This is a genomic window from Streptomyces sp. NPDC088766 (assembly GCF_044750845.1).
Taxonomy (GTDB): Bacteria; Actinomycetota; Actinomycetes; order Streptomycetales; family Streptomycetaceae; genus Streptomyces.
Genome location: NZ_JBIVKQ010000012.1, coordinates 168,643 through 226,313 on the forward strand (window position 1 = coordinate 168,643; position 57,671 = coordinate 226,313).

Genomic DNA, 57,671 nt, shown 5'->3' on the forward strand with positions numbered 1-57,671 from the left:
CTGTGGACGAACTCGCCCTCCGTCCAGGACGGCGATGCCTCCGTCCAGGAGGCGATGCCGCTGCTGCCCGCGGTCACGGGCGGGAAGGCGTCGAGGTCGGCTTCGGTGAGGACCAGCCGTGCGACCAGGCCGGGCCGGCGGTGGGCGAGGACTCGGCTTCCTGTACGACGCCCCGCTGCACGGCTACGAACCGCGCGAGCACATCTCGGCGCTGACCGGCCCTGTGCGGCCCGTGGCCGGGAGCACCTCGTGTCCGGCGGTCAAGCGCCTGGAGAGAGCGGGGTTGCTGGTGCGCGCCACGGAGCCGGGCGCCGTGGCCGCTCCCCGGCACGTTCTGAGCCTCACTCGCGAGGGACGACTCGAGCTGCGCCGTCGGCTCGCCGAGCCCGACCAGCGGGACATCACCGACGAGAACCGGTGGTTCACGGAGCTCGCCTTCCTGCGGCACCTGGACGACGCCCGGCCCAGGCAGCGGTGCCGCGTCGCCGGCTGGCCTTCCTCGAGGAGCCCGCGAGCTTCTTCTACGACTACGACGGCGAACGGGCTCTGTGCGCGGAGGAGTTGGACGACCCGTTCCGGCAGGGGGTACTGACCGTCGCGCGAGCGACCTCGCGGGCCGAGCTCACGTGGTTGCGCGAAACCCTGAAGTCACTGGACGGCTGAGCCGTCACCGTGCCGTACGGGGCAGCCCCGCAGTCCGGGCGTCGGCCGGGTGCCCAACTGCTCGAGGCGGTAGCCGTCCGGGTAACTCCTGATCTCCCGGTTCTGGCGCGCGAAGTGCGGTGCGCGGCGCGGCGGGAGGAGCCGGACGGCACGTCCGCGCGCGCGTACGGCCCGACGGACCAGCGCGCGCGTGGCGGGGGCGGGCGAGGTGTACCGGAAGGCCCGCAGGAGCGGTTCGTCCAGCAGGGCGAGGGTGGCGGTGCGCAGCACGGGGGCGAGCGGCCTCGGGTACCAGGAGGCCATCAGGTCGAGGGTGGCGTCCGAGACCGCCCGCGCGTTCTCGTCCCAGGCGAAGTGGGCCTCCTCGTAGGCGTCGAGGCAGGCCTCGAACTCCTCGTAGGACGAGGGGATGTCCTTGATGCCCATCCGGTGTCCCAGGGTGCGGTAGTGGACGGTGGAGGCGACGATCTCGTGGCGGGACAGCCTGCGCCATCCGTAGGCGTCGATCCAGCGTTTGGGCACGACGACGAAGGTGCAGAGCACGTACCGCATGTCGTCGTTGCTGATGTCGTAGCTGCGGTGCATGCGGTTGATGCGGCGGACGGCCGTTCGGCCCTCTTCGCTGTCGAATCCGTGCTCGACGACGGCGTCGAGGAGCAGCGCGGTGTCGTCGTAGCGTTTCTGCGAGTGCTCCGTGAGTTCCGCCGTGCGGGCGAGCAGACGGCCGATGCTCGGCACCGCGTAGGTGCGGTAGAGGGCGAGTTCCAGGGCTCGGGTGACGTCCCAGGGGAACTCGTGGGCGACGGTCAGCCGGTAGATCTCGGAGGCCTGCGTCACGGGGTCCATGCGCCGGATCCGTCCGAGCCGCTCGTAGCGCTTCACCGCTCCGTCCCCCTTCTGCCGCCGGAACTTCGACTCTACTTTGAGTGACAGCCGGTGAACACTCGGTCGGCACAACCAGCCAAGGGGAAGGCGGTCGGCGATGTTCGACTCGGTCCGCAGGATCTGGGGGCGGTTCCTCGGCGCCACGCGCGGGCGGCCGCGTCCGGGCGAGTCGCGTTCCGCCGGGGATCCGCGGGGGTCCGGCACGAAGCGCGCGCCCAACCTGTTCGAGGCGGCCGCCGCGTACGTGGCGGCGTGCGCGGAGGACGATCAGGACGGGATCGAGGAGGCGGCGGGCTGGGTGTCCCCGGAGGCACTGTCCTTCGGGGTCAACGAACTGGCGTGCCGGGCGGTGATCGCGCTCGCGCGTGAGCGCGACGAGTCCCCGCGGACGGTGGCACGGGCTCTTCTGGGGCTGCCGTCGGCGTGACACTGTCGGCGGCCAGAGGGCGATTCGCCCCCGTCCGGTCGGAAAACTGCAGCTCCGGGCGGGTCGGGGAGTCGTGACAAGCGCCTTCTCGCCGCACTAGGGTGCGCGCCGATGGACGAACCGATGGGGAGGCTGGGATGGCAGGGACGGAAGAGGACGCCGTCGCCGCCGCGGACGATGCGCTCTACGTGCTCACGGCGGTGCTGCTGACGCCGGCGAAGTTCCCGAGTGTGCTGGGCGACGACTACCCGGAGGCCTGCGCGGCGCTCGGCCTCGCGCCGCTCGCCGACGGCTACGGCCTGGTGCTGGGCCAGGACGGTGAGGGCGCCCGGTGGACGGTCGTCATCGACGACGTGTCGCTGGTGGCCGTCGCCATCGCGTCGTGGGACTGCGGCATGGAGTACGACCTGTCGCCCGACGAGCGGACGGTGGTCGCCGCCCTGCCCGGTTGGCCCCTGGCGGTGGCCGTCGCGGCGCCCGGCGTGCCGGCGCCTCACGACCCCGAGCTGGAGGCGGCGGACGGCCCCGCCCTGCGCCCGCCGGACACGACCGCCTGGGGCCCCGCGCAGCGGCGGCTGGGAGCCGACGAGATCGCGCTCCAGTGGGCGCTGTGGCGAGAGCAGATCGACGACGCCGAGTTCGCGCCCGCACCGGAAGGGGCGGAGGCGGCCGAGCCGGCCGATGGCGGGGAAGAGGGCGGCAGGAACACCCCGGCGGGGCACGGCGGTGTCCGGCGTGTCCTCGCGGAGGTCCGCGCCTACATGGAGACACCGCCTCCGCTGGGACGCGTGCGCTCCTCGTTCGCTCCGGGTGACGCGCGCACACTGCGCGCGGACGGTCCCGGCTGGTCTCTGGTGGCCCGCACCGACGACATCGCCTTCGTCCTGCTCGACGACGAACCGGGCGAGGTGCTGCCGGTCGGACGGGGGCCCGAACTGCCCGGCCTGCTCGAGGCGCTCGACAAGATGGCCGTACGGCCCAGCTGAGCCCGCACGCATACCGGACGGCGGGGGCCGCGACGCGGCCCCCGCGGATCAGCGGCCGATCTCCTTGCGCGTGACCCGGCGCAGCCTGCGCCGCTGCGAGGGATCCAGCGTGAGGTACGCCACGGCCGGAACTCCCAGCACGATCAGCAGAGCCGCCCACCAGGGCAGCCAGATCAGCAGCAGGAGCCCTACGGCCACACCCCCTGCGGCGATCTTCGCGTTCTTCGACATGTGCGTCGCCTCCTTCGCGGCCACTGCCGCTCTCTGGTGTGAGAACGGCTCTGCGCGGCGCCCGGTTCCAGCATCAGCCCTGAGACGTCCCTGACGTCCACCCCGAGACGCCCCTGAGATCTCTCGGCCGGGCACCTCCCGGGAGTCCCCTTCCGGGAGTCCTCCCGGAAGTCCCCTTCCGGCGGTGGCACGCGTTCGGTGGCGGAGTGCTGTACCCTCGGCCGCCGACGCCAGTAGTCAAATTTGAGGAGTGGGTATCTCCGTGCAGTGGGTTTCCGCGGGAACACCGTCCGAGATCGTGGAACTGGCGCGTCGGCCAGCCGTGTTCGTGCCCGGCGTCCCCGCACGCACCGGCCGCTTCGCCTTCTGGCAGCACGACGGCGAGGCCCCGCCCGTCGCCGGGCCGGGCTCGCTGGAGGACCTGTCCGTCGTCCGGCCCTCCGGTGCGGGCGTGGCACTGGTCCGCGTGCCGGCCGTACTGCTGCCGGTGCACGAGGCCCTGCCCGTCCTCACCCGCGCGCGTGCCGTTCGCGAGGCGCACCGGGCGGTCGCCTTCTGGGGCGCGGCGGCTCTGACGGCCCTCGAGTTCACCGCGCGCGGGCTGCTGCTACCCGGGCTCTCCTCGGACGATCACGACGCCTGGCGCGCGGGCCCCCTGGGGCCGGACGACGTCGAGCGGGTGCGCCGACTGGCCGCCGCCATGCCTCCCGAGGCACACGCCCTACCGCTGGACCACGTCCCGCCCCTGCGGCTGCCGGACCAGGAACGGCTGTTGCGGGCCTTCCTGGACGCGGTCGCGGACGCTCTCCCCCGTTCCCCCGCCGCGCCGCTCCTGACGGGCGGACCGGCCTACGCGGCGCCGGCGCCCCTGCACGTGCCGCAGCTGCGGGCCTGGGCCGCCGACGTGGCGGCCGGCCACGACGCCGGGGTGCGGGTCTCGCTGCGGATCGAGATCTCCGGGCTCGCCTCGGGTGCCGAGGAAGCGGCACCGTCCTTCCGCGCCGTGCCGCAGGTGCACAGCGTGAGCGATCCCGCGCTCGTCGCGGACGCCGCCGAGATCTGGCAGGGCTCCGGTGCCGGCCGTCCTGCGTTCGGCCCCCACGCGCGGAGGGACGCGCTCCTCGCCCTGCGCCGTGCCGCCCGCGCGTGGCCCGCGCTCACGCCCCTGCTGTCGGCGGCCGTCCCGGACGCCGTCGATCTGGTCGACGAGGAGATCTCGGAACTCCTGGGAGAAGGATCACGGGCGCTGGCCACGGCGGGAGTCGAGGTGCACTGGCCCAGGCAACTGGCCCGCACGCTCACCACCCGCACGGTGGTGGGCCCGCCCGACGACGTCACCGGACCGGACCGGGCCGCCTCGGGCACACCAGACACACCGTCGTTCCCGTCCGCGGACGCGCTCCTCACCCTCAGCTGGTGGTTCGCGCTCGGCGACCAGCGCCTCACCAGCGACGAACTGGACCGCCTCGCCGAGGCGAACCGGCCGCTCGTGCGGCTGCGCGACCAGTGGGTGCTGATCGACCCCGGGGAAGTGCGTCGCGCTCACGCCCGTCGGGACCGCAAGGTGACCCCGATCGACGCGCTCGCCGCCGCTCTGACGGGCTCCACGGAGGTCGACGGCCGTCGCGTCGAGGTCCGGCCCACGGGGTGGCTCGCGGTCCTGCGGGAGCGTCTGACGCGCCCGCAGGACGAGGAACCGGTGGAACAGCCGGCCGCACTCCACGCGACGCTGCGCGACTACCAACGACGTGGCCTCGGCTGGCTGGCCAGGAACACGTCCCTGGGGATCGGCTGCTGCCTGGCCGACGACATGGGTCTCGGCAAGACCGTCACGCTGATCGCCCTCCACCTGCACCGCCGGACCGATCCCTCGGCCGCCGGTCCCACCCTGGTGGTCTGCCCGACGTCCCTCCTGGGCAACTGGCAGCGGGAGATCGAGAAGTTCGCCCCCGGCACACCCGTGCGCCGCTTCCACGGGCCGCGCCGCGAGCTCGCGGACCTGGCCGACGGGGAGTTCGTCCTCACCACCTACGGCACCCTGCGCGTGGACGCGGGCCGGCTGGGCGAGGTGTCCTGGGGGCTGGTGGTGGCGGACGAGGCGCAGCACGTGAAGAACCCGTACGCGGAGACCGCGCGAGCGCTGCGCACGATCGGGGCACGCGCGCGTGTGGCACTCACGGGCACGCCGGTCGAGAACAACCTGTCGGAGCTGTGGGCGATCCTGGACTGGACGACCCCCGGGCTGCTGGGCCGGCTGGGCACGTTCCGCACCCGGTACGCCCGGGCGGTCGAGGAAGGCGGCGACCCGGCCGCGGCCGAGCGGCTCGCCCGGCTCGTGACCCCGTTCCTGCTGCGCCGCCGCAAGTCGGACCCGGGCATCGCGCCCGAGCTGCCGCCCAAGACCGAGACCGATCGCCCGGTGTCCCTGACCAGGGAACAGGCGGGCCTGTACGAAGCCGTGGTGCGCGAGACGCTCACGGCGATCGCCGAGGCGGACGACATGGCACGGCGCGGGCTGGTCGTGAAGCTCCTGACCGGCCTCAAGCAGATCTGCAACCACCCGGCGCAATACCTCAAGGAGGAACGGCCGAGGACCGCCGGGCGCTCCGGGAAGCTCGAACTGCTGGACGAGCTGCTCGACACGATCCTCGCCGAGGGGGCGAGCGTCCTGGTGTTCACGCAGTACGTGCGCATGGCACGGCTTCTCGAACGCCATCTGGCCGCGCGGGGCGTGCCGACCCGGTTCCTGCACGGCGGCACGCCCGTCGCGGAGCGCGAGGCCATGGTGGCGCGCTTCCAGGACGGCGAGGTGCCCGTGTTCCTGTTGTCGCTCAAGGCGGCCGGAACCGGACTCAACCTGACCCGCGCGGAGCACGTCGTGCACTACGACCGCTGGTGGAACCCGGCCGTCGAGGCGCAGGCCACCGACCGGGCCCACCGCATCGGACAGACCCGGCCGGTGCAGGTGCACCGGCTGATCGCGGAGGGCACGGTCGAGGACCGCATCGCCGGGATGCTGCGCCGCAAGCGCAAACTCGCCGACGCCGTGCTCGGCTCCGGAGAGGCGGGATTCACGGAGCTGTCGGACGCCGAACTGGCCGAGCTGGTGGAACTGCGAGGGGGAACGCGGTGAACTCGTACGACAGCGAGCGGGAACGTACTTTTCAGACGCTGCCTCCCGCGCGGGGCAGGGGTTTCGCACAGTCGTGGTGGGGGCGGGCGTGGCTGGCCGCCCTGGAGGACGGGGCGCTGGACGGGGAGCAGGTGCGGACGGGCCGCAAACTCGCGCGCGCGGGAGCGGTGGGCGCCGTGTCGGTACGGCCGGGGCGGGTCACGGCCGTCGTCAAGGACCGTGACGGCACGGGGCACCGGGCAGATGTGCTGTTCGACGTCCTGACGGACGGCCAGTGGGACCGGTTCCTGGACCTGGCCGTGGAACGGGCCGGACACGTGGCGGCGCTGCTCGACGGTGAGCTGCCGCCGCATCTGGTCGAGGACGCGGGGACTGCGGGTGTCGACCTGCTGCCGGGACCGGGCGACCTGGAGGCGGAATGCGGCTGCGGCGCGTGGGACCACTGCGGCCATACGGCGGCCCTGTGCTACCAGGTGGCGCGGCTGCTCGACGAGGATCCGTTCGTCCTGCTGCTTCTGCGCGGCGGCGCCGAACGGGCCCTCCTCGCCGACCTCCAGGCCCGCGGCACCACCGCGGCACCGGCCGGGACCGCGCCCGCCCCGCAGGAGGGCGTGGACGCGCTGGAGGCGTACCTCGCCGGGCATGTCCTGCCTGCGTTGCCCGCCGTTCCCGAGCTGCCCGAACAGCCCGGCGTGCCGCCCTCGTTGGACACCGAGGTTCCGCCCACCGGGGAGGTGGAGCCGGCCGCCCTGGAGCTCTTGGCCGCCCGCACGGCCGTACGGGCCCGTGCCCTGCTCGCGGAGGCGCTGCGCAGCGGGACGGAACGGCGTCCTGCGGCCGGAGCGCTGACGGTCGGTGAGGACGCGGTGCGGCTGGCGGCAGACGGTCCCCGGGACGCCGGGACGCCGCGCCCCGTGTCGGACCGGCTCGCCGCCGGTTCCGGGCGCGGCGGGGAGCAGCTGGAGCGGGCCGTCCGGGCCTGGCGCATCGGGGGCCGGGCAGCCCTGGCGGTGCTCGAGGAGGAGTGGACCGTCGAGGGGGAGGCTCTCGCACGCGCGCGTGCCGCCCTGGACGCCGCCTGGGCAGAGGACGAGCGGCCAAAGCTGCGGGCGCGGGGCAACCGGTGGACGGTGGTCGGGTCGGCCGGTCAGCTGCGTCTGGGGCGGGACGGCCGCTGGTGGCCGTATCGCAAGGAGCGCGGACGCTGGGTGCCGGCCGGGGACGCGGCCCGGGATCCGGCGACGGCCCTGGCCGCCGTCCGGTCCGACGGGGAGGAATGACCTTCCTGAAGGGCCTTCCTGAAGGCCCTTCCTGAGGCGGGAACCGCTCCGGTGGAGACGGGCGGGCAGGGCCGACGGTCGGCCGACGGCACGCGTTCACCGGGGCGTCGCACGGTGTTCCGCGGGCGAACCGATTCTGTCCGCTGTCACCACAGATGCTCCTCAGGAGGCTCGATGTCCCCGCATGCCACCGGCCGACGCGCGGTCCACCGTTCCGTCGCGGCGGTCGTACCGCTCGCCGTGCTGGCCGCCCTCGCCACCGCCGGCCCGGCGTCCGCCCACACGCGGTCCGGGGAGGCGCACGTCATCTCGACGGCAACGCTCGGCGACATCCCGCTCGGGACGTTCAGCAACGCGCTTCTGCCGGGCACCGTCGCCGAGGACCGGGGCGTGGACCTCGGCGGCATCGGCAGCGACATCCACCCGGCGGGCCGCAAGGGCGAGTACTGGACGGTCACCGACCGCGGTCCCAACGGCCAGATCAAGGTGGACGGCACGAAGCGCCGGACGTTCCCCGTGCCCGGTTTCGATCCGGCGATCGTCCGGATCAAGGTGTCCGGGGACACGGTGAGGGTGCTTCAATCCATCCCGCTCACCACCTCGTCCGGCAGGCCCGTGACGGGCCTGCCGAACCAGGCGGAACGCGACGAGGCACCGTACTCCTACGATGCGGGGACGCCGCTGCCGTTCGATCCGAACGGGCTGGACACCGAGGGCGTCGTGCCGGCGGCGGACGGCAGCTTCTGGCTCGTCGACGAGTACGGGCCCTCGCTCGTCCACGTCTCCGCGCGCGGGAAGGTCCTCACCCGCTACGTGCCCGAGGGCCTGAACCTGAGGGGCGCCGATCATCCGGTGGTGGAGGCGCTGCCCGGGGTGCTGCTGCACCGCAAGATCAACCGCGGATTCGAGGGGCTCGCACAGTTGCCGGGCGGTGACCTCGTGCTGGCGATGCAGAGCCCGCTGTCGCTGCCGGACAAGGACGCCGGCGAGGCCTCGCGCACGGTGCGTCTGCTGCGCTTCTCGCCGAAGAAGAAGGCTGTCACCGCCGAGTACGCGTACCGCTTCGACCCGGTGGCGGTGGTCGACCCGAGCGAGGACGACACCTCCGAACTCAAGATCTCCTCGGTCGTCGCGGTGGGCGGTGACCGGCTGCTGGTCGAGGAACGGACCGACAAGGCCGCCCGCCTGCACCTGGTGCGGCTGGACCGCAAGGCGGACGTCCTGGGCGGCCGCTGGGACGACGGGGCGACGTCGCCGTCACTGGAACAGCTGGCGGACCCGGCGGCCGCGGGCGTCCCGGTGCTCTCCAAGCGTCTGGTCGTCGACCTCGGCACGGTCGCCGGAGTACCCGGCAAGATCGAGGGCGTCGCGCTCGTGAACCGCGACACGCTCGCCCTGATCAACGACAACGACTTCGGCATGACGGACGGGGCGGGCGCGTTCGACGCCCAGGGCCGGCTGGTCGACAGCGGCATCGAGACGAAGGTGACGTACGTGCGCCTGCCGAGGGGGTTGTGACAGCCGGCCGGTGACGCCGGGCCGGGGGGCTGGGACGGCGGCCGGTCGCCGCCTCCCTCGCCGTGATCGGGGCCGAAGCCCGGGGAAGGCGGTCCGAAGCCGCCCGGAGGCGGCGTGTCACCCGGCGGGCCGGGCGGCTTGGGCGGTACGGGCGGCAAGGCCATGGCGTCCAGGGGCGCGGTGGACGCGCCGACGCGCGGCCCCTGGACGGAAGTCGATACCGACTCATGCCATGGACGGCATCATTACGGCGCACTCCCCACGAAAGCCCCCGACTCGACGTGCTCGACGGCACACACGCGAGTACGTCCCGACTGCACACCCGCGTGCGCGGTGAGCCGCACGCACACCCGCGTGCGCGGTGAGCCGCACACCCGCGTGCATCGTGATCAGCACACGCGCGTACGTGGCGAGCGGCGCGCGTGAGGGCACCGGAAGGGTCCGGACGCACCCACGCGCGCGTGCCGTCAGCCGCGGGCGCCGAGCAGGTGGTCCATGGCGAGCTGGTCGAGGCGCTCGAAGGCCATGCCGCGGGCGGCGGCCGCGTCGGCGTCGAAGTCCTCGAATGCCGCACGGTCGGCGAGCAGGGCCCGCAGGCCGTCGGCGGCGGTGGGCTGGGCCAGCTGGTCGAGGCGGGAGTCGCGCAGGGCCTGCTGGACCTCGGGGTCGTCGCGGAACGCGGCCGCACGCTCCTTGAGGATCAGGTAGTTGCGCATGCAGCCCGCGGCCGACGCCCACACGCCGTCGAGGTCCTCGGTGCGCGGGGGCTTGAAGTCGAAGTGCCTGGGGCCCTCGTAGCCGGCGCTCTCCAGCAGGTCGACCAGCCAGAACGCCGAGCGCAGGTCACCGGCGCCGAAGCGCAGGTCCTGGTCGTACTTGATGCCGGACTGGCCGTTGAGGTCGATGTGGAAGAGCTTGCCCGCCCACAGCGCCTGGGCGATGCCGTGCGGGAAGTTCAGGCCAGCCATCTGCTCGTGACCGACCTCGGGGTTGACGCCGTACAGCTCGGGGCGCTCCAGGCGCTCGATGAACGCCAGCGCGTGCCCGACGGTGGGCAGCAGGATGTCGCCGCGCGGCTCGTTCGGCTTGGGCTCGATGGCGAAGCGCAGGTCGTAGCCCTGCTCGACGACGTACTCGCCGAGGAGGTCGAAGGCCTCCTTCATCCGGTCCAGGGCCACGCGCACGTCCTTGGCGGCGCCGGACTCCGCGCCCTCACGCCCGCCCCAGGCGACGTAGGTCTTCGCACCCAGCTCGGCGGCCAGGTCGATGTTGCGGATCGTCTTGCGCAGCGCGTAGCGGCGTACGTCGCGGTCGTTCGCGGTGAACGCGCCGTCCTTGAAGACCGGGTGCGTGAAGAGGTTGGTGGTGGCCATCGGCACCTTCATGCCGGTGGTGTCCAGGGCCTGGCGGAAGCGCTTGATGTGCTCCTCGCGCTCGCTGTCGGAGGACCCGAAGGGGATCAGGTCGTCGTCGTGGAAGGTCACGCCGTGCGCGCCCAGCTCGGCCAGGCGCTGCACCGTCTCGACCGGGTCCAGGGCACGCCGCGTGGCGTCACCGAACGGGTCGCGTCCCTGCCAGCCGACGGTCCACAGACCGAAAGTGAACTTGTCCTCGGGGGTGGGCTGGTAGCTCATTGCCGCGGCTCCTTGCTTGCAGACTATTTCGTCATGGCCGTTTACAAATTAGTATGCGGAAGCATCTCTGGGAAGTCAGATCCCGCGGAGCCGCGGAAAAAGTTAGGGAGATCCCGATGTCAGCAGCCGAGGGTCCGCTCGTCGTCGGCGTGGACACGTCCACCCAGTCCACCAAGGTGCTGGTCGTCGACGCGGCCACCGGCCAGGTCGTCGCGAGCGGCCAGGCACCGCACACGGTGACCTCCGGGGCCGGCCGGGAGAGCGACCCGCGCCAGTGGTGGGACGCCCTGCAGGAGGCCCTGCGCCAGTGCGGTGACGCGGCGCGCGAAGCGGCTGCCGTGTCCATCGGCGGGCAGCAGCACGGGCTCGTGACACTGGACGAGCGCGGCGAACCGGTGCGCCCGGCGCTGCTGTGGAACGACGTGCGCTCGGCCCCGCAGGCCCGCAGGCTCACGGAGGAGCTGGGCGGTGCGAAGTTCTGGGCGGAGCGCACCGGCCTGGTGCCGGCCGCCTCCTTCACGGTCACGAAGTGGGCATGGCTCGCCGAGCACGAGCCCGACGCCCTGCGCGCGACCAAGGCCGTCCGTCTCCCCCACGACTACCTCACCGGACGGCTCACGGGCGAGGGCACGACCGACCGCGGCGACGCCTCCGGCACCGGCTGGTGGGCGTCCGCGACCGAGGCGTACGACGACGAGATCCTGGCCCATGTCGGTCTCGACCCGGCACTGCTGCCGCGCGTGGTGCGGCCCGGCGAGGTGGCGGGCACCGTGCGGGACAGTCACGACCTGCCGTTCTCCAAGGGCACCCTGGTCGCCGCGGGCACCGGCGACAACGCGGCGGCCGCGCTCGGCCTCGGACTGCGCCCCGGCAGCCCGGTGCTGAGCCTCGGCACCTCGGGCACGGTGTACGCGGTGTCGAAGCGGCGCCCCACCGACCCGACGGGCACGGTGGCCGGCTTCGCCGACGCGCACGGCGACTGGCTCCCGCTGGCGTGCACGCTGAACTGCACCCTCGCCGTCGACCGCGTCGCCACCCTGCTCGGCCTCGACCGTGAGGCCGTCGAGCCCGCCGCCGGCCTCACGCTCCTGCCCTACCTGGACGGCGAGCGCACCCCGAACCTGCCGAACGCCTCCGGTCTGCTGCACGGCCTGCGCCACGACACCACCGCCGGCCAGCTGCTCCAGGCCGCCTACGACGGTGCCGTGCACTCCCTGCTCGGCGCGCTGGACCTGGTCCTCGACGAGGACGCGGACCGCTCCGCCCCGCTGCTGCTGATCGGCGGCGGCGCCCGCGGCACGGCCTGGCAGCAGACCGTGCGCCGGCTGTCCGGGCGGCCCGTGCAGATCCCGGACGCCAGGGAACTCGTCGCGCTGGGTGCCGCGGCACAGGCGGCCGGCCTGCTGACCGGCGAGGACCCGGCCGCCGTCGCCCGGCGCTGGAACACCGCGCGGGGCCCGGTCCTCGACGCCGTGGAGCGGGACGAGGCGGCCCTGGCCAGGATCGCCGGGGTACTCTCCGACGCGTCCCCGCTGCTGGAGCGGGGCACGGACACCCACTGAGGATCGACGCAGGCATGAGCGCACCGCCGCACGAGGCCCGCCCGACCGGCCCCGGGCGAACGCTGCCCGACACCCAGCAGGGCATGCGCCGCCGCAACCTCGCCCGGGTGATGCACGCCGTCAGTGCCGAGGGGCCGCTGTCACGGGCGGCGGTCGCCGCACACATCGGTCTGACCCGTGCGGCGGTCTCGACGCTCGTCGACGAACTCATACGCACCGGCCTGATCGAGGAACTGGGCCCCGAGCGGCCCGGCAGGGTGGGCCGGCCGGGGTCGGCACTCGCGATCAGCGGGCGCGGCCCGGCGGGGATCGGCGCGGAGATCGGCGTGGACCACCTCGCGGTCTGCGCCGTCGACCTGCGCGGCGAGGTGCGGGCGCGTGCCGTGCGGCACGGCACGAACCGGGGCCGTGCCCCCGAACCGGTGCTCCGGGAACTCACCGCGCTCGTGCGGCGGGTCGTGGCCGACGGTGAACGGGAGGGGCTGTGGCCGGCGGGGCTCGCGGTGGCCGTCCCCGGGCTGGTGGGGCGGGACGCCCGCACCGTCGTCCGTGCCCCGAACCTCGACTGGCACGACGTCGATCTCGGCGCCCTGCTGCCCGGCGGGTTCCCGCTGACCGTGGACAACGAGGCCAACTTCGGCGGCCTCGCGGAACTCTGGCTCGGCGCGGACACCCCGCGGGACTTCCTGCACGTCTCGGCGGAGATCGGCATCGGTGCCGCACTCGTCGTCGACGGCAGCCTGCTGCGCGGGACCCGCGGTTTCGCGGGCGAACTCGGGCACGTTCCGGTCCATCCCGACGGGCCGGACTGCGTGTGCGGCGGCCGTGGCTGCCTGGAGCAGTACGCCGGTGAGGAGGCGGTCCTGCGCGCGGCCGGCCTGGAACCGGGCGAGGACCGCGTCGGACTGCTGGCCCGACGCGCGGCGGACGGCGACGAGCAGGTACGCGGGGCACTGCGCGAGGCGGGCACGGCGCTGGGCGTCGCCCTCACCGGAGCCCTCAACCTGCTGGACCCGGAGGCCGTCGTGCTCGGCGGGGCCCTCGCCGGACTGGCACCCTGGCTGCTGCCGTCCCTGGAGTCCGAGCTCGCCCGCCGCACGGCCGGCCCGCCCTGGCCGGTGTCCGTCTCCCTGCTGGGCCCGGAGGGCCCGCTGCTCGGCGCGGCGCACTCCGTGGTGCGGGCGGTGCTGGACGACCCGGCGGGAGTGTCGGGGCGGGGCTGAGGGCCCGGGCCGACGTCTGATGCATCGACGGAACCGGAGCGCAAGGGCGTCCCCGCGGGTTGCGCCTACTTCCCTCTTTCGGGTGACCCCGGTCCAAACGGTTGTCGGGACGCACCCCCGGCGTGACGATGTCCCCAGCCGCATCGCCTTCCGGAGGACGATTTGACCGATCCCTGGGTGGCCCTGGAACCGGGGGCCGACCCCGCCGAGCGTGTACGGACACTGCGGCGGGCGCACGACGCGTTCACCCGGGCCGGCAGAGTGCCGCGGCCGGTGCGCTCCGTGGTGGCCGACTCGTGGCGGCGGTCGGCGCGGGCGGGCGTCGGGCCGGACGGCACCGCGGACGTGGAGCTGACCGACGCGGACCTCGGCGCCTACCGGGCCGAGCATCCACTGGCGCGGGTGATGCCGCTGTTCCGGGAACTGATGGGCACGTTCGCCGCCGACGGAGAACATCTCCTCGCGGTCTGCGACGCGCACGGCCGGCTGCTCTGGGTCGAGGGTCACCCGGCGGCACGGCGGCGGGCGGGGCTGATGAACTTCGTGCCGGGTGCGCGGTGGGCGGAGACCGCGGTGGGGACGAACGCCCCGGGGACGGCGGTCGCCGTGGACCGGCCGGTGCAGGTGTTCGCGGCCGAGCACTTCATCCGGCGGGTGCAGCCGTGGACCTGCGCGGCGGCGCCGGTGCACGATCCGCGGACCGGGCGGGTCCTGGGCGCCGTGGACATCACCGGCGGCGACGGGCTGGCACATCCGCACAGTCTGGGCTTCGTCCAGGCGGTCGCGCGGGCCGCGGAGTCGCACCTCGCACTGCTCGCCCCGGAGCGGCCGGAGACCGACCCGCCCGAGCTGACCGTGCTGGGGCGCGACGAGGCGTGCCTCGCCGTGGGCGGGCGACGGATCCGGCTGAGCCGGCGTCACAGCGAGATCCTGGTCCTGCTGGCCCGCCGTCCGGAGGGCCTGACCGGGGACGAGCTGCTGTGCGCGCTGTACGAGGACGAGTCGGTGACCCCGGTGACGCTGCGGGTCGAACTCGCCCGGCTGCGCGGGGTGCTGGGCCCGGGGCTGCTGGCCTCACGGCCGTACCGGCTCACCGTACCCGTCGAGTCGGACGTCGCCGTCGTGGAGCGGCGGCTGGCGGCCGGGGCGGTCACGGCCGCGATCACGGCGTACACCGGGCCGCCGCTGCCGGCGTCGCAGGCACCGGCGGTGGTGCGGCTCCGGAACCGCCTGGCCGACGGCCTGCGCGCCGCGCTGATCGCCGGCCGGGACCCCGACCTGCTCGCCGACTGGGCGCACGCGCCGTGGGGCGAGGACGACGTCGACGTGTGGCGGGCACTGGCATCGGCACGTCCGACGGCCGCGGCACGGGCCCGGCTGGCCGCGCTGGAGTCGGAGCTGGCGGCGCCGACGTCATGGACGCGCCGCTGATCACCGGCCGCCCGCCCGGTCCGGCGCGGTCGGCGCGACGCGCCACCCGGGCGACCCGCTCCGGACGGCTCCGGTCGCCCTCGCCCTCCGCAACGTGCATGCAACGTCGGCTTGCCTAGCCTCGCGCGCAGAGCTGCCCAACGGCGGGCAGCGCTGCTGAGGGAGGCCATCCACCATGACCCGTTACGCGGCGCCCGGAACCGACGGCGCGATCGTCTCCTACCAGGCGCGTTACGACCACTTCATCGGCGGCGAGTACGTGCCTCCGGCCCGCGGCCGGTACTTCGAGAACCCGTCCCCGGTGAACGGGCAGCCGTTCGCCGAGGTGGCTCGCGGTACGGCGGAGGACGTGGAGCGGGCGCTCGACGCGGCGCACGCGGCCGCGCCGGGCTGGGGCCGGACGTCGGCGAGCGAGCGTTCCGACATCCTGCTGAAGATCGCGGACCGTATGGAGGCCCACCTGGAGCCGCTCGCGGTCGCGGAGAGCTGGGAGAACGGCAAGCCGGTCCGCGAGACGCTGGCCGCGGACATCCCGCTGGCCATCGACCACTTCCGCTACTTCGCGGGTGCGGTCCGCGGGCAGGAGGGTTCGCTCAGCGAGCTCGACGAGGACACGGTGGCGTACCACTTCCACGAGCCGCTCGGGGTGGTCGCGCAGATCATCCCGTGGAACTTCCCCATCCTGATGGCGACGTGGAAGCTCGCGCCGGCCCTCGCCGCCGGCAACGCGGTGGTCATCAAGCCCGCCGAGCAGACACCGGTCTCGCTGCACTACTGGATGAGCCTGGTCGCGGACCTGTTGCCACCGGGTGTGGTCAACATCGTCAACGGCTTCGGCGAGGAGGCGGGCAAGCCGCTCGCGTCCAGCCCGCGGGTGGCGAAGGTCGCGTTCACCGGTGAGACGTCGACCGGGCGGCTGATCATGCAGTACGCCGCGGAGAACCTGAAGCCGGTCACGCTGGAACTGGGCGGCAAGTCGCCGAACATCTTCTTCGACGACGTCTGGGAGAAGGACGACGACCTGCGCGACAAGGCCCTGGAGGGCTTCACGATGTTCGCGCTGAACCAGGGCGAGGTGTGCACCTGCCCGTCGCGCGGACTGGTCCAGCGCGGCAACTACTCCGAGTTCATGGCGGCCGCCGTCGCCCGCACCGAACTGATCAAGCCCGGACACCCCCTGGACACCGACACGATGATCGGCGCCCAGGCGTCCGGCGACCAGCTCAGCAAGATCCTCTCGTACATCGACATCGGCCGGCAGGAGGGCGCCAAGATCCTCACCGGCGGCGAACGCGCTGACCATGACGGCGAGTTGAAGGGCGGCTACTACGTCCAGCCGACCATCTTCGAGGGCGACAACCGCATGCGGATCTTCCAGGAGGAGATCTTCGGCCCGGTCGTCTCGGTGGCCTCGTTCGACGACTTCGAGGACGCCGTCAGGATAGCCAACGACACGTCGTACGGCCTCGGCGCCGGAGTGTGGACGCGGGACATCAACACGGCGTACCGCGCGGGACGGGCCATCCAGGCGGGCCGCGTCTGGACGAACTGCTACCACGCCTACCCGGCGCACGCGGCGTTCGGCGGCTACAAGCAGTCGGGGATCGGCCGCGAGACGCACAAGATGATGCTGGAGCACTACCAGCAGACGAAGAACCTGCTCGTCTCGTACTCGCCGAAGAAGCTGGGCTTCTTCTAGAGACACCAGCGCTGCCAACCTGCCCACCACGGCCTGAGCACAGACCCGGATTGTCGACCACCACGCCCCGACGCGCCATCAGACTCACGCACCCGGCAACGTGACAACGCCCGGCGGTGAACTCGCCGTCGGCCACTGACGCACCGCCTCCCGCAGACCACCGCTGCAAAGTCGGGCATCCTCGGCCCTGGTGCCACCCCTCTCCTCCCGGGGGAGGCGGCACCGGGGCCGACCGCTGTCCGCACGCTCCGCGCGCCGGGGGCGGGCCGACTGCTTTCGATCCCGCTCACCCCTGTCCGGTGAGTCCACCCAGTGCATCGAGCATCTGCTGCGACGGGCAGCGGACCTCGTGCGGCTTCCGCGCGCAGCCCGTCCAGCAGGAAGGCGACGTGGCGGCGCCAGAGGTCCGGCGCGGCAGCCGTTGTCACACGGGCGAGCAGGGCCCTGGTGCCGAAGACGAGCATGAGATCCTCGCTGGTGACGTCCGGACGGAGGACACCGGTCCGCCGGGCGCGTTCGATGATCCGGGCGGTGGCGTCCTGCGCCCTGACACAGACGGCCATCAGGCGCTCGGCACGCGGATACCGTCCGCTCACCACGTCGGCGACCGCGGGATCGGTGGCCTGCAGTTCGCACACCTTCTCGACATAGTCGACAAATCTGCCCCAGGCGTCCCTGAAGGCCAGGGCGTACCCGGCGGCCTCATCGAGCCGGTCGACGGCCAAGTCGGCGACCACTGAGTCGATGAGCGCCTCGCGGGTGCCGAAGAGGTTGTACAGGGTGCCGTGGCTCACGCCGGCCCGTCGGGCGATCCCTTTGAGGGGCACCCTCCGTCCAACGGAGCCCGGCAAGTGAGTTCCGGCCGAAGCAGCCACACTCGACTGCGACAGCGAAGAACTCAATCCCTCAGGTGTGGCAGACAGGTATACCGCCTGCTCAAGGCCGGAGAAGGATCCCGCTCAAGCAGCTCCTTCCCCCGTTTCCAGCCCGCCGCTTTCCCTTGGCCCACCGTCGATACTCCGTTTACCCACACCATCTGGCGTTCGGGATCACCTTCGCGCCAAATGGAGCGGCCAGTCGGAGCCCTTCGCCGACTCGGCCAGGAAAGTTATGGCCCAGGGCGAGTGGGACCCCATCGTGTTTCGGCCCCGATTCCCACGGCACGTTAGTTCGACGGTTCTCCTGATCATGCATCACCGCGACCTCTCTTCACTCCTGACCCGCAGGTGATGCACTGTGCACACACAAGCGCGAAGACTCGTCACGGCCGTTCTGACCCTGACTCTGCTGGCCATAGCGGGGGTCGTCCCCTCCTGGGCGTCCCCCCGGGACCGTCCGCCCTCCACGGCCACCGCGGCCGTCGCACAAGCGCAGGCCCGGACGGCCGCCGACCTGCCCAAGCCACCCAGGGCCATGACGCTGGCCGAGCGCCGCAAGCAGGTCGACGAGGACCGGCACGAACGGTCGCCGATGCGCGAGTACATGAACTCGCCCGAGCGCGGGCCCCAAGGCAAGCCTCACAGTCGGCCGGGCAAGAACGGTGCCGAACGCGGTCCAGCCGCCGGGGGAGGTACAGCCGTCCAGCCCCTCGCGGCGGCGGGCGACAACCCGACGTGGGTGTCGTCCTGGGCCGAGGCGTACCCGGGGATACTGTCGATCGGCGGTCAGGTGAAACTGCCCAAGCGGGGCTCGTCGTACACCGGGATGTGGCTGTATGTGCGGGACGAGGCGGGCAACTTCGTCGTCCAGCAGGAGATCAAGAAAGCCACGGACGATCCGGTCGGCGTGGATTCCGATACCGGGGCCTGGTGCTACGACTGGTGGGGAAGCACTTCCTACCCCACCGACCAGTGCTTCTGGTGGGCCACCGGTGAACTGGGCGGAATCCTGCAGGACGGCAAGAAATACTACGCCTGGGTCTTCCTGGACAGTGCCGACGGGACGTCGAGCCCGGGCGGGACCACCTCGCCGCTGGTGGAGGCGTTCTACACCCCGGTGATCCCCGGCGCGCAGGCGGGCATCTGCACCTGCTACGCACAGGCGCACCGCGCCGACCCGGTCAACACGGCCACCGGCGTGTTCTACGAACAGCTCACCGACGCCTCCCTGGTGAGCCCCGGCGTGCCCCTGGCCCTGGAACGCACCTACCGCTCCGACTCGAGCGCCGTCGGACTGCTGGGACGCGGCTGGGCGACCCCGTTCGACGCGAGGCTGACACCGGCGACGGGCAAGGTGACGTACCGGACCGACGACGGGGCGTCGTTCGTGTTCACGCAGGCGAGCGACGGCACGTACACCGCCCCGGCGGGCTCCGCGGCCAAGCTGGTCAAGGGCACGAGCACGTACACCATCACCACACCGGACCACACCAGGCGGACCTTCGACAGCGCCGGTCTGCTCACCTCCGTGGTCGACACCGCGGGCAAGGGACTGAGCCTGACGTACGCGTCGGGCAGGCTCACTTCCGTCAAGGACGCCGCCGGGCGCACCACCGTCTTCACGACGGGCACCGACGGACTGCTGGCCGAGGTGGGCCTGCCGGACGGCACGTCGGTGTCGTACGGCTACACCGACGGCCTGCTGACCTCGGTGACCGACCCGGCCGGCAGGACGTCGTCGTACGCGTACGACACGAACGAGCGGCTGTCCTCCTACACCGACCCGGCAGGCGGCAAGGTCACCAACGTCTACGACACGACGGGCCGCATCAAGTCCCAGACCGACCAGAACGACAAGACCACCACCTTCACCTGGGACGGCAAGAGCGCGTCGCACACCACAGCGCCGGACGGCGGCGTGTGGACCGACGTGTACGCCGGCAACGTCCTGATGGAGACGATCGACCCGTACGGCAAGAGCATCAGCTACGACTACGACCGCTACCTGCGCCCCGCCGCCATCACCGACCAGCGCGGCCACACGACGCAGATGACGTACGACAGCGCCGGACGGATGCTCACCCGCACCGCGCCCACCGCCCTCGGCTACGCGGAGAGCTGGACCTACGACAGCGCGGGCAACATCACCAGCCACACCGACGGACGCGGCAACAAGACGATCTACGCGTACAACACGGCGAACCAACTCACCTCGACCACCGACCCGATGGGCGGCAAGACCCTCTACACGTACACCGCGCTCGGTTCCCTGGAGACCGTGACGACTCCGCGCGGCAAAGTCACCACCTACGGCTACGACGTGGCCGGCAACCGCACGTCGGTCACCACCCCACTGGGCGCCAGGACGACGTTCACGTACGACAGGGCCGGCCGGATCCTGTCCAAGACGGACCCGCGCGGCAACGTCGCCGGCGCCGACCCGGCCGCGTACACCACGACGTACACCTATGACGGGCGCGGTCTGCTCAGCTCGGCCACCGACGCCCTGGGCCGCACCACGGCCTACGAGTACAACGGCGCCGAGCAGCTCACGTCTGCACGCAACCCGGCGGGTGACACCACCACGTTCGCCTACGACGACGCCGGGCATCCGACCCGCACCACCGACCCTGCGGGCAACGCGGTCACCCGCACCTACGACGCGAGCGGACGCCTGGCCTCCGAGACCGACGCGGCCGGCGGCAGGACCACCTACACCTACGACAAGGTGGGCCGCCTGCTGAGCAGCGTCTCGCCACGGGGGAACGTCTCCGGCGCCGACCCGGCCGCGTACACCACGAGTTACACCTACGACGCGGCCGGAAACACCACCAAGGTCACCGGCCCCACCGGGGCGTCCGTCACCACGACCTACGACGCGGTCAACCGGCCGCTCGTGGTCACCGACCCGCTGGGGCACACCACCGGCTACACCTACGACGCCAACGACAACGTCACCAGGACCACCGACGCGGCGGGCGAGACGGTCACCTCCGTCTACGACAAGAACAACCGGCTCACCAGCAGCACCGACCAGCTGAGCAAGACCACCTCCTACGCCTACGACGCCGACGGCAACCTGCTCAGCCGCACCTCCCCGCTCGGCCACAAGGCGAGCTGGACCTATGACGCCGACGGCCGCCGGGCCACCGCGGTCGACCCCCGCGGCAACGCCACCGGCGCCGACCCCGCCCAGTACACGACCACCTACGGCTACGACCCGGCAGGCAATCCCACCACCGTCACCGACCCGCTCGGCGGCGTGACCACCACCGCCTACGACGCGGCCGGCAACGTCACCAAGCGCACCGACGCCGACAAGCGCGTCACCACCTACGGCTACGACAAGCTGGACCGGCTGACCGAGGTCACCGCACCCGGCGACGCCGTCACCACCTACGGACACGACAAAGCCGGCAACGTCACCACCCGCACCGACGCCAACGCCCACGTCACCGCGTACGGCTACGACGCGGCCCGCCGCCTCACCTCGGTCACCGACCCGCTGAACCGGGAGACCACGTACGGCTACGACGCAGCCGGCAACCTCACCAAGAAGACCACGCCCCGCGGCTCCACCGGCTACACCTACGACCCGCGCGGCCTGCTCACCAAGGTCGACTACTCGGACTCCACCCCCGACGCGACGTTCGGCTACGACGACGCCGGACAGCTGACCGCCCGCGCCAACGCGAAGATCTCCGAGGACTTCGTCTACGACGCGGTCGGCAACCTCACCAAGACCCGCGGCTTCACCTACACCTATGACGCCGCCGGGCAGATGCTCACCCGCAAGTACGCCGACGGCAACACGATCACCTACACGTACGACAACGACGGCCGCACCGCGACGATGCTGGCCGACGGCAAGACCACCACGTACACGTGGGACCCGGCCGGCAGCCTCACCAGGTCCGCGCTGCCCAACACCGAGACCGAGGACCGCGCCTACGACCGGGCCGGCCGCCTCACCGCCGTCGCCTCCGCCAAGGCGGGCACCACGGTCACCAAGACCGCGCTCACCCTCTCCCCCGCGGGCCTGCCCACCCACATCGACGTCACACGCGCGAATGTCGGCACCGGCGGCTACGACCTCACCTACGACACGGCCGGCCGCCTCACCTCCGGCTGCTTCCCGCAGCCCTGGGTCACCGGCTGCGCCGCGAGCCGCACCACCGCCTACACCTACGACAAGGTCGGCAACCGCCTCACCTCCACCCTCGGCACCACCTCCACCGGCTACGCCTACGACGCCGCCGACCAGCTCACCTCCGCCACCACCGGCACCACGACCACCGCCTACGGCTACGACGCCGAGGGCAACCAGACCAAGAAGGGCGCCGACACCTACACCTACGACCTGGCCGGACAGATCTCCGCCGCCACCGTCGCAGGCAGCGGCTACACCTACGACCACGACGCCAGCGGCAACCAGGTCACCACGCTCAAGGACGGCGTGGTCACCCACCGCGCCCAGTGGGACCCCAACGCCCCCCTGCCGATCCTGGCCACCGAATACGACAGCGCCTGGACCGTCAAGCAGTCCTACCGCTACGACCCACTTGGCCAGCACACCGCCACCAAGACCGGCACCGGGACACTCTTCCACTACCACCACGACACCCAGGGCTCCCCGGTCGACGTCACCGGCAGCACCGGCACCCTGCACCAACGCTGGGCCTACGACCCCTTCGGCACCCGCGTGCTGAACACCACCACCAGCGGCGCACCCGCGAGCACCCCGTCGTACACCGGCGCCCGCTACGAGACCACCACCGGCAACCTCGACCTCCACGCCCGCCAGTACGACACCGCCACCGGCCGCTTCACCCGACCCGACCCCGCCACCCGCGCCCGGACGACCCCGTACACCTCGCCCTACGCCTACGCCGACAACGCCCCCGCCCTCCTGACCGACCCCAGCGGCCTGACACCAGACGACCCGAACAACGACCGCGTCGACAGCCTCGGCGAGGCAGCGGGCATCTTCGGTGACGCCTTCGTCGACGTCTTCACGTCCCCCTTCGTGTTCCTCGGTGACGCGCACGACGCATTCACCGGCCAGAACGGCGGCGCCGGCGCCTTCGTCGACAAGTACCTCCCCGTCCGCCCCGCCTACCGCCTCTACCGCGCCGAATACATGCTCCGCCAACAGGGCTGCGACGCCCTCGCCGACCTTTACGCGGAGGCAGCCGAAGAACTGACCCAGCAGATCGCCCTCGTGGGGATCGGTGGCCTGACGGGGTGGCGGCGACAAGCGGTCGAGCCGGAGACCTCGGTCCTGGGTGCCGAAGGACTGAGTGATCGCCTGGCCATAACGGGGACCAGGACGGCCACAGAGCTGAGGAACTCTCCAGGCGCAGTAACAGGTGGCGGGCGTCTGTCCGACGTATCGGGCGGATGACTCAAGGGAACCCATGGAAATACAGGAAAAATTCCAGGACAGATCGGTCGACAGCTGCAAGGAAAATCCTTCAAGACATTCGGGGATTTTCGCGAAGCTTTCTGGAAGGCCGTCGCCAACGACCCGGCCTTGGCAGCAAGTTTCAGTAAAGCAAACAGGACACGCATGGCTGCTGGCCGAGCACCGTTTGTGACGAACCAGCAATCCGTAGGAAAGAACAACAAGTACGTCCTGCACCACGTGAAACCAATTCAACATGGCGGCGGTGTCTACGATCTGGACAACTTGATAGTCGTGACCCCTCGGTATCATGCTGAAGTACTGGACCCCGACTATCATCAGTGAGGCGTGGTGGAAGTGCGTGACCTTACCCGCGATCAGCTCGTCGAGCTCGTTCGAAAAATCATGGCTGCAAACGGGACGGAGGAGGAAGACGACAGACTTGTTGAGATTCTCGAAGCGAACGTGCCTCATCCTCGCGTACTCAATCTCATTTACCACCCCGATGAGGAAGGCTTCACGGACGAGCTGACGGCGGAAGAAGTCGTGGACACTGCTTTGACCTACACTCCTTTCGCCTTGTAAGAAGAGGTGGTGTTCCTGGACGAGAAAGTCAGTAATGCGGGCATGCCCTTTGCACTCGCCGAAGGAGAGCACGCCCAGGTGGGAAGCACCTTCTACTTCGCCTGTCAGTCGGTCGCCTACCTCAGCAGCGGAGACTTCAGGGACATGGCTGTCGGCACGGGCCACGTGTGCGTCAATGGAGCAACAGGGGAGTGTTGCATGCCGGGAGCGACCGAGTCCGCCCGACTCGACCTCTTCCAACCCGCACGGTCACGCCCCGTGGCGTGACGTCGGGGGGAACGGGCCGGTGGCACACGGCAAAGGTGCGACGCACACCACCGGCCCGTAACATCGCTCAGCCACGGGTCACCGACCGAGAGGCACGCCGCGGACATCGATCCGGACGATGTGATCCTCCTCGACGGACAATCCGAGCAGGCTGGACCAGGCGTCTGTCGGAGCTGTGGATTCCTCAGGACCGACCGATGATCAGTCTCGAACGAGCGGCGGAACTGGCCCGGCAGCACGTGGCCGAGGATCCGCTCAACTCCCGGGTGGAACTGGTGTCCGTCGAGGGCGCCGTAACCGTGGTCGGCGAGGCCGTCTACTTCGGCTTTCAGAACCGGGGCTATCTGGAGACCGGGGACCCGTCCCGGATGACCATCGGCATCGGCCCCGTCCGAGTCGATCTGGCGACGGGCGAATGCAGAATGCTCGGCTCTGTCGAGGCCAGGGAGATGGACCTGTTCGACGACGATGAGCTCGCCCTGCCGGGTCCGGGCGGTTGGCGGCTCGTTCCGCCCGAACTGCGGGACGCCTGGCGGGCGGCCTTCGACGCGGAACCGGCTGCTCCCGACCTTTCGGCACCCTGTCCGCACTGCGGCGCGACCGATCTCCACCGCTGGTACCGGGCGGACGGTCCGCTGGACGAGACGTTCGACGGGGTCCACGCCGTCGCCTACGGATGGCGAACCGAGTGGTGCGCCTCATGCCACCTCTGCCACGAGGACGGCGACAGCTTCGTACCGGACCACTGGCAATCTCCGTACGACGTGCCCGAGGCGTACGAGATGAAGTTCGCCCCGCGCTACATCGAGGCCGCCCGCCAGAGGAAACTCACAACCGAACCGACTCGGAACGACTGAGACCGACGACGGTGCCGTGCTTCCCGCCACGTGAACAGCAGGGAAGTACGGCCCGTCGACCAGACCTTTCGGATGTTCGTTTCATGTCAGGAGACGGCATGACGAGACCGCCCTGCCGGTAGAGCTCGTCGAGGACGAGCGCTCCGGGGGTGTCCGACGAGGGGCAGGAGCAACTCTGCCAAGGAGTCACCTGCGCGCCGTTCGCGTTCCGTCGGTCGGCGGACAGAGAACACCGAGGCGACGGTGGCCGATGGTTCGGCGAAAACCGCAGGTCGACGCCAAGGCGCTGAGACCGCTGTTCGGTCCCCCTCCAAGATCCGGACCATATACGGGCCAAGGTCCACCCATGCCCCTCCACAAGGCACATTTGTGCTGGTCAGAGCCAAGCGGAGGGTGTACCACCAGCAGACGAAGAATCTGCTGGTGTCGTACTCGCCGAAGAAGCTGGGCTTCTTCTGGAGCCTGAAGTCGGGTTGCCTGGGGCATCGTTGCGCTCCAGGCAACCCGCCGCAAAAGGTACCCACCGCATTCGAAGGATCCACGCGATCCGGTGCTGGTTCTGCGGGATGCCGGGCTCGAACCACTGGAGCCCTGTCCAGGAAGCGATAAGCCCTGGCGCTGCCGCTGCTCCCGTGAGAACGAGGTCGCGACGCGCCTGTCCTCCATCCGGTCGGCAACGACCGGCTGCAGGAAGTGCCCCCGATCCGGTGGCCGGACCGATCCCGCGACAGCCGTCGCAAAAGCGCGGGCCGCCGGGTGCGAACCGTTGGAGCCCTGTCCGGGGAGGATCACGGACCGGTGGCGCTGCCGCTGCGGTTGCAGCACGGACCTTGCGCTCACCCTGACCAGCATCAGAGGAGGCCGTACCGCGTGCGGAACCTGCTCCCCAGGCGCGACTCGGTAACCGTCGCGCACGATGAGCGCCGCCACTGACACCGAGTGGTCGAGCAAGCCCGGGTGCCGCCGTACTCTCGGATTGCCCGTGCAGACCGCAAGAAGAGGCCCGCCTGTCCGGCTGAGCCAGCAAGAATACGGCCATGGTGACGATTGAAACCACCGCAGATCACCTGGCGTGGGGTCCACGGCGCACACCAGGTACCACTTGTCCGGAAGGCTCGCATTCCCATTGCTGGACTCTGCCGGGGAGTGCTCCCGGGCGCGGGGGACGGGACAAGGAACGGGAGACGCGGGCGAAGTGCCGCACCGCCGATCCCCCAGCACACCGACGGTCGGGGGACGTGACGACGGGGAGGTGACCTTCACCAGACCGTATGCTCCGCATCGCCCGAACCGATCGACTTTCCTGGCTTCAACCCGTCCGAGGAACAACGCAGTTGACAGTGCGGGCCGAATCAACTCACGCGCCGACGTCGCGCGAGTTCACCGACGGCCGCCAGCGTGTGCCCACCCCACCCGTGCACCACCACACGGCCGTACCGTCCCGCTCCGAGCCGTGGATGCCGAGATCGTGTCGTGGGCACACCTGCCAGACCCGCCAGGCCCGTTCGAGCCGGCTCTCCTGGATCAGAACCGCCAGACCGGCCAGCGCAAAGGCCGGTCGTCGCACTTCGTCGGCAGAACGGGGTTGCCCCAGTTGAGCAGCCGGCCATCGGCGAGGCGGACTCCGGCTCCCACGGGGGACGATTCCTCCAGGATCTCGATCTCCGGTTCGCCCTCGATCCCGTGCGTGGTCAGGTCACGGACCATGATGCTCAGCGCGGTCCGCAACGTTTCCATACGCTCGGGGGCGAGGTCGAAGCCGGGATCGAAGCCGGCATCGAAGCCCGCCTCGTCCAGGACATGCCGGGCCAGCGCGGCCATCTCCGCCGGAGGCACCTCGGCCGGGTTCCGCCCGACGACCTCCACGATGGCGTCGCCGCGGAGAAACCAGTCGAGCAGTTCGCAGGCGGGCGCGACGACTTGTCGTGGGTCGAGATCGTCCTCCCGCAGGCAGAGGTGAACCTTTCGCGCCAACTGCTCGGCAACCGCATCGTACTCAGCCACGGCGTCGCTCACCGGCTCGGTGCCCCGACGCGGCCCGGTTCCCCGCCGCCTGGTTTCTCGGCATGGCGCTGGATCCGTGGAACCTCCAAGAAGACTCACACATGTCGCCGGTCAGGCCGTGCGGGTCACCGCACCGTCGACCAGGCCGTGGCCGGCCGGAGCCGTGCTCAGGGCCGTGCCCTCGTCGATGATCTCGTTGCGCTCGTTCACGAAGACCACCCGGGGCTCGACCTTCGCCGCGTCGGCGTCCGGAACCGCCCCGTAGGCGATGATGATCACGAGGTCGCCGTTCTGGACGAGGCGGGCCGCGGCGCCGTTGACGCCGATGATGCCGCTGCCGCGGGGGCCCTCGATCACATAGGTCTCCAGCCGGCTGCCGTTGTTGATGTCCACGAGGTGGATCAGCTCGCCGGGGAGCAGGTCGGCGGCGTCCATGAGGTCGGCGTCGAGGGTCAGGGAGCCTACGTAGTTCAGATCGCACTGGGTGATCGTGGCTCGGTGGATCTTCGACTTGAGCATGGTTCGGAACATGGCTGTCGCCTTTCGGGGTGGGCGCCTTCTGGTCTTCAACCACGAGCGGACGACGACGGGTGACACGGCTGCCGAGGATTTCCCGAGCCTTGCCGTACGCGGGCACGTGAAATTCGATGCAAGCCATGGCAATCGGCCCGTTCCCGACCGACGTGAGCCCGTTCCAGAGGATCCTGGGCGGCGATCGACGAGCATTCCAGCAGAATTTCAGTTCCGGTAGAGGCGAATTTCCGTGACATCACGAGAAGGCCTCTTCCTGAGCGGGAAGGCGCCATCAGAGTCACCTGTCAGCGCTGGTCAGTGACCCTAAAACCCCTCCCTCCGGGTCCTATGTCGCCCACTCACTTTCATGCCGTGCAGGTTGATGAGCGGGGACGGGACTGGAGCCGGCATCCGTCTCGCGGTCACAGTGGGGAAGCGTCGAGGCAAGAAAACGACCTCGGTCGCAATACAACGGAATCGCGGCATCACAGAATCGCAGAATCCCGAATGATTCGGCCCTGAAGGGAGCAGAGGGTGACGGTGGAAATCACGACACAGGAGGCCCAGGAGATCGCCGGGAGGATCGCCGTGGTCTTCCAGGAGGTGCTGGGCGCGACGGAGGTGCCCGACACCGGCAGCGGGTTCCTGGAGATCGGCGGTGACTCGCTGACGGCCGCCCGCGCGGTGTCCCTCATCAGCTCCCGGCTGGGCGTGCGGATCACCGTCCGCGACCTGTTCCAAAAGCAGAACGCCGACGCGCTCGCCCTCGTGGCGCTGCGCCGCCTGGCCTCCTGACAGCCGGGGCGGTGGGCCGCTCCGGCTCGACCCGCCCGTTCGACAACGCGGACCCGCCCGGCCGATCCGGCACGGCGGGCTCCGGGCCGGCCCGTGACGGGTCCGGTCGTCCGATCGCACGTCCGCAATGACTTTTCGAGAGGTGAGGACATGGTGGCTCAGACGTATCGCGTGGTGGTGAACGGCGAGGAGCAGTACTCGATCTGGCCGGATGGACGGGACCTGCCCGAGGGCTGGTTCGAGGAGGGCACCTCCGGGACCAAGGAGGACTGCCTCGACCACATCGAGCGGGTCTGGACCGACATGCGGCCGCTCAGCCTCCGCCGGGCGCGGTGACCGAACTGCCATGACGACGTGGACCGGAGAAGCGGCCGGAGTGGATGAGCCGGCTGCGATGAAGAGGGAACTGACCACCGAGAAGCGCGAGTTGCTCAGGCAGAGGCTGCTCGGGAGGCCCCGAACCGCTGCGGCGCCCACGGGCGCACCGAGTGCCGTGCCGCGCCGTCCTGGCACCGAGGACGCCCCCTTGGCGCCCGTCCAGCACAACTTGTGGGTCGCGGACCGCCTGTTGTCCGACAACTCCACCTTCAGCGTCCACCGCGTCCTGCGCCTGACCGGGGCACTGGACCGCGACGCGGTCCGCCGGGCGCTGGACTCCCTGGTGGAGAGGCACGAGACGCTGCGCATGGTGTTCCGGGACGACAGTCCGCCACGCCAGGTCCCGCTCCCGCCCGCTCCGGCCGCGCTGCGCACGGTCGACCTGTCGCACCTTCCCCCGGTCGCGCGGTCGGCGGCGGCCGTGCGGGTGGCAGAGGAGGAGATCGCGCAGCCCTTCGACCTGGAGCAGGGCCCCGTCTTCCGGGCCGTCCTGGTCACCTGCGACGACCGCACCCACGTCCTGGTGCTGAACCTGCACCACTGCGTCGCCGACGAATGGTCGTGCGGTGTGCTGGGCCACGAGTTCGGCGCCCTGTACGGGGCGTCCGCCCGGGGCGAAAGCGACCTGACGACGGTGCTGCCGGAGCTTCCCGTGTCGTACCGGGACTACGCGCACTGGCAGGCGGAGCGGCTCTCCGGTGACCTGCTGGAGCGGCAGCTCGCCTACTGGCGTTCGGCGCTCGACGGCGTGCCCCCGGTCCTGGAACTGCCCACCGACCACGTGCGTCCGCCCGCCCCGTCGTTCTGGGGGCACGGCGCCCGCCGGCTGCTGTCCCCCGAAGTCAGTTCGGCGCTGCGGGACTTCGCCAGGCGGCACAACGTCACCCTCTTCACCGCCCTGCTGTCGGTGTTCGCTGGGTATCTGCACCGCTGGAGCGGCGGCCAGGGCCGCTTCTCGGTGCTGACGCCGGTCTCGGGCCGGGTCGTCGGCGACACCGAGCCGCTCATCGGCATGATGGCGAACACCCTGCCGCTGGCCGTGGACGTCAGCGACGACCCCGGGTTCGCCGCGCTCGTGCGGCGGATGAACACGGTGGTCCTCGGAGCTCTGGAGCACCAGGACGTCACCTTCGAGCAGTTGGTCGCGGACTCGGGGAACCCCCGGGACGCGTCGCGCAACCCGCTGTCGCAGGTCATGTACCAGTGCATCGAGTCGCGTGAGCACGTGTGGGACCTGCCCGGTGTCACGGTCGAGCGCGAGCGCATCGGCATGGCGTCCGCGAAGGTGGACCTGTCCCTGGTCGGGGCGAATCTCGACGACGGGGTCCGGCTCGACCTGGTGGGCGAGAGCACGCTGTTCGAGCCGACGACGGTGGAGCGGATGCTCGACTCGCTGGTCGAGGTGCTGACCCGCGCGGTGGCCGCCCCCGACACCACCGTCGGCGAGGTGCAGTTGCTCTCCGACCAGAACCTCGCCCGCGTGGTCGACGCCTCCCTCGGCTCCGGAGCCGCGACGCCCGAGGGGACCGTGCTGGACCTCTTCGCGGCCGTCGCCGCCGCCACACCCGACGCCGTCGCGGTCACCGCGGGCGGAAACCGTCTCACCTACCGGCAGATCGACGAGCTCTCGGACCGCACGGCAGCACGGTTGCGCGCGGCCGTGCCGGGGCCCGGCGCGCTGGTGGGGATCCATCTGCCCCGCTCCGAGCGGCTGGTGGCCACGCTGCTCGGCGTGTGGAAGGCAGGGTGCGCCTTCCTGCCCCTGCCGCTGGACCACCCCGAGGAACGCCTGCGGACCATGGTCGAGGACACGCAGGCCGTGCTCGTGGTCACCGAACGGGGACGGGAGGCCCTGTTCGGTACGGTTCCGTCGCTGTACGTCGGCCCCGGCTCCGACGACTTCGCCGCGAGCGACGCGCCCGCCCTCCAGGAAGCCGCACCGCACGCCCACGACCTCGCCTATCTCATGTACACCTCCGGCTCCACCGGCCGCCCCAAGGCGGTGGCGATCGAGCACCGGGGGCTCGTCAACTTCTGCAGCAGCACCGCACGTCGGCTGAACTCCGGCGCGGACGATGTCTGGCTCGGTCTGACCGGCATCGGGTTCGACATCTCGCTGGTCGAGATGTTCCTGCCGCTCATCACCGGCGGCCGGGTGGTCCTGGCTCCGGAGGGTGCCGCACAGGACGGTGACGCTGCGGTCAGCACGGCCCGGGAGCACGGGATCACCCATGTGCAGGCGACGCCGTCGGGCTGGCGGGTCCTGCTCGCCTCGACCCAGCGGCTGCCGCGGCTGGCGGTCGCCATGACCGGCGGTGAGTCCCTGCCGCCCGCGCTGGCCGCCGAGCTGCGCCTGACCGCCGGACGCGTCCTCAACTGCTACGGGCCCACCGAGTCCACGGTGTGGGCCACGTACGACGACGTCACCGACCCGGCCGCCGACATTACCGTCGGCACCGGCGTCGACCAGATCGCCGTCCACGTCCTCGACGCCGCGATGCGTCCGGTGCCCGTCGGCGTCCCCGGTGAGCTCTACGTGGGCGGGCCCGGGGTCGGGCGCGGCTACCACGCCCGGCCGGGACTGACGGCGGGTGCCTTCGTGCCCGACCCGTTCGGACCGCCCGGGGCGCGCCTGTACCGCTCGGGTGACGTGGGCGCGCGACGCCCCGACGGCCGTATCCGTTTCTTCGGGCGCGACGACCATCAGGTCAAGATCCGCGGCCACCGCATCGAACTCGGCGAGATCGAGGCCCGGTTGACCGCACACCCGGACGTGGCGCACGCCGTGGTCGTGGTGGACCGCAGTCCCGCCGGGGACCGGCTCGTCGGCTACGTCGTCGGGGAGGTCACGGAGGACGCGCTGAAGCGTCACCTCACGGCCGCCCTGCCCGTCGCGATGGTGCCCGCCGTCCTCGTGCCGCTGGAGAGTCTGCCGCTGTCGCCGAACGGCAAGGTCGACCGCCGCCGTCTGCCCGCCCCGCGCACCGAGGCTCCCGCCGAGCGCAGGGCGCCCGCCGCCGGTGCCGAGCGGGTCCTGGCCGGCATCTGGAGCCGGCTGCTCGACGTTCCCTCGGTGGCGGCGCAGGACAACTTCTTCACCCTGGGCGGCGACTCGGTGACCGCCGTGTTCCTCGTGTCGCGGGCCCGGGAGGCGGGGTACGTGTTCACCGCGCGCCAGGTCTTCGCCCATCAGACCCTGGCCGAACTGGCCTCCGTCGCCGTCGCGTCGGGCGACGGGGCGGCAGCCGGCGGCGTGGACCCGGGCGACTTCCCGCTGGCCGGTCTCGACCGGGAAGGGCTGGAGCGTGTCCTGACCGGGCTCTCCCCCGAGGACGTCCAGGACATCTACCCCTGCACCCCGCTCCAGGCGGGCATGCTGTTCCACAGCCTGCACGACGGCGGAGGGGACTCCTACTTCAACCAGTACCGCTGGGAGATCGACGGCGACCTCGACCAGGACGGCCTGATCGCCGCCTGGCAGCACGTCCTGGGCCGGCACGACGCGCTGCGCTGTTCCTTCCGCTGGGAGGGGCTGCAGCGTCCGCTCCAGATCGTGCACCGCGAGGTGCGGGCCGACTTCACCGTCCTGGACTGGTCCGAAGTCCCGACGGACGAGGTCCCGGAGCGCCTTGAGGCGGTGCTCGCCGAGGAACGCGACGCCGGTTTCGACATGTTCCGCGTTCCGCCCCAGCGGTTCCATCTCATCCGCACCGGACCCGACCGTCACCACCTGGTGTGGCACAACCATCACATCCTGGCCGACGGCTGGAGCGTCGGTCCGCTCCTCAACGAGGTCTTCGCGACGGCGACAGCCATCACCTCCGCGACCGCGACCGCCACCACGCACCGCCCTGCCGCCCGCCCCGCACGGGAGCTCCCCGCCCCGGTGTCGCATCGCGTCTACGTGGAGTGGCTGGCAAAGCAGGACCCGCGTGCCGTCGAGCGCTACTGGCGCGACGCCCTGGCCGGTTTCGTCGAGCCCACCTCGCTCCCGGTGGTGCGACCGACGTCCCCGGACGCCCCCGCGGGCGCGGCCGGCGCGGTCGAACTCGCCCTGACCCCGGACCTGACACAGGCGCTGTCGCGGCTCGCCCGTGAGCGGGGCTGCACGCTCGGGACCGTGCTCCAGGGTGCCTGGGCCCTGCTGCTGGGCCGGTGGAGCCGGAGCCGTGACGTGCTCTTCGGGCTGACCGTCTCCGGGCGTTCGGTCGACCTTCCACAGGTGGAGCAGATCGTGGGACTGCTCTCCAACACCCTTCCGGTGCGCGTGCGCTGGGAGGACGACGAGCGGCTCGACGACTGGCTGGGCCGCCTGGCCGGGCAGTTGGCCGGACTGCGCGACGTCGAGCACACCGCGCTCACCGACATCCACGGCTGGTCGGACGTCCCCGGCGACAAGAAACTGTTCGACAGCATCCTGGTCCTGCAGAACCTGGCGGTGGCCGAGCGCGCCGACCTGGGCGGGCTGTCGCTTCGCATGGGTCCCGTCCACCAGAGCAGCGGCTATCCGCTGATGCTGAACATCCGCACCGCCCCGACGGGGGCCGTCCTCCAGCTCATCCACGACGGCCTCCGCGTCGACCCCGGTGACGCAGAGCGCCTGCTGGCGTCCTTCGGCCGTCTCCTGGACGCCTTCGTGGAGCGGACCGGCGCCAGGGTCGGGGAACTGGCGATCCTTCCGGACGCGGCCCACGACACCGTCGTACGCCGCTGGAACGACACCGCGCACGACTTCCCCGCCGCCACGACCGTGCCCGCGATGATCGAGGCGCAGCGCACGCGCACCCCGCACGCGGCGGCGGTGGTGTACGACGGCCAGGAGTGGACGTACACCCGCCTGGACGAGGAGGCCACGCGGCTGGCGCGGCGGCTGCGGGCCGCCGGGGTGCGGCCGGGTGACCGGGTGGGCCTGCGTCTGGACCGCTCGGCGACGATGATCGCCGCGGTGCTCGCGGTATGGCGGGCAGGCGGCGCCTATGTGCCGCTCGACCTCGAATACCCGGACGCCCGGGCCGCCTTCGTGCTCTCGGACTCCGGAGTACGTGTCCTCCTGGCGAGCGAGGAACCTCCCGCGCCGTCGGTGCCGGACGGGGTGAGCGTCGTTCGCGTCGGCACCGGCGACGACGCGGAGCCCGTGTCCGCCGAAGCGACGGAGAACACCGGCGACGGTCCCGGCGGCGACGACGTGGCCTACGTCCTCTACACCTCCGGCTCGACCGGTCGTCCCAAGGGCGTCGAGGTCACCCATGCGTCGCTGGCCCATCTGACTGCCGCCATGACGCACGTGCTGGAGCCCACCGGTCCCCAGACGTGGCTCGGACTGACCGCGCTGTCCTTCGACATCTCCACCGTGGAGATGTTCGTGCCGCTCACCACGGGCGGCCGGGTCGTGGTGGTTCCGGAGGAGGCGCGCTGGGACGCCGCCGCCCAGCGCGCCCTGATCCGCACCAGCCGGGTCAGCCATGTCCAGGCCACCCCGTCCGGGTGGAGGCTGCTGCTGGCCGCCGGGTTCGGCGCGGCGGACGGGGTCGAGGTCGGCCTCGTCGGCGGCGAGGCACTGCCGCACACCCTGGCCGGCGAACTGCGCGCGGGCCTGTCCCGGCTGGTCAACGTGTACGGCCCGACCGAGGCCACCGTCTGGTCCACCTGGGACGACGTCGACCCCGCCGAGGACGAGGTGACCATTGGGCTGCCCCTGCCCAACACCTCCGCCCATGTCCTCGACGAGGCCCTGCGGCCCGTGCCGATCGGCGTGGCGGGCGAGCTGTACCTCGGGGGCGCGGGGGTGGCCCGCGGATACCTGGGGCGCGCCGGGCTGACGGCGCGGCAGTTCGTGCCCGACCCGTTCGGCGCCCCCGGCACCCGGCTGTACCGCACCGGTGACCTGGCCGCGCGGCGGCCGGACGGCCGTATCCGCTTCCTGGGCCGGGACGACCACCAGGTCAAGATCCGCGGCCACCGCATCGAGCTCGGTGAGATCGAGGATGCGTTGGCCCGCCATCCGGCGGTGCGGCTTGCCGCCGTCACCGTCCACCGGGACGCGGCGGGCGAGGAGTTCCTCGTCGGTTACGTGGCCGGCGACGCGCCCGACCCCGCCGAGGTGCGGACGTTCCTGCGGGGCGAGGTGTCCCGGGCGATGGTGCCCGACCGGCTCGTCGTCCTGGAGGGGATGCCGCTCAGCCCGGCCGGCAAGATCGACCGCGCCGCGCTTCCCGCCCCCGAGGCGGCCCCGGCGGCCCCGTCCACGCGGACCGCGCCCCGTAGCCCCGTCGAACAGGCTCTCGCGGACATCTGGGCCCGGGTGCTGGGCACCGGCGACATCGGCGTGGACGACGACTTCTTCGCCCTGGGCGGCAACTCCCTCAAGGCGGTGGCGGTCTCGGCGCTGGCCCGGCAGGCCGGACTCACCGTGACGACGCGGCAGATCTTCGCCCACCCCACCGTGGCCGCACTCTCGGGCCTGGCTGGCGGGGCACCGGCTGCGGCGCCCGCCGAGACCCGGCCGTTCGAGTTCACCGGGCTCGACGCCGAGGCCCTGGACGGGCTCCTGGACACTGTGGGCAGGGAAGACACCGAGGACGTGCTGCCCCTGTCCCCGCTGCAGACCGGGCTGTTCCTCGACACGCTGGCGGAGACCGGCGACTACGTGCGCGTGTTCGCCGTCGACATCGAGGGCGACTTCGACCAGGCCGCCTTCGAGGACGCCTGGGCCCATCTGGTCGACCGCCACGCGATCCTGCGGTCCACCTTCCACTGGGCGCACCTGCCCCGCCCGGTCCAGGTCGTCCGCAGCTCGGCGCCGCCGCGCTTGCGGTACGCCGACCTCACGGCTCTCCCGGAGGAGGGGCGTGCCGGGCGGCTCGCCGAGCTGGCAGCGGCGGAGGAGGCGACCGTCTTCGACCTCGGTGCCGCTCCGCCCTCCCGCTTCCTGCTGATCCGGATCGCCGAGGACCGGCACCGGTTCGTGTGGACCACCCACCATGTCGTCTTCGACGGCTGGAGCCTGCACAGCCTGCTCACCGAGGCGTTCGCCGTCTACCGCGGCCGTCACGAGACGGGCCGGCTGCCCGTCCTCGCGGACCCGCCGCCGTACCGGGAGTACCTGCGCCGGCTCGCCGGGCACGACACCCCCGAGGAGACCGAGCGCGAGAGCGCACACTGGCGCTCCCGCCTGGCGGGCTTCACCCGGCCCACTCCCCTGCCCGGCAGCCGTCCCACCGGAGCCGCCGCGGGCCTGTGGCACGCCCGGCAGACCCTGCCGACCGCGCTCTGCGACGCGTTGGAGCGGGCCGCCCGCCACCATCACGTCACCGTCGGCACCCTGGTGCACACCGCGTGGTCCCTGTTGCTGAGCCGGACGAGCGGGGAGCGGGACGTCGTCTTCGGCACGACCGTCTCCGGCCGCTTCGGCGACGTGGAGGGGGTCGAGCGGATGGTGGGTCTGCTGATGAACACCCTGCCCCTGCGGGTCGACGTGGACCCCTGCGCACCGCTCACCGAGCTGCTGCGCGAGGTCCAGCAGCGGGTAACCGAGGTCGCGGGGCGCGCCCATGTCGCACTTCCGGCCGTGCAACGGGCGAGCGAGGTGGCGCCGGGACGGCGGCTGTTCGACAGCCTGCTCGTCTACACCGACACCGGCCCCGGCACTCTGCCCGACGGCGTCGTTCCGGTCGCCGAGGGCGAGGTCCGTGACACCGGCTACCCCCTGGTCCTGGAGGCCACCCGCGCCGACCGGCTGACCCTCAGCCTGAGCTGCGGGCGGTCCCACTACGACCAGGTAACCGCCGACCGTCTGCTCGCCCAGGTCGTGCAGCTGCTGACCGGCCTCACCGAGGACCGGCGAGGACCGGGCAGTGCTGGCACCGCCGAAGCACCGACGCCGGTCGCCGACGTGCCGATGCTGTCGGCGGAGGAGCGCGAGCGGGTCGTCGTCGCCTGGAACGACACCGCCGTCCCCTTCCCCCACGACCGCACGCTGCACTCCCTGATCGAGACACAGACCGCCGACACCCCGGACGCCGTCGCCGTCACCCTCGGCGACGACACCTGGACGTATGCCGAACTCGGGGTGCGGGCCGACCGGGTGGCCGCGCGGCTGTACCGGGAGGGTGTGCGTCCCGGCGATCTGGTCGCCCTGTGCACCGAGCGCTCCTTCGAGCACGTGGTGGGTCTGCTCGGCATCCTGAAGGCGGGTGCCGCCTTCGTGCCCGTCGACCCCGACCACCCCGCGCGGCGCCAGGCGTATCTGCTCGCCGACTCCGGGGCCCGGGTGGTGCTCACCCAGACCCGGCTGCTCTCGGCCCTGCCCGAGGACACCGCCGCCCGTGTCCTGGCGCTGGACGACCCCACGGCCTGGCCGGAGGAGTCCGGAACCGGTCCCCGGCCGGAGGCGCTCCCCGCCGACCTGTGCTCGCTGTACTACACCTCGGGCTCGACCGGCGCGCCCAAGGCGGTGGCCTCGCACCACGCGGGCTGGGTCAACCGCATGGCGTGGATGCAGCGCCGGCACGGGCTGCGGCCCGGTGAGGGCGTCCTGCACAAGACCACCCTCGGTTTCGACGACGCGGCGGTGGAGATCCTGTGGCCGCTGATCACCGGGGGCCAGGTCGTGCTGCTGCCGCCGGGGGCGCACCGTGACGCCCACGCGATCGCCGAAGCCGTCGCCCGGCACGACGTGGTGCACGTGCAGTTCGTGCCCAGCGTGCTGGAGGTGTTCCTGGACATCCTCACCCCCGAGCGTGCCCGGTCGATGGCCCGGCTGCGGTCCGTCCTCACCAGTGGTGAGGCCCTGCGCCCGGCCCTGGTACGCCGGTTCCTGGAGGTCTTCGGGGAGAGGGTGAGCCTCGACAACACGTGGGGTGCCACCGAGGTGTCCATCGACTCCACCTGCCGTGTGTGCACCGTGGAGGACGCCGTTCCCGACACGGGCGCGGTGGCCCTGGGGCTGCCCATCGACAACAACACGGTCCATGTGCTCGACGGGGCCATGCGGCCTCTGCCGACCGGGGCCATCGGCGAACTCTTCATCGGAGGCGCCGGGTTGGCCCGCGGCTACCACGGCCGGTTCCGGCTGACCGCCGAGCGGTTCGTGCCGGACCCCTTCGGTCCGCCCGGCTCCCGGCTCTACCGCACCGGCGACCTGGGGCGGCGACGGGCCGACGGGGTACTGGAGTTCGCCGGCCGTGCCGACCACCAGGTCAAGCTGGGCGGGGTGCGCGTCGAACTCGGCGAGATCGAGGACGCGTTGCGCCGGGCACCGAGGGTCAAGGACGCGGTCGCCGACGTACGGACCGTGGCCGGTGCCAGGACACTCGTCGGGTACACCGTCGGCGGCGACGACCCGGACCGTACGCTCGCCGCCCTGCGCGCGGAGCTGCCCGACGTCATGGTGCCGAGGTTCCTCGTAGCCCTGGACTCGGTCCCGCTGAACGCCAACGGCAAGGTGGAGCGGGCCGCCCTGCCCGATCCGGACCTCGCCGCCCGCGAGGTGGCACCGGAGTCCCATGTGGCGCCGCGCACCGCGACCGAGGAGGCCGTCGCCCGGATCTGGTGCGCCGTCCTCGGGAGGCCGCGCGTCGGGGTGCACGACAACTTCCGTGCGCTGGGCGGGGATTCCATCCTGCTGATCCACACGGTCGCCAAGGCGCGTGAGGCGGGTCTGTCCGTCACGCCGAAGATGGTCTTCGAGCACCCCACGGTCGCCGCCCTCGCCGCGGCCTCGGACGAGGCGGCGGCCCAGGGCCGGTCCACCAGCGTCCACGCCGAGCAGGGCCCGGTCAGCGGCGAGGTCCCCTTCGGGCCGATCCAGCACCAGTACGCCGCCGTCGGGCCACGCGACCGCTTCAACCAGAGCCGGCTCCTGCACGCCGCTCCCGAGATCGACCCCGACACCCTGCGGGCCGCGCTGCGCACCCTGATCGACCACCACGACGCGCTCCGGCTGCGCTGGAGCCGCCGGGAGGACCACTGGCACCAGGACCTGGCGCCGGCAGGCGGCCATGACAATCCGCTCACGGTCGTGGAGACCCCGCACGAGGCCGACGCCGCGGTGCAGGCCGCGCACACCGGACTCGACCTGGCCCACGGCCCGCTGCTGCGTGCCGTACTGCTGCGGCACACCGGGCAGCTCCTGCTGGTCGCCCACCACGTGGCGGTCGACACCGTGTCCTGGCACATCCTCGTCGAGGACCTCACCACCCTGTGCACCGGGGGCGAACTGCCCGCCAAGACGACGTCCGTGCAGCACTGGGCGCGACGGCTGCGCGAACACGCGCACAGCGTCGAGTTCGCACCCGAGGCCGCCTACTGGGCGCTGCCGCGGCCGTCCGTCGCGCCGCTTCCGGCGGATCGTGAGGGCGGTGAGAACACCGAGGGCCGCGCCCGCTCCACGCGGGTCGTCCTCGCGGCCCCGGCCACGGCGGTCCTGCTGCGTCAGGCCGCCGCGCGGCGCGGCGCCGAGCCGGAGCACCTGATGCTGGCGGCCCTGGCCCGCACGCTCACCGAGGCCACCGGCGGTGACACCTGCGCGATCGACGTGGAACGGCACGGCCGTGAACCGCTGTTCGACGACGTCGACCTCACCCGCACGGTCGGCTGGTTCACCAGCGTGCAACCACTGCTCATCACCCGGCCGGAGCGCGGCGGTACCGACGCCTGGATCGACGTGGTCGCCGAGCACACCCGCACGCCCGCCGGGCGCGGCATCGGCCATGGACTCGCCCGGTACCTGCGCGGGGACGACAGCACCGCACCCGCCGCGCAGCTCTCGTTCAACTACCACGGCCGCCGGGACACCGGCCCCGCCGAGGACATGCCGCTGCGGCCCCTGCCGCGGTCGCTCGGCGAGCACGTCGATCCGGAGCAGCGGCGCTCCCACCTCGTGGAGATCGAAGCGGTGATCCTCGACGGCGAGCTGCACCTCGAATGGCGTTACGCGGCCGACCACTTCGCCCCCGGCACCGTGCGCGACCTGGCCGAACGGCACCTGGAACACCTCACCGAGCTGGCCGCCGCGCCGCCCGAGGAGACACGTGTGCCGGCCGAGCCGTTCGTGCGGCGGCTGTTCGCCGGGGCACCGGCCCCGAGGCTGCCGATGCTGCGGCACCGGGTACCGGGCGTGGCGATCGCGCTGATCGCCGACGGCGACCTGCGCGGGGCCTGGGGCTTCGGGGTCCTCGGGACCGACGACCCCGTCGCGGTCGACGAGCGCACCGTCTTCCAGGTCGGCTCGATCAGCAAGCACGTCACCGCGCTGGGCGTGATGGCGCTGGTCCAGGAGGGGCGTCTCGACCTGGACACCGACGTCAACAGGATGCTCACCTCGTGGCGGCTGCCCGGCGACGGGGTCACCCTGCGCCATCTGCTCACCCACACCGCGGGGCTCGGCGCACAGTCCTACGACGGCTACCGCGCGGGCCTGCCGCTGCCCACCCCGGCGCAGGTCCTCGCCGGCGGCCCGCCCTCGCTGACCCCGCCGGTTCGTCCCGTGGGCCCGCCCGGATCGCCCTACCTGTACTCGAGCAGCAACTTCACCGCGGTGCAGCAGGTGCTCCAGGACGTCACGGGGCAGGAGTTCGCGCCGCTGATGCGCGCGCTCGTCCTGGACCCGCTGGGCATGCGGGACAGCGACTTCGCGCCGGGCGTACCGGATCTGCCCGGCACCACGCTGGCCCGCAACCACCAGGCGTCGGGCGCGCCCTACCCGGAGGGCTGGCACCTGTACCCGGAGTCCGCCGCGGGCGGCCTGTGGTCCACGCCCCGGGACCTGGCCCGGGTAGCGGTCGAGATCCAGCGGGCGGTGACCGGTGGCCCGGCGGTCCTGCTGGGCGCGGAGGCGGCGGCCGAGATGCTCCGCCCCCACCCCGGCACGCCGGGGGGCCTGGGCACCGCGGGCAAGCCGTACGGCGGACGCCGCTGGTTCGGACACACCGGGGGCGTCCCCGGCTTCCGTTCGCTGACCTGGGCCGACCCGGACCGCGGTCTGGGCCTCGTCATCACCGCCAACTCCGACGCCGGTGAGGACTTCCTTCGAGAACTGCTGCACGACCTCGGGGTCGGATTGGAGGACGCACGATGGTGACGATCGACGCCGCGTTCCGCCTGTGGGCGGCGCGCACTCCGGACGCCGTGGCGCTGCGCGCGCCCGGCACCCGGATGACCTACGGCGAACTGGACCGGGCCGCGACCCGGGTCGCCCGCGGTCTGCTGCGGCTCGGGGTGAAGCCCCGGGAGCTGGTCGGGGTGGCCGCCGCCCCGTCACCGGGCTTCGTGGTGTCGGCCCTGGCGGTGCTCCGCGCGGGCTGCGCCTATCTGCCGATGGATCTGACGTACCCGCAGGAGCGGCTGACGCACATGCGCCGGGACAGCGGCATCCGCGTTCTGGTGTCCTCCGGCGACGGCGGCGGCCTGCCGCCCGCCCTGGCGGACTGCGTGGTCCTCGACCCGGCAGCCGACACCGACGGCGACGACCCCTTCGGCCCCGGTGCGGCGGGGCTGTCCGCGCCCGCGGACCTGGCGTACGCGATGTACACCTCGGGCTCGACGGGCCTGCCCAAGGCGGTGCTGGTCGAGCAGCGCAACGTCACCGCGTTCGCGCTGCGGCAGGACTTCGCGGACCTCGGGCCCGGCCGGACCATGCTCCAGAGCAGTTCGTTCTCCTTCGACGCGTCGGTGCTGGAGATCTGGGGGGTGCTGTTGCGCGGCGCATGCCTGGCCTTCCCGCCGGACGGCCTGCTGACCTCCGCCGAGCTGGGCGAGGTGCTGGCCCGCGAGGAGGTGACCGACCTGTGGCTGTCGTCGGGCCTCTTCCACCGGATCGCCGACGACGTGCCCGAGGCGCTGGCGCCGCTGCGCACCGTGATCACCGGCGGTGACGTGGTGTCCCCGGCCTGCGTGCGGCGCGTCCTCGAAACCAACCCCGGGCTGACGGTGGCGCACATCTACGGGCCGACCGAGACCACCGTGGCCATCTGCCGCCGGCTGCTCACCCACCCGGACCAGGTGGAGTCCCCGCTGCCGCTGGGCGCCCCGATCCCCGGCGCGAGCCTGCACGTCATGGACGAGCGCGGGCGGCCCCTCCCGCCGGGTGCGACCGGCGAGCTGTGGATCGCCGGGGAGACCGTCTCCCGCGGCTACCACGACCGCCCCGGGCTCACCGCGGAGCGCTACGTCACCGATCCCGGGACCGGCCGGCGCGCGTACCGCAGCGGCGACCTCGGCCGCAAACGCCCCGACGGCACGGTCGAGTTCGTCGGCCGCGCCGACAGCCAGGTCAAGATCCGGGGCTTCCGCATCGAGCCCGGCGAGATCGAGGCAACGCTCGGCGAGGCACCCGAGGTGCGTTCCTGCCTGGTCACCGCGCGCGTCGCGCCGCCCGGCGACAAACGTGTCGTCGCCTATGTCGTCCCGCGTGACACGGGGCCGCTGCGCGCCGCCGACGTGCACCGTTACCTCGCCGGGCGGCTGCCGCGCCACATGCTGCCCTCCGAGTACGTGGCCCTGGACGCGCTGCCCCTGGACGCCAACGGCAAGGAGGACCGGCGCCGCCTGCCCGAGCCCGCCTGGGGGCGCGGCAGCCGCGCCGTCCTCGACGTCGTCCCCGTTCCCGCCGCCCCGGCCGCCCTGCCCGAGAGGATCTGATCGCCCATGTCTGCCACCCCCGGACTCACCGGGGTCCAGGTGCCGCTCAGCCGCGACCAGGAACGGACCTGGTTCGTCGACCAGATGAGCAGTTCGACGTCCGACTACCTCATCCCGCTCCGGCTGCACTTCGCCGGCCCCCTCGACCGTGACGCCCTGCGCCGCGCGCTCCAGGCCCTGGTGGCCCGTCACGAGGTGCTGCGCACCGGCGTGCTCGCCGCGGAGGCAGGACCGGTGGGCGTGGTCCTTCCCCCGGACCGGTTCACGCTTCGGGAGATCGAGGCGGGCGACGCCGAGGCGCTGGACGCCGCCCTCGCCGCCGAGGCGGCGACCCCGATGGACCTGGCCACCGAACTCCCCGTGCGCGCCCTGCTCATCCGGCACGGTGAGCGCGAGCACACCCTCGTCCTCACACTGCACCACGTCGCCGCCGACGACTGGTCGTGCGCCCTCGTCTACGACGAACTGGCCGCCGACTACACGGCCTTCACCACCGGCGCCCCTTCCCCCGTCCCCCCGCCCGCGGAGCCGTACCGCGTCGTGGCGGCCCATCTCGACGCCCGCGCCGCCGAGGCCGGGCGGCCCGGCAGCCCCGGGCTCGGCCACTGGCGCGAGACGCTGGCCGACCTCACCGCGTTCGAACTGCCCGCCGACCGCCCGCGCCCGGCCGTACGGGCGGGCCGGGGGGCGACACGGACCGCGTTCGTGCTGCCGCCGAAGGTCGCCGAGCCGCTCACCGTGCTGGCCCGCTCCGCGGGAGCCACACCCGCGATGCTGTTGAACGCCGCGGTCCAGGCCGTCCTGTACCGCAGCACCGGACGGCAGGACGTCACCACCGGCACCACCTATGCGCGCCGCGACGACCCGGCGACCGAGCGGCTGCTGGGCCTGCTCATCAACATGCTGCCCCTGCGCGGCCGGCCGGGCCCGCAGCTGACGTTCCGCCGGTTCGTCGAGGAGTTCCGTGACGTGGCGCTCGACGCGTTCGAGCACGCGGAGGTGCCCTTCGACCGGCTGGTGGAGGAGAGCGCACCCGAACGCGACCCGTCCCGCACACCGCTGTTCCAGATTCTCGTCAACTTCCGTACCGGCCGCCGCCGTTCGCCCCGGATGCCGGGTCTGACCGTGACCGACCTCCCGATGCCGTACCACGGCGCCAAGTACGACCTCTGCGTCAGCTTCGAGCAGGGCGCCGCCGGACTGTGGTGCGGGGTGAACTGGGACGTCGACCTCTACGACGACGCCACCGTGGAGCGGCTCGGCAACTGGCTGGAACGGCTGCTGCGGCATGTCGCCGAGGCACCCGACACCCTCCTGGACGACATCCCGCTGCTGTCCGCTCCCGAACGGGACGCCCTGCGCGCCCTGGTGCTGCGTCCGGCCGTCGACACGCCCGCGCAGACCCTGCACGAGCTGGTGGCCCTCAGCGCCGCCGCCCGGCCCGACGCGGTCGCCCTGGTCGAAGCCGACGGCACCACCACGAGCTACGCGGCCCTGGAGGCGGCGGCGAACGCCGTCGCCCGCCGCCTGACCGCCCACGGGGTCGGTCCCGATGTGCCGGTGGGCCTGCTGATCGACCGGTCGGTGGCGATGGTCGTCGGCCTGCTCGGCATCCTCAAGGCGGGCGGCGCCTACCTGCCGATCGAGACCGGCACGCCCGCCGCCCGGATCGTCACCCTGCTCACCGACGCCGGCGCACCGGTCTGCCTGATCGCCGGCGAGCACGCCGACACGGTCACCGCCGCGGGCGCCGTCCCGCTCCGCGTGGACCCGCAGGAGACGGCGGCGCCCCCGTCCGTGACCGTCCACCCCGACCACCTGTGCGCGGTCTACTACACCTCCGGCTCCACCGGCCGCCCCAAGGGCGTGGCCTGCACCCACCGCGGCTGGGTCAACCGCATGGCGTGGATGCAGCACCGGCACGGGCTGCGTCCCGGCGAGACGGTCCTGCACAAGACGACCCTGCCGTTCGACGACGCCGCCGTCGAGATCCTCTGGCCGCTCATCACCGGGGGCACCGTGGCGCTGCTGCCGCCCGGACTGCACCGCGACCCGCGCGCCCTGGTCGACGCGACCGTGCGCCACCGCGCCGTCCACGTGCAGTTCGTGCCCAGCGTCCTGGACCTCTTCCTGGAGGAACTCACCCCCGACGACACCACCGCGCTGCGCCGGAACCTGCGCAGCGTCCTCTCCAGCGGCGAGGCCCTGCGCCCTGCCCTCGTGGAACGCTTCCGCACCGCGTTCGGCGACTCGGTCGGCCTGGACAACACCTGGGGCGCCACCGAGGTGTCCATCGACTCCACCTTCCACGTCTGCGGCCCCCGCGACACCCACGGCAGCGGCGCGGTCAGCCTCGGACGGCCCATGGACAACAACGAGGTCATGGTCCTCGACCACCTTCTCGCGCCGCTGCCGCCCGGCGTCCCGGGCGAGCTGTGCATCGCCGGGACCGGTCTGGCCCGCGGCTACCTGGGTGATCCCGCCAAGACCGCCGGCGCCTTCGTCCCGCACCCCTACCGGCCCGGCGAGCGCGTGTACCGCACCGGGGACCGCGGCCGGATGCACCCCGACGGCACCTTCACCTACCTGGAGCGGATGGACCGCCAGGTCAAGGTGCGCGGGGTCCGGGTGGAACTGGGCGAGGTGGAGGCCGCGCTGCGCGATCACCCCTCGGTGACGGACGCCGCGGTGGTGACCCGCCGCGCCGCCTCCGGCGATCTGCGCCTGGCCGCCTACGCCGTCCACGACGAGGGCGGGACCTCGGTGCGCGAGCTGCGCGAGCACCTGTCCAGCCGCCTGCCCGGGTACGCCGTGCCCACCACACTCACCGTGCTGCCCGCGCTGCCCCGCTCGGCCAGCGGCAAGCTCAGCCCCTCACTGCTGCCCGATCCCGACCCCGCCGACCACGAGAGCGACGAGTACGTCGCGCCCCGCGACGAGACAGAGCGGGCCGTCGCCGACATCTGGGCCGAGGTGCTGTCCGTTCCTCGCATCGGCGTCCTAGACGACTTCTTCTCCTTCGGAGGCCACTCGCTGATCGCCACCCGGGCCGTCAACCGGATGCGGCAGGTCTTCGACGTCCCGCTCCCGCTGAGCGTGATCTTCGAGCGGCCGACCGTCGCCGGAACGGCGGAGCACATCCACGACATGATCCTGGCCGAGATCGAGGCGTTGTCCGACGACGAGGCGCATCGGCTCCTCACGGACGTCTCCCCGGCCACCAGCCCCGCGGACAACGAACGAGGTACGACGCGATGAAGACTCCTCTGCTGTACGAGGCGTTCCTTGAGCACGCCCTGCGTACCCCCGACGAGCCGGCGCTGCTGTGGGCGGACGGCACTCTCACCTACGGCGGCCTGGAGCGCCGCTCGGCCCTGCTGGCCCGCCGCCTGGTGGCCGCCGGTGCCGGCCGCGGAGCGCTCGTCGGGGTCTGCGTCAGCCGCGGCCCCCTTCTGCCCACCGCGCTGCTCGCCGTGATGCGGGCCGGAGCCGCCTGGGTGCCGCTGGACCCGTCCTACCCGCAGGACCGGCTGGAGTACATGCTGCGCGACTCCGGTGTCTCCCTGGTCATCGCCGACGAGAACGCGGCACTCCGGCTGCCGGGCGACGTCCGTGTCCTGGACCCGCACGCCGCCGGCTCCGCAGCCCCGGCCCCCCTGGACTCCGCGGGCCCCGGCGATCTCGCCTACGTCATCTACACCTCCGGCTCCACCGGTAAGCCCAAGGGCGTCCTGGTCGAGCACGGCAGCGTCGCCGCCACGATCGCCGGGGTGCGCACCGAGTGGGAGGTGGGGACGGGCGACCGCGTCCTGCAGTTCGCCCCCTCCAGCTTCGACGCATCCGTCCTGGAGACCGGTGTCGCCCTCACCGGCGGCGCGACGCTCGTCCTGACCGACTCCGAGAGCGTGGTGCCGGGCCCCGGCCTGGTGGACCTGATGGACCGGCTCGGCGTGACCTTCACGCTGCTGCCGCCATCGGTGGTCGCCGCGCTCCCCGACGCCGAACTCCCCGCGCTGCGCACCCTGGTGTGCGGCGGGGAGGCGCTGCCCGCGGAGATCGTGGCCCGCTGGAGTCCGGGCCGGCGCGTCTTCAACGCCTACGGGCCGACCGAGATCTCCATCGTGGCCACCACCGGCGAGGTGACCGGTTCCGCGACACCCGACATCGGACGTCCGCTGCCGGGCGTGCGGATCGACCTGCTCGACAAGGCGGGGCTGCCGGTGGCCCCGGGCGAAGTCGGTGAACTCGTCGTCTGCGGAGCCGGGGTGACGCGCGGCTACCTCGGCAGGCCCGCCCTGACCGCCGAGCGGTACGTCCCCGTCGCCGACGGCCGCGCCTACCGCACCGGCGACCTCGCCCGCCGACTCCCCGACGGCCGCTACCTCTACGCCGGGCGCGCCGACCACCAGGTCAAGATCCGCGGCTTCCGCGTCGAGCCGGGCGAGATCGCCGAAGTGCTGCGCACGCACCCGGCGGTCTCCGACGCCGTCGTCGTCGCGCGGGGCACCGTCCTGGTCGGCTACGTGGCCACCCCGGACGACGAGGCGCACCCCGCCGACCTGCGGGCCTGGTGCGCGCGCACCCTGCCCGCGCACATGGTGCCCTCCACCATGGTCGCGCTGCCCGCGCTGCCCCTCACACCGAGCGGCAAGGTGGACCGGGAGGCGCTGCCGTCGCCGTACAGGTCCGAGGTGAGCCAGGGCGACGAGCCGGCCACGCCGACCGAGGCCGCGGTCGCCGCGCTGATGTCGGAGCTTCTCGGCGGCACCCCGGCGGGCGCCACCGACGACTTCTTCCAACTGGGCGGCCACTCCCTGCTCGTCGGGCGTCTCGCCGCTCGCATCCGCACCGACCTGGGCGCCGACATCCCGCTCTCCCACCTCTTCCGCCTCGCGACCCCCCGCGAGATCGCCGCGCTCGTCGACAGCGACGCTCCCCTCGACGACGCGGCATCCGTGCCCGCGCCGCCTCCGATGCGGCACGCGGACCGGTCCCGGCACATCCCCCTGTCCTTCCCGCAGGAGCGGGTCTGGTTCCTCGAACAGCTCTCGCCCAGCAACCAGGCGTACCGGATGCAGGCCACGCTCACCCTGCGCGGCGCCCTGGACATGACCGCACTGCGCGCCGCCCTCGTCGAACTGGTGCGCCGGCACGAGATCCTGCGCACCGCGTTCCGCGAGGTCGACGGGGTGCCCGTGCAGTGCCCGGTCGAGATGGACGCCATCGACATCGAGGTCCCGCTGGTCGACCTCTCCGACCTGTCCGAGGAGGAACGAGAGCGGGCCTGGCAGGAGTTGTCGGCGCGGGAGCAGGCCGAGCCGTTCGACATGGAGAAGCCTCCGCTGGCCCGCTGGGTCGTGGCCAAGGACGCGCACGAGGCGTACCGGCTGATCCATGTGGAGCACCATCTGGTGCACGACGGCTGGTCGTTCGCGGTGTTCGTCGGCGAACTGACCCGCCTGTACGCGGTGTTCGCCGAGGGGACAAAGGCTCCGCCGGAGCCGCGGTTCCAGTTCGCCGACCTCGCCGCCTGGCAGCGGTCGTGGCTGGACGGCCCGGTGATCGACCGCTACGTCGGTCACTGGGCCAAGGTTCTGGACGGGGCCCCGCCCGCCCTGGAACTGCCCACCGACCGGCCCCGCCCGCCGGAGTTCACCTTCCGCGGCGACGTCGTACGGGTGACCCTCGAACCGGACGAGTACAAGCGGCTGCGCGAGGGGGCCCGCAAGTTCGGCGTCACCCTCTACTCGACGATGCTGACCGCGTTCGCCGCCCTGCTGTCGCGCTACGCGGACCAGACCGACTTCGTGCTGGGCATCGGGGTGGCCAACCGCAGGCTCGCCGAGGCCGAGCGGCTGATCGGGATGATGGTCAACACGGTGCCGCTGCGGGTCCGGCTGGAGGACGACCCGACGTTCCGGCAGCTCCTCGGCCGGGTCCACGACACGGCGGTGGAGGGGTACGCGTGGCAGGACGTGCCGCTGCAGAAGCTCGTCAAGGCCATCGCCCCGGCGCGTGACCTCTCCCGCAACCCGCTGTTCTCGGCCATGTTCAGCTTCCACGACTCCGCCGTCCCCGACCTGGAATTCGCCGGCCTGCGCGGCGAGGTGCGGATGGAGCACAACGGGTCGGCCAAGGCGGACCTGAACATCGTCGCGATCCCGCGCGCCGAGCAGCGGGTGGGCAAGCGCCCCAGCAGCGAGGACGACGCGCTGACCATCATCTGGGAGTACGCCACCGACCTCTTCGACGCGGACACCATGCACAGCATGGTCCGCGCCTATCTCGACCTGCTGCGCGCAGCGCTCGACGAGCCCGACCTGCCGGTGTCCCGGTTCCCGCTGACCGGGGCGGCCCCGGCGAGCACCACCGAGGCCGGGTCCGTCGAGGCCACGGTCGTGGACCTGGTGGAACGGGGCATCACGGAGCACCCGGACGCGCCGGCCGTCAGGACGGACTCCGGCTCCGTCACCTACCACGAACTGGGCCTGCGTGCCGACCGTCTGGCGCAGGCCCTGTCCCGGCAGGGAGCCGGCCCAGGACGTCCCGTCGCCCTGCGGCTGGAACCCGGCCCCGGCCTGGTCGCCGCGCTGCTGGCCGCCGCCCGTACCGGCGCCCCGGCGCGGGTGCTGGCGCCCGGCGCCGAACCGGCGGCCACGGAGACGCTCTTCACCGGGGACCCGGCGCTTGCCCCGGCCGCCGCCGGTTCCGGCGGCCGGGACAGGCGCTTCCGGTCCTTCGGCGACGACGTCCTGGCCCTGGTGGGCGAGGCGGGCATCACCCGCACCGCGCTCACCGGCGCCCTCGTCGCACTCGACGACCTCGGGTTCGGGGCGGGGCAGGTCCTCCAGAGCGCCGCGACCGACAGCGCGCTGTTCCTGCTCCAGGTGTGGACCACGCTGGCCCGCGGAGGCACGCTCGTCGTCCCGCCGACACCGCCGCACTCGCCCGCAGCGCTGGCCGAACTCCTGATTGACCGTCAGGAACCTTTCTCCGCACTGCTCCTGCCCGACACCACCGTCACCACGCTGCTCGCCCACCACCGCGACACCCTGGCCCGGGGCGCCGAGGCGGTCCTCGCCCTCGGTCCCGACCTGGACCCCTCCGCGCTGCGGGAGCCCTCCGGTGTCCGCCTCGCGGTCGGGTTCGGAACCACCGGGGTGCCGCTCGCGCTGTACCGGCCACTCGGCCCGGCCCCGGAACCCACCGCGGCCGTCGTACCCGTAGGTCACCCGGTGCCCGGTGTCACGGCCGCCGTCCTCGACTCCCGCGGGGAACCGCTGCCCGCCGGGGTCCCAGGTGAACTCCACCTCGCCCACGGCGACGCGTCCGGGCTCGTGCCCACCGGTCACCGGGCCCGGCACACCGTCCACGACGGCTTCGAGATCCTGGGCCCGGCCGGGTCCTGGCCGACCGTCTCGGGCTTCCGCGTCGCGCCCCACGAGACACGCTCCCGCCTCACCGCCCACCGCCGGATCGCCGAAGCGGCGGTCGTCACGGCCGACGGCGAACTCCACGCCTACCTCGTACCGCCCACCGGCTCCGCCGTCCCCGACGGCGAGGAACTCATCGACTTCCTCTCCGAGTCCCTGCCCGACTACCAGATCCCCGCCCGCTTCACGGCGGTGCCCACCCTTCCCGTACGGCCGGACCGCCCCCTCGCGCCGCAGCCGACCGGCCGCGCGTGACCCGCACCGGCGCCCCCATCCACCAACCCTGAGGGAAGCCATGCTGCACGACATGTCCACAGGCCCGGCCGGGACGGCGGTCCGCATCCGGGGAGCTCACCACAGCGTCGGCCACCACGGAGAGATCCTCCAGGGCGTCTTCGAGTCCGACGGACGCCTGCGCCGCGCCCTGATCACCCTGCCCTGCCCCCTCTACGAGTCCCACGCCGTCTTCGAGCCGTCCGACACCGCGACCGGGATCGTCATGCGTGACCCGTGGCGTACCAAGGCGCGCCGGGCAGCCGAGCTGACCCTGCGCTCCCTGGGCGGCGTGCCCGCCGGCGGAACCCTCAGTCTGACCAGCAACATCCCGCCCAGCCGCGGGTTCGGCTCGTCCACCGCGGACGTCGTGGCGACCATCGGCGCGGTCTACGAGGCCGGCGGGCGCCGCCCCAGCCCCGCGCAGTACGCCGCCCTGGCCGTCGCGGCCGAGACCGCGTCCGACGCGCTCATGTACCCGCACCGCACCGTCCTGTTCGCGCACCGCGAGGGCGAGGTCATCGAGGACCTGGGCGGGCCTCTGATGCCGCTGGCCGTGCTGGGCTTCGGCACCAGCGCGGACAGCCTGGGCACCGACACCCTGACCCTGCCGCCCGCGCGCTACTCGGTCTGGGAGATCGAGGCGTTCCGCCCGCTGCTGGGCACGGTCCGCCGCGCCATCCGCACCGGGGACGTCACCCTGCTCGGCCGGGTGGCCACCGCCAGCGCCCGCATCAACCAGCGTCACCTTGCGGTCCCCGGGCTCAGCGGCCTCCTGCGGGTCAGCGAGGCGGTCGGCGCGGCCGGCCTCCAGGTCGCGCACAGCGGTGACGTGGCCGGGCTCCTCTTCGACCCCGCCGTGCCCGACCTCGCCGCCCGCACCGACGGCGCCCGCAAGCGCCTCGCCGCCCTGGGCATCCACGACACCTGGTACTTCACGACGACATGATGAGAACGGAGAGCATGCGATCATCCACTCTGCCCGCGGCCAGTGCGTCGGTCGTCGAGGCGACCGTCCTGCCGCGGCTCATACGGATCGGCCCCAACCTCTGCGTGGCCGCGTTCACCCTGATGAAACTGCTCCCGGCCCGTTTCATGATCGACCGGGCCGAGCAGCGCGGCGAACTCGCCCCCGGCACCACGGTCCTGGAGACGTCCTCGGGCACCTTCGCCCTGGGCCTCGCGATGGTGTGCCGACTACGCGGCTACCCCCTGGTCATCGTCGGCGACCCCGCCATCGACCCGGCGCTGCGCCGCAGGCTCCACGAGTTGGGCGCGCAGGTCGAGATCTGCGCCGAGCCCAGCCCCAACGGCGGCTTCCAGCAGGCGCGTCTGGACCGGCTGGAGGAGCTGCGGGCGCTGCACCCCGACCACTACGTCCCCGGCCAGTACCACAACCCCGACAACCCCAACGCCTACGCCGCCGTGGCCGAGCAGATCGCGGAGACCGTCGGTGCCGTGGACTGCCTGGTCGGCCCTGTCGGTTCCGGCGGGTCGACCGGCGGCACCGCCGCCTTCCTGCGGCTGCTCCAGCCGCAGATGCGCCTGATCGGGGTGGACACCTCGCCCAGCGCCATCTTCGGCCAGGCCGACGGGCCGCGGGTGGTGCGCGGCCTCGGCAACAGCCTGGTCCCGTCCAACGTCAGTCATGACGCCTACGACGAGGTGCACTGGGCGGGCCCCGCGGAGGTCTTCCGGGCCACCCGTGAACTGCACGCCCTGCACGCCCTCTACATGGGCCCCACCAGCGGCGCGTCCTTCCTGGTCGCCCGCTGGTTCGCCGAACGCCACCCCGACGCGCAGGTGGTCGCGTTCCTGCCCGACGAGGGGCACCGGTACCAGGGGACGGTGTACCAGGACGAGTGGCTGGCGGAACAGGGTCTGCTCGACGCGCCGGCCGCCCCCGCTCCCCGCACCGTCACCGACCCGCACGACGCCGTCGGAGGGTGGGCGCGCATGCACTGGCGTCGCCGCTCCCTCGACGACGCCACACGCGACGGCGTCGGCCGCTCCGCCCCCGCACCCGTGGAGGACCTGTGACCGATCCCTTCCTGGTCCTGGTGGAGTCCAACACCTCAGGCACCGGCCCCCTGTTCGCGCGGCGTGCCCGGGACCTCGGCGTCCGGCCGGTGCTGCTCGCCGAGGACCCGGGCCGCTACGGCTACGCCCGCGCCGAGGAGATCGACGTGGTCGAGGCCGACACGTCGAGCGCCGAGTCGGTCCTCGACGCGGTCGCCTCGCTCGACGCGGGACCCACGGCAGGAGTGACCACGAGTTCCGACTACTTCGTCCCCGTCGCCGCCGAGGCCGCGCGCGCCCTCGGCCTGCCCGGACCCGACCCGATCGCCACGATCCGCTGCCGGCACAAGGGCCACCAGCGTGCCGCGCTCGCCGCGCGGGGCGTACCGGTGGCCGCCCAGACCCTTGTCACCGACGCCGACGCGGCTCTCCACGCCGTCCGGCGCACCGGACTGCCGGCGGTCCTCAAGCCCGCCGACGGGTCCGGCAGCACCGGAGTGCGGCTGTGTGCCAGCCTGGCGGAAGCCGCCGAGCACGCCGCCGTCCTGCTGACCCGCACCCACAACGAGCGCGGCATCCCGACCGTGCCCGGCCTTCTCGTCGAGGAGTACGTGGACGGGCCGGAGTTCTCGGTCGAGGTGTTCGGGGACACCCCTGTCACCGTCGTGGGCAAACACCTCGGCGCCGCCCCGTACTTCGTCGAGACCGGGCACGACGTCCCCGCTCCGGTGCCGGACGGCACGGCACGGTCCCTGGCCGGCACGGCCGTCGCCGCGGTCGAGGCGCTCGGCCTCGGCCACGGCGCGGCCCACGTCGAACTGCGACTGGCAGCCCGGGGGCCCGTGGTGATCGAGGTCAACCCTCGCCTCGCGGGCGGCATGATCCCCGAACTGGTGCGCGCCGCCCTCGGGATCGACCTGGTCGCCGCCCAGGTCGGCGCGGCCCTTGGCCACCGCCCGGACCTGACGGCCCGCTCCGCGCACCACTCCAGCCTGCGATTCCTCGTGGTCGACGAGCCCTCGGTGCTGGGCGATCCGCCTGCCGCCCTCGCCGATCCGCCGCCCCACGTCACGGCCGCGGTCCTCACCGGGAGCAGGGGCGTGCCGCTCGCGCCGCGGCACGACCACCGCGACCGGGTAGGCCACGCCGTCGCCACCGCCCCCGACGCCTCGACCGCCGCACTGGCCGCTGACACGGCCCTGAGCCTGCTGCGCGCCTCCCTGCGCGCCCGAACCGTTCCGGAGGACACCGCATGACCGTCTCCGTCACCGGACGTCTGTCCTCCGCCGTGACACCGGCGGCGGCGGACATCCTCTTCGACCGGCACCTGCGGGTGCCCCCGGACCCGGTGGCCGCCGAGCTGCGGCCCACCAGCGAGGTGGACCGCGCCCACGTGGTGATGCTCACCGAGCAGGGGGTGATCGAGCGCGCGACCGCGGCCCGGCTGCTCTCCGGCATCGAGGAGCTGCGCGGCGCCGACTTCGCCCCCCTGCGTCACCTACCCGCCCCCCGGGGCCGCTACCTCGCCTACGAGGGCTACCTCGTGGACACCCTGGGCGAGGAGACCGGCGGCGTCCTGCACAGCGGCCGGTCCCGCAACGACCTCAACGCCACCGTCCTCAGGCTCCAGTTGCGGCGCCCCTACGACCGGCTCCTCACCGAGACCGACGCACTGGGCCGGGTCCTCGTCGAACAGGGCCGCCGCTGGGCCGGCACCGTCATGCCCGCGTACACCCACCACCAGCCCGCCGTGCCCATCACCTACGGCCACTACCTCGCCGGGGTTGCCGCCGCTCTCGTACGGGACATGGACCACCTGGAGCACGCGGGCCGCGAGCTGGGCGAGAACCCCCTCGGCGCGGGCGCCACCGGAGGAACCACCCTGCCCGTCGACGCGGCGCGCACCACCGAACTGCTCGGGTTCACCGCACCCTTGTCCAACTCCCTGCACGCCGTCGCCTCGCGGGACGTGGTGCTGCGGCTCCTCGCCGCCTGCACCGTGCTCGGCGTGCTCCTGACCCGGACCGCGCACGACCTCCAGTCCTGGACCAGCGCCGAGAACCCCCTGCTCCTGCTCCCCGACGACCTGGTCGGCAGCAGCTCGATGATGCCGCAGAAACGCAACCCGTTCCTGCTGGAGAACGTCCAGGGCAAGGCGGCCGCCGCGCTCGGGGCGCTCACCGCCGCGACCGCAGCGATGTCCACGGCCCGCTACACCAACGCCATCGCCGTGGGCACCGAGGCGGTCGGTCATCTGTGGCCGGCCCTGGAGGCCACCACCGACGCCGTGGTGCTGCTGCGGCTCATGTTCGAGGGCGCGGAGCCCGACCCCGGCCTCATGCTGCGGCGCGCGGCCGACGGGCACACGGCGGCCACCGCGCTCGCCGAGCGCCTGGTCGTGGCGGGGGTGCCGTTCCGCACGGCGCACCACACGGTCGGCGAGATCAGCACCATGGCCCTCGCCACCGGCCGCACCTTCCAGGACACCGCCGCCGCACACCTCGCCGACCGTCCCGGGGACCTGCTCGACGCCCTGGACCCGGCGTCGATCGCCGCCGCGGCCGTCGCCGGGGGCGGCCCCGCCGCGGCGTCCGTGACCGCGGCCCTCGACGACGCCGACGGCGAACTCGACCGGCTGGCCGCCTCCGCCGAGGCCCGCCGCACCCACTGGGCGACCGCCGAACGCCGCCTCGGCGACGTCGTGTCCGCCCTGATCCGCCGACCGTGAGGAAGCCCCACCCATGAGCCACGTCGTTGAACTGCGCAGTGACACCTTCACCCTGCCCACCCCCCGGATGCTCGACGCCGCCAGGGCGGCCCGCCTCGGCGACGACGTCTACGGCGAGGACCCGACCGTACGGGAGCTGGAGGAGCTGTCGGCGAAGCTGCTGGGCAAGGCGGCCGGTGTCCTGATGCCCACCGGCACGATGGCGAACCTGGCCGCGCTGCTCACCCACAGCCCGCGCGGCGGCAAGGCCGTCGTCGGCGCCGAGTCCGACATCTACGTCTACGAGGCGGGCGGTGCCTCGGTGTTCGGAGGCCTCGTCTACGAACCCGTGCCTGCCGCCGCGGACGGCACTCTGCCGCTGGCCGCGGTGGCGGAGGCCTTCGAGGTCGACCGGGAGGACCCGCAGTTCGCGCTGCCCGCGGTGCTCTGCCTGGAGACGCCGAACAACCGTCTCGGCGGGATCCCCCTCGACACCGGCTACCTCGCGGCGGCCGGCGCCCTGGCCCGCGCGCACGGCGTCGCCCTGCACCTGGACGGGGCCCGCGTCTTCAACGCGGCCCTCGCCCTCGGGGTGCCGGCCGCCGACATCGCCGCCCCCGCGGACACCGTCCAGTTCTGCCTGTCCAAGGGGCTGTCCGCCCCGATCGGGTCGATGCTCGTCGGCGACGAGGAGTCCATCGCAGGCGCCCGCCGGTACCGCAAGATGCTCGGCGGCGGCATGCGTCAGGCGGGCATGATCGCGGCGTGCGGGATCGTCGCCCTGACCGAGATGACCGACCGCCTCGCCGACGACCACACCCACGCGCGCCGGCTCGCCGACGGCCTCGCCAGGATCACCGGACTGCGCCTCGACGCCGAACCCCCGCGCACCAACATGGTGTTCTTCACCGTGGACGGCGACCTCACCGCCCATACCACCGACTCCGTCATCAAGGGGGCGCGCGCCCACGGCGTGCACCTGGCGGAACTGGGACGGGGCCGCATCCGCGCGGTCACCCACTCCGGGGTGACGGCCGCCGACGTCGACCGGGCCGTGACGGTCCTCACGGACGTCGTGGCCACCGCGCCCGGGGCCCGGTGGTGAGCGAGCAGGTCACCACGCCCGCACCCCCGCCCGCCTCGCTCGGCGCCCACCCCGCGTTCCGGTTGTTCTGGGCGGCGGAGTCGGTCAGCCAGTTCGGGACGTACGTCGGCAACGCGCTGCTTCCGCTGCTGGCCGCCACCAGGCTGGCGGCGACCCCGCTGGAGATGGGCCTACTCAGTGCCGCGGAGACGACCGGGTACCTGCTGATCGGGCTCCCGGCGGGGGTGTGGGTGGCCCGGGCCCGGCAGCGGCTGCTGATGCGGCGCGCCAACAGCGGCCGGGCCCTGCTGCTGTGCACGATCCCGGTGGCCTGGTGGGCCGGCCTGCTCACGGTCGGCCAGCTGATCGCCGTGGCCCTGCTGTGCGGTGTCCTCGCCGTGCTCTTCGACGTCGCCTACCAGTCCCACCTCCCCGCTCTGGTCGACCGCGACCGTCTCCTCGAGGGCAACGCCCGTCTCCAGTCGAGCCAGTCCCTCGCCCAGATCACCGGGCCCGGCGTGGGCGGCGCGTTCGCCCAGCTCGCCGGGCCCGCCCTGCCCGTGCTGGCCACGGCTCTCGGCTACCTGACCTCGACCCTGCTGCTGCGCCGCGTCCGGGAGCCGGACCCGGCGCGCCCCGCGCAGGGCACCGACCGGCGGCTGCTCGCCGAGATACGCGCCGGGCTGCGGTTCCTGGCGTGCAGCCGCACGCTGCTGGCCATCACCGGCTGCACGGCGACCGCGAACTTCTTCGCCGGTGTGCTGAGCGCCGTGCAGGTCCTCTTCCTGACCGCGGTGCTCGGCCTCTCCGGGTCCGCGGCCGGGGCCGTCCTGAGCGTGCTGGGTCTGGGAGGGGTACTCGGTGCGCTAACGGCGTACCGCGTCGTGCGCCGGGTCGGCCAGGCTCGGGCGGTGTGGCTGGTACCGCTGGTGACCTTCCCGGCTCTGCTGCTGGTGCCGCTCGCGGGGCGCGGGGCGCTGCTCGTCCCGGCTCTCGTCGGGCTCCTGGTCACCGGGTACGGCGTCGTCGTGTACAACGTCGCCCAGGTCAGCTACCGGCAGGTGGTGTGCCCCGAGGCGATGCTGGCCCGGGTGAACGCCTCGGTGCGCTTCGTCGGGTTCGGCGCGATGACCTTGGGTGCGCTGGCCGGTGGCGTGCTCGGCGAGTCGGCGGCCGGTGTCCGGGGCACCCTGTGGACCGCGGCCTGCGGCACCTGCCTGGCCGCGGTGTGGGTGGTGTGCTCACCGCTGCGCGGGATGCATGACTTCGCGCGCACGGGGATGGATGGGGCCGGCGGTGCCGCCGAGCGGGGCGCCTGACCCCGCGGGTGCGGGCGAGGATCCCGGCGGCGATGGACACCGCCGTCTCCTGTGGGGTCGCGGCAGCGAGGTCGAGGCCGATCGGCGCGTTCAGCCGGACGACGGCACCCTGCTCTGCCTCGGGCCGGGCCGCCGGTCAGGTCAGGTCAGGTCAGGTACGCGGTATGCGAGTCGAGTGGGAGAGCTGGAGAGCGGTCTCCTCGGCTGCCGCAAAGTGGCCTCGGGCGCCGTCGTGGTGGTGCCCAGTCCGCGCGGGGAACCCATGCTGGTCGCGTGCTTCGTCCCTCGTGACGAGGCCCGCGACACGCTCACGGAGCGGTTGCCCCGCGAGACGGCGGCGTTCCTGCCGACGGACACGGTGCCCGCCAGGTTCCTGCCGCTGCCCGAGTTGCCTCTCACCCTCAGCGGCAAACTGGACCGCGGTGCGCTGGAGAAGACGGCCGGCACCCGCACCCGCACCCGCTGATGTCGGCGGAGGATGTGTTCACGCCGGCCTCGGGCGAACCGGCCCACCACCAGGTTGTGGTCGGCGGTCACCCAGCCGGCTCCCGGTGTGCGTCTCCCGGCCCGAATTCTTTCGAACTACCCTTCTCTCACAGTCTGTTCACACCCGTTTCTTCCACTACGCTCTTTTCGCCACCCATTCGTCTTTGCTGTCGGGCAGCTTGGTGAGCACCTTCCCCCATGGTCAGCGAGTCGCGATCTGGAGAACCTTGACTCAGCAGGGATCACAGCCCGGAAACCCCGCACTTATCGTCAGATTACAGGAGCAAAAGTGAAAGTCAGCCGTCCCGTCACCACAGTGATCACAGTCGCGCTGCTCGCCCTCGGCGCCACATCCGGCG

General features: G+C 72.6%; 31 protein-coding genes and 3 pseudogenes (1 of these 34 running past the window's edge). 27 read left to right on the plus strand and 7 right to left on the minus strand.

What is annotated here, in order from left to right; genetic code table 11:
* A pseudogene (locus ACIP5W_RS18965) lies at positions 1–152 on the minus strand (alpha/beta fold hydrolase) (its annotated part extends 310 nt beyond the left edge of the window); the annotation flags it as partial.
* Between ACIP5W_RS18965 and ACIP5W_RS18970 the strand changes: the two are divergent.
* Positions 119–663 (plus strand): annotated as a pseudogene (locus ACIP5W_RS18970) (helix-turn-helix transcriptional regulator). The pseudogenes ACIP5W_RS18965 and ACIP5W_RS18970 overlap by 34 nt on opposite strands.
* On the opposite strand, the gene ACIP5W_RS18975 reads toward ACIP5W_RS18970, so the two are convergent.
* The gene (locus ACIP5W_RS18975; RefSeq protein ID WP_401474325.1) at positions 649–1,545 is read right to left on the minus strand and encodes an oxygenase MpaB family protein; all 897 of its coding nucleotides are present in this window, start codon (positions 1,543–1,545) and stop codon (positions 649–651) included. The pseudogene ACIP5W_RS18970 and the gene ACIP5W_RS18975 overlap by 15 nt on opposite strands.
* Before the next feature lie 100 nt (positions 1,546–1,645).
* Between ACIP5W_RS18975 and ACIP5W_RS18980 the strand changes: the two genes are divergently transcribed.
* The gene (locus ACIP5W_RS18980) at positions 1,646–1,975 is read left to right on the plus strand and encodes a hypothetical protein (protein ID WP_401474328.1); all 330 of its coding nucleotides are present in this window, start codon (positions 1,646–1,648) and stop codon (positions 1,973–1,975) included.
* 137 nt (positions 1,976–2,112) lie between these two features.
* Entirely contained in the window at positions 2,113–2,961 is an 849-nt protein-coding gene (locus tag ACIP5W_RS18985; protein ID WP_401474331.1) for a hypothetical protein, read from the plus strand.
* A 48-nt stretch (positions 2,962–3,009) separates the two neighbouring features.
* Here the strand turns inward: ACIP5W_RS18985 and ACIP5W_RS18990 are convergent, their stop codons facing one another.
* Positions 3,010–3,192 (minus strand): hypothetical protein, encoded by a 183-nt coding sequence (locus ACIP5W_RS18990; RefSeq protein WP_398101679.1) that lies wholly within the window; start codon positions 3,190–3,192, stop codon positions 3,010–3,012.
* 262 nt (positions 3,193–3,454) lie between these two features.
* Between ACIP5W_RS18990 and ACIP5W_RS18995 the strand changes: the two genes are divergently transcribed.
* The 3 genes from ACIP5W_RS18995 (at position 3,455) to ACIP5W_RS19005 (ending at position 9,123) form a co-directional block, all read left to right on the plus strand.
* Positions 3,455–6,325, plus strand: a complete 2,871-nt coding sequence (locus tag ACIP5W_RS18995) for a DEAD/DEAH box helicase (RefSeq protein WP_401474334.1) — start codon at positions 3,455–3,457, stop codon at positions 6,323–6,325.
* On the plus strand, positions 6,322–7,605 hold the full coding sequence (locus ACIP5W_RS19000; protein WP_401474337.1) for an SWF or SNF family helicase: 1,284 nt from the start codon (positions 6,322–6,324) through the stop codon (positions 7,603–7,605). Before ACIP5W_RS18995 ends, ACIP5W_RS19000 begins: the two co-directional genes overlap by 4 nt.
* Before the next feature lie 174 nt (positions 7,606–7,779).
* On the plus strand, positions 7,780–9,123 hold the full coding sequence (locus ACIP5W_RS19005) for an esterase-like activity of phytase family protein (RefSeq protein WP_401474340.1): 1,344 nt from the start codon (positions 7,780–7,782) through the stop codon (positions 9,121–9,123).
* Positions 9,124–9,590: 467 nt separating this feature from the next.
* Here the strand turns inward: ACIP5W_RS19005 and xylA are convergent, their stop codons facing one another.
* On the minus strand, positions 9,591–10,757 hold the full coding sequence (gene xylA, locus ACIP5W_RS19010; RefSeq protein WP_401474343.1) for a xylose isomerase: 1,167 nt from the start codon (positions 10,755–10,757) through the stop codon (positions 9,591–9,593).
* Between the two features lie 116 nt (positions 10,758–10,873).
* On the opposite strand from xylA, the gene xylB reads away from it, so the two are divergent.
* From xylB to ACIP5W_RS19030, 4 genes are all read left to right on the plus strand, one after another.
* Complete coding sequence (xylB, locus tag ACIP5W_RS19015) at positions 10,874–12,319, plus strand: xylulokinase (protein WP_401474346.1); 1,446 nt, start codon at positions 10,874–10,876, stop codon at positions 12,317–12,319.
* A 14-nt stretch (positions 12,320–12,333) separates the two neighbouring features.
* The gene (locus ACIP5W_RS19020; RefSeq protein WP_401474349.1) at positions 12,334–13,542 is read left to right on the plus strand and encodes an ROK family protein; all 1,209 of its coding nucleotides are present in this window, start codon (positions 12,334–12,336) and stop codon (positions 13,540–13,542) included.
* Positions 13,543–13,704: 162 nt separating this feature from the next.
* Positions 13,705–14,973 carry a GAF domain-containing protein gene (locus tag ACIP5W_RS19025; protein WP_401474352.1) on the plus strand — a complete coding sequence of 423 codons (1,269 nt, stop codon included), beginning with the start codon at positions 13,705–13,707 and terminating at the stop codon, positions 14,971–14,973.
* A gap of 175 nt (positions 14,974–15,148) precedes the next feature.
* A complete protein-coding gene (locus ACIP5W_RS19030) occupies positions 15,149–16,672 on the plus strand; it encodes an aldehyde dehydrogenase family protein (protein ID WP_401474355.1) in 1,524 nt (507 codons plus the stop codon).
* Here ACIP5W_RS19030 and ACIP5W_RS19035 read toward each other — a convergent pair.
* Positions 16,669–17,547 (minus strand): TetR family transcriptional regulator, encoded by an 879-nt coding sequence (locus ACIP5W_RS19035; RefSeq protein WP_401474473.1) that lies wholly within the window; start codon positions 17,545–17,547, stop codon positions 16,669–16,671. The two genes, ACIP5W_RS19030 and ACIP5W_RS19035, sit on opposite strands and share 4 nt — an antisense overlap.
* Before the next feature lie 538 nt (positions 17,548–18,085).
* On the opposite strand from ACIP5W_RS19035, the gene ACIP5W_RS19040 reads away from it, so the two are divergent.
* From ACIP5W_RS19040 to ACIP5W_RS19055, 4 genes and pseudogenes are all read left to right on the plus strand, one after another.
* Positions 18,086–22,954 (plus strand): DUF6531 domain-containing protein, encoded by a 4,869-nt coding sequence (locus tag ACIP5W_RS19040; RefSeq protein ID WP_401474476.1) that lies wholly within the window; start codon positions 18,086–18,088, stop codon positions 22,952–22,954.
* A gap of 24 nt (positions 22,955–22,978) precedes the next feature.
* Positions 22,979–23,299, plus strand: a pseudogene (locus ACIP5W_RS19045) (HNH endonuclease signature motif containing protein); the annotation flags it as partial.
* A 3-nt stretch (positions 23,300–23,302) separates the two neighbouring features.
* Positions 23,303–23,539 carry a bacteriocin immunity protein gene (locus ACIP5W_RS19050; protein WP_401474359.1) on the plus strand — a complete coding sequence of 79 codons (237 nt, stop codon included), beginning with the start codon at positions 23,303–23,305 and terminating at the stop codon, positions 23,537–23,539.
* A 464-nt stretch (positions 23,540–24,003) separates the two neighbouring features.
* Positions 24,004–24,663: a hypothetical protein gene (locus ACIP5W_RS19055; protein ID WP_401474362.1), complete on the plus strand. Its 660-nt coding sequence runs from the start codon at positions 24,004–24,006 to the stop codon at positions 24,661–24,663.
* 1,524 nt (positions 24,664–26,187) lie between these two features.
* Here ACIP5W_RS19055 and ACIP5W_RS19060 read toward each other — a convergent pair.
* Positions 26,188–26,679: a hypothetical protein gene (locus ACIP5W_RS19060; protein ID WP_401474365.1), complete on the minus strand. Its 492-nt coding sequence runs from the start codon at positions 26,677–26,679 to the stop codon at positions 26,188–26,190.
* A gap of 99 nt (positions 26,680–26,778) precedes the next feature.
* Positions 26,779–27,198, minus strand: a complete 420-nt coding sequence (gene panD / locus ACIP5W_RS19065) for an aspartate 1-decarboxylase (RefSeq protein ID WP_401474368.1) — start codon at positions 27,196–27,198, stop codon at positions 26,779–26,781.
* Between the two features lie 516 nt (positions 27,199–27,714).
* On the opposite strand from panD, the gene ACIP5W_RS19070 reads away from it, so the two are divergent.
* From ACIP5W_RS19070 to ACIP5W_RS19130, 13 genes are all read left to right on the plus strand, one after another.
* Complete coding sequence (locus tag ACIP5W_RS19070) at positions 27,715–27,975, plus strand: phosphopantetheine-binding protein (protein WP_401474371.1); 261 nt, start codon at positions 27,715–27,717, stop codon at positions 27,973–27,975.
* A gap of 150 nt (positions 27,976–28,125) precedes the next feature.
* Positions 28,126–28,311, plus strand: coding sequence for an MbtH family protein (locus ACIP5W_RS19075; protein WP_401474374.1), 186 nt, complete (start codon positions 28,126–28,128; stop codon positions 28,309–28,311).
* A gap of 58 nt (positions 28,312–28,369) precedes the next feature.
* Positions 28,370–40,432, plus strand: coding sequence for an amino acid adenylation domain-containing protein (locus ACIP5W_RS19080; protein WP_401474377.1), 12,063 nt, complete (start codon positions 28,370–28,372; stop codon positions 40,430–40,432).
* Positions 40,426–41,991 carry an amino acid adenylation domain-containing protein gene (locus ACIP5W_RS19085; RefSeq protein WP_401474379.1) on the plus strand — a complete coding sequence of 522 codons (1,566 nt, stop codon included), beginning with the start codon at positions 40,426–40,428 and terminating at the stop codon, positions 41,989–41,991. Before ACIP5W_RS19080 ends, ACIP5W_RS19085 begins: the two co-directional genes overlap by 7 nt.
* A gap of 6 nt (positions 41,992–41,997) precedes the next feature.
* A complete protein-coding gene (locus tag ACIP5W_RS19090) occupies positions 41,998–45,249 on the plus strand; it encodes an amino acid adenylation domain-containing protein (RefSeq protein WP_401474381.1) in 3,252 nt (1,083 codons plus the stop codon).
* A complete protein-coding gene (locus tag ACIP5W_RS19095) occupies positions 45,246–49,679 on the plus strand; it encodes an amino acid adenylation domain-containing protein (protein WP_401474384.1) in 4,434 nt (1,477 codons plus the stop codon). Before ACIP5W_RS19090 ends, ACIP5W_RS19095 begins: the two co-directional genes overlap by 4 nt.
* A gap of 52 nt (positions 49,680–49,731) precedes the next feature.
* On the plus strand, positions 49,732–50,646 hold the full coding sequence (locus ACIP5W_RS19100) for a hypothetical protein (RefSeq protein WP_401474387.1): 915 nt from the start codon (positions 49,732–49,734) through the stop codon (positions 50,644–50,646).
* A gap of 14 nt (positions 50,647–50,660) precedes the next feature.
* Positions 50,661–51,737 (plus strand): pyridoxal-phosphate dependent enzyme, encoded by a 1,077-nt coding sequence (locus ACIP5W_RS19105; protein ID WP_401474391.1) that lies wholly within the window; start codon positions 50,661–50,663, stop codon positions 51,735–51,737.
* Positions 51,734–52,972: an ATP-grasp domain-containing protein gene (locus ACIP5W_RS19110; RefSeq protein ID WP_401474394.1), complete on the plus strand. Its 1,239-nt coding sequence runs from the start codon at positions 51,734–51,736 to the stop codon at positions 52,970–52,972. The genes ACIP5W_RS19105 and ACIP5W_RS19110 overlap by 4 nt, the downstream gene beginning before the upstream one ends.
* Positions 52,969–54,444, plus strand: a complete 1,476-nt coding sequence (locus tag ACIP5W_RS19115) for a lyase family protein (RefSeq protein ID WP_401474397.1) — start codon at positions 52,969–52,971, stop codon at positions 54,442–54,444. Before ACIP5W_RS19110 ends, ACIP5W_RS19115 begins: the two co-directional genes overlap by 4 nt.
* A gap of 13 nt (positions 54,445–54,457) precedes the next feature.
* A complete protein-coding gene (locus tag ACIP5W_RS19120) occupies positions 54,458–55,528 on the plus strand; it encodes a GntG family PLP-dependent aldolase (protein ID WP_401474400.1) in 1,071 nt (356 codons plus the stop codon).
* On the plus strand, positions 55,525–56,826 hold the full coding sequence (locus ACIP5W_RS19125) for an MFS transporter (protein WP_401474403.1): 1,302 nt from the start codon (positions 55,525–55,527) through the stop codon (positions 56,824–56,826). Before ACIP5W_RS19120 ends, ACIP5W_RS19125 begins: the two co-directional genes overlap by 4 nt.
* Positions 56,827–57,001: 175 nt before the next feature.
* A complete protein-coding gene (locus ACIP5W_RS19130) occupies positions 57,002–57,292 on the plus strand; it encodes a hypothetical protein (RefSeq protein ID WP_401474406.1) in 291 nt (96 codons plus the stop codon).
* Positions 57,293–57,671: the final 379 nt, after the last annotated feature.

Bases quoted from the DNA above. Each gene is read 5' to 3' on its own strand.
- ACIP5W_RS18980 (WP_401474328.1), top strand. From the start codon at position 1,646: ATGTTCGACTCGGTCCGCAGGATCTGGGGGCGGTTCCTCGGCGCCACG.
- ACIP5W_RS18985 (WP_401474331.1), top strand. From the start codon at position 2,113: ATGGCAGGGACGGAAGAGGACGCCGTCGCCGCCGCGGACGATGCGCTC.
- ACIP5W_RS18990 (WP_398101679.1), bottom strand. From the start codon at position 3,192: ATGTCGAAGAACGCGAAGATCGCCGCAGGGGGTGTGGCCGTAGGGCTC.
- ACIP5W_RS19005 (WP_401474340.1), top strand. From the start codon at position 7,780: ATGTCCCCGCATGCCACCGGCCGACGCGCGGTCCACCGTTCCGTCGCG.
- xylA (WP_401474343.1), bottom strand. From the start codon at position 10,757: ATGAGCTACCAGCCCACCCCCGAGGACAAGTTCACTTTCGGTCTGTGG.
- xylB (WP_401474346.1), top strand. From the start codon at position 10,874: ATGTCAGCAGCCGAGGGTCCGCTCGTCGTCGGCGTGGACACGTCCACC.
- ACIP5W_RS19020 (WP_401474349.1), top strand. From the start codon at position 12,334: ATGAGCGCACCGCCGCACGAGGCCCGCCCGACCGGCCCCGGGCGAACG.
- ACIP5W_RS19030 (WP_401474355.1), top strand. From the start codon at position 15,149: ATGACCCGTTACGCGGCGCCCGGAACCGACGGCGCGATCGTCTCCTAC.
- ACIP5W_RS19040 (WP_401474476.1), top strand. From the start codon at position 18,086: ATGACGCTGGCCGAGCGCCGCAAGCAGGTCGACGAGGACCGGCACGAA.
- ACIP5W_RS19055 (WP_401474362.1), top strand. From the start codon at position 24,004: ATGATCAGTCTCGAACGAGCGGCGGAACTGGCCCGGCAGCACGTGGCC.
- panD (WP_401474368.1), bottom strand. From the start codon at position 27,198: ATGTTCCGAACCATGCTCAAGTCGAAGATCCACCGAGCCACGATCACC.
- ACIP5W_RS19075 (WP_401474374.1), top strand. From the start codon at position 28,126: ATGGTGGCTCAGACGTATCGCGTGGTGGTGAACGGCGAGGAGCAGTAC.
- ACIP5W_RS19080 (WP_401474377.1), top strand. From the start codon at position 28,370: ATGAAGAGGGAACTGACCACCGAGAAGCGCGAGTTGCTCAGGCAGAGG.
- ACIP5W_RS19085 (WP_401474379.1), top strand. From the start codon at position 40,426: ATGGTGACGATCGACGCCGCGTTCCGCCTGTGGGCGGCGCGCACTCCG.
- ACIP5W_RS19090 (WP_401474381.1), top strand. From the start codon at position 41,998: ATGTCTGCCACCCCCGGACTCACCGGGGTCCAGGTGCCGCTCAGCCGC.
- ACIP5W_RS19095 (WP_401474384.1), top strand. From the start codon at position 45,246: ATGAAGACTCCTCTGCTGTACGAGGCGTTCCTTGAGCACGCCCTGCGT.
- ACIP5W_RS19100 (WP_401474387.1), top strand. From the start codon at position 49,732: ATGTCCACAGGCCCGGCCGGGACGGCGGTCCGCATCCGGGGAGCTCAC.
- ACIP5W_RS19105 (WP_401474391.1), top strand. From the start codon at position 50,661: ATGCGATCATCCACTCTGCCCGCGGCCAGTGCGTCGGTCGTCGAGGCG.
- ACIP5W_RS19115 (WP_401474397.1), top strand. From the start codon at position 52,969: ATGACCGTCTCCGTCACCGGACGTCTGTCCTCCGCCGTGACACCGGCG.
- ACIP5W_RS19120 (WP_401474400.1), top strand. From the start codon at position 54,458: ATGAGCCACGTCGTTGAACTGCGCAGTGACACCTTCACCCTGCCCACC.